56 protein-coding genes (2 of these 56 cut by a window edge) are annotated in these 56,969 nt (G+C 51.2%); 15 read left to right on the top strand and 41 right to left on the bottom strand.

From position 1 onward, the window contains the following. The 4 genes from ubiA to ACO0LD_RS11175 all read left to right on the top strand — a co-directional run. Nucleotides 1-109: the end of a 4-hydroxybenzoate octaprenyltransferase gene (ubiA, locus tag ACO0LD_RS11190; RefSeq protein ID WP_423006684.1), read on the top strand. It extends 758 nt beyond the left edge of the window; 109 of the gene's 867 nt are visible here — the last part of the coding sequence; its start codon lies beyond the left edge, outside the window; the stop codon is at nt 107-109. Nucleotides 110-237: 128 nt separating this feature from the next. Further along, nucleotides 238-549 carry a DUF883 family protein gene (locus tag ACO0LD_RS11185; RefSeq protein WP_423006682.1) on the top strand — a complete coding sequence of 104 codons (312 nt, stop codon included), beginning with the start codon at nt 238-240 and terminating at the stop codon, nt 547-549. A 15-nt stretch (nt 550-564) separates the two neighbouring features. Beyond that, on the top strand, nt 565-954 hold the full coding sequence (locus ACO0LD_RS11180) for a phage holin family protein (protein ID WP_423006680.1): 390 nt from the start codon (nt 565-567) through the stop codon (nt 952-954). Nucleotides 955-957: 3 nt separating this feature from the next. Beyond that, nucleotides 958-1,320, top strand: a complete 363-nt coding sequence (locus ACO0LD_RS11175; RefSeq protein ID WP_423006678.1) for a YqjK family protein — start codon at nt 958-960, stop codon at nt 1,318-1,320. 114 nt (nt 1,321-1,434) lie between these two features. On the opposite strand, the gene proC is transcribed toward ACO0LD_RS11175, so the two are convergent. Together proC and ACO0LD_RS11165 are read right to left on the bottom strand one after the other, a co-directional pair. Beyond that, nucleotides 1,435-2,259: a pyrroline-5-carboxylate reductase gene (proC, locus tag ACO0LD_RS11170; protein ID WP_423006676.1), complete on the bottom strand. Its 825-nt coding sequence runs from the start codon at nt 2,257-2,259 to the stop codon at nt 1,435-1,437. After that, nucleotides 2,249-2,953: a YggS family pyridoxal phosphate-dependent enzyme gene (locus ACO0LD_RS11165; protein ID WP_423006674.1), complete on the bottom strand. Its 705-nt coding sequence runs from the start codon at nt 2,951-2,953 to the stop codon at nt 2,249-2,251. Before ACO0LD_RS11165 ends, proC begins: the two co-directional genes overlap by 11 nt. A 134-nt stretch (nt 2,954-3,087) precedes the next feature. On the opposite strand from ACO0LD_RS11165, the gene ACO0LD_RS11160 reads away from it, so the two are divergent. From ACO0LD_RS11160 to ACO0LD_RS11150, 3 genes are read left to right on the top strand one after another with little or no spacing between them, the layout of a single operon-like run. After that, the gene (locus tag ACO0LD_RS11160) at nt 3,088-4,131 is read left to right on the top strand and encodes a type IV pilus twitching motility protein PilT (RefSeq protein WP_423006672.1); all 1,044 of its coding nucleotides are present in this window, start codon (nt 3,088-3,090) and stop codon (nt 4,129-4,131) included. A 21-nt stretch (nt 4,132-4,152) separates the two neighbouring features. Beyond that, nucleotides 4,153-5,289, top strand: coding sequence for a PilT/PilU family type 4a pilus ATPase (locus ACO0LD_RS11155; protein ID WP_423006670.1), 1,137 nt, complete (start codon nt 4,153-4,155; stop codon nt 5,287-5,289). Beyond that, the gene (locus ACO0LD_RS11150) at nt 5,286-5,768 is read left to right on the top strand and encodes a glutathione peroxidase (RefSeq protein ID WP_423006668.1); all 483 of its coding nucleotides are present in this window, start codon (nt 5,286-5,288) and stop codon (nt 5,766-5,768) included. Before ACO0LD_RS11155 ends, ACO0LD_RS11150 begins: the two co-directional genes overlap by 4 nt. Before the next feature lie 39 nt (nt 5,769-5,807). Here ACO0LD_RS11150 and ACO0LD_RS11145 read toward each other — a convergent pair whose 3' ends face one another. From ACO0LD_RS11145 to rplM, 11 genes are all read right to left on the bottom strand, one after another. Continuing rightward, the gene (locus ACO0LD_RS11145; RefSeq protein WP_423006666.1) at nt 5,808-6,344 is read right to left on the bottom strand and encodes a DUF2867 domain-containing protein; all 537 of its coding nucleotides are present in this window, start codon (nt 6,342-6,344) and stop codon (nt 5,808-5,810) included. A gap of 27 nt (nt 6,345-6,371) precedes the next feature. Then, the gene (gene glcF / locus ACO0LD_RS11140) at nt 6,372-7,646 is read right to left on the bottom strand and encodes a glycolate oxidase subunit GlcF (protein WP_423006664.1); all 1,275 of its coding nucleotides are present in this window, start codon (nt 7,644-7,646) and stop codon (nt 6,372-6,374) included. Between the two features lie 3 nt (nt 7,647-7,649). After that, on the bottom strand, nt 7,650-8,714 hold the full coding sequence (glcE, locus tag ACO0LD_RS11135) for a glycolate oxidase subunit GlcE (protein WP_423006662.1): 1,065 nt from the start codon (nt 8,712-8,714) through the stop codon (nt 7,650-7,652). A 31-nt stretch (nt 8,715-8,745) separates the two neighbouring features. Further along, complete coding sequence (locus tag ACO0LD_RS11130) at nt 8,746-10,224, bottom strand: FAD-linked oxidase C-terminal domain-containing protein (protein ID WP_423006660.1); 1,479 nt, start codon at nt 10,222-10,224, stop codon at nt 8,746-8,748. A gap of 338 nt (nt 10,225-10,562) precedes the next feature. After that, entirely contained in the window at nt 10,563-11,051 is a 489-nt protein-coding gene (locus tag ACO0LD_RS11125) for an ankyrin repeat domain-containing protein (protein ID WP_423006658.1), read from the bottom strand. Nucleotides 11,052-11,232: 181 nt separating this feature from the next. Then, nucleotides 11,233-11,583, bottom strand: coding sequence for an iron-sulfur cluster insertion protein ErpA (gene erpA, locus ACO0LD_RS11120; protein WP_110255173.1), 351 nt, complete (start codon nt 11,581-11,583; stop codon nt 11,233-11,235). 48 nt (nt 11,584-11,631) lie between these two features. Continuing rightward, nucleotides 11,632-12,021 carry a bactofilin family protein gene (locus ACO0LD_RS11115; protein ID WP_423006656.1) on the bottom strand — a complete coding sequence of 130 codons (390 nt, stop codon included), beginning with the start codon at nt 12,019-12,021 and terminating at the stop codon, nt 11,632-11,634. 112 nt (nt 12,022-12,133) lie between these two features. Beyond that, nucleotides 12,134-12,859, bottom strand: coding sequence for a DUF6776 family protein (locus ACO0LD_RS11110; RefSeq protein WP_423006654.1), 726 nt, complete (start codon nt 12,857-12,859; stop codon nt 12,134-12,136). Nucleotides 12,860-12,869: 10 nt separating this feature from the next. Then, nucleotides 12,870-13,907, bottom strand: coding sequence for an N-acetyl-gamma-glutamyl-phosphate reductase (argC, locus tag ACO0LD_RS11105; protein WP_423006652.1), 1,038 nt, complete (start codon nt 13,905-13,907; stop codon nt 12,870-12,872). Between the two features lie 159 nt (nt 13,908-14,066). Continuing rightward, complete coding sequence (gene rpsI, locus ACO0LD_RS11100) at nt 14,067-14,459, bottom strand: 30S ribosomal protein S9 (RefSeq protein ID WP_110255177.1); 393 nt, start codon at nt 14,457-14,459, stop codon at nt 14,067-14,069. Nucleotides 14,460-14,468: 9 nt separating this feature from the next. Beyond that, nucleotides 14,469-14,897, bottom strand: coding sequence for a 50S ribosomal protein L13 (rplM, locus tag ACO0LD_RS11095; RefSeq protein ID WP_110255178.1), 429 nt, complete (start codon nt 14,895-14,897; stop codon nt 14,469-14,471). A gap of 439 nt (nt 14,898-15,336) precedes the next feature. Between rplM and ACO0LD_RS11090 the strand changes: the two genes are divergently transcribed. Then, on the top strand, nt 15,337-15,792 hold the full coding sequence (locus tag ACO0LD_RS11090; protein ID WP_423006650.1) for an OsmC family protein: 456 nt from the start codon (nt 15,337-15,339) through the stop codon (nt 15,790-15,792). Here ACO0LD_RS11090 and ACO0LD_RS11085 read toward each other — a convergent pair. From ACO0LD_RS11085 to ACO0LD_RS11010, 16 genes are all read right to left on the bottom strand, one after another. Beyond that, a complete protein-coding gene (locus tag ACO0LD_RS11085; protein ID WP_423006648.1) occupies nt 15,777-16,559 on the bottom strand; it encodes a BPSS1780 family membrane protein in 783 nt (260 codons plus the stop codon). The two genes, ACO0LD_RS11090 and ACO0LD_RS11085, sit on opposite strands and share 16 nt — an antisense overlap. Continuing rightward, the gene (locus tag ACO0LD_RS11080; protein WP_423006646.1) at nt 16,556-17,521 is read right to left on the bottom strand and encodes a homoserine kinase; all 966 of its coding nucleotides are present in this window, start codon (nt 17,519-17,521) and stop codon (nt 16,556-16,558) included. Before ACO0LD_RS11080 ends, ACO0LD_RS11085 begins: the two co-directional genes overlap by 4 nt. 31 nt (nt 17,522-17,552) lie before the next feature. Next, on the bottom strand, nt 17,553-18,014 hold the full coding sequence (locus ACO0LD_RS11075; protein WP_423006644.1) for a hypothetical protein: 462 nt from the start codon (nt 18,012-18,014) through the stop codon (nt 17,553-17,555). 220 nt (nt 18,015-18,234) lie between these two features. Beyond that, nucleotides 18,235-19,311, bottom strand: coding sequence for a porin (locus tag ACO0LD_RS11070; protein ID WP_423006642.1), 1,077 nt, complete (start codon nt 19,309-19,311; stop codon nt 18,235-18,237). 392 nt (nt 19,312-19,703) lie between these two features. Next, nucleotides 19,704-20,939, bottom strand: a complete 1,236-nt coding sequence (locus ACO0LD_RS11065) for a multidrug effflux MFS transporter (protein WP_423006640.1) — start codon at nt 20,937-20,939, stop codon at nt 19,704-19,706. 109 nt (nt 20,940-21,048) lie between these two features. Continuing rightward, nucleotides 21,049-22,530 carry an NAD-dependent succinate-semialdehyde dehydrogenase gene (locus tag ACO0LD_RS11060; protein ID WP_423006638.1) on the bottom strand — a complete coding sequence of 494 codons (1,482 nt, stop codon included), beginning with the start codon at nt 22,528-22,530 and terminating at the stop codon, nt 21,049-21,051. 113 nt (nt 22,531-22,643) lie between these two features. Beyond that, nucleotides 22,644-23,858 carry a THUMP domain-containing class I SAM-dependent RNA methyltransferase gene (locus ACO0LD_RS11055; protein WP_423006636.1) on the bottom strand — a complete coding sequence of 405 codons (1,215 nt, stop codon included), beginning with the start codon at nt 23,856-23,858 and terminating at the stop codon, nt 22,644-22,646. 106 nt (nt 23,859-23,964) lie between these two features. Continuing rightward, nucleotides 23,965-24,387, bottom strand: coding sequence for a CopD family protein (locus tag ACO0LD_RS11050; protein WP_423006634.1), 423 nt, complete (start codon nt 24,385-24,387; stop codon nt 23,965-23,967). A gap of 41 nt (nt 24,388-24,428) precedes the next feature. Continuing rightward, the gene (locus ACO0LD_RS11045) at nt 24,429-25,694 is read right to left on the bottom strand and encodes a glutamate-5-semialdehyde dehydrogenase (protein WP_423006632.1); all 1,266 of its coding nucleotides are present in this window, start codon (nt 25,692-25,694) and stop codon (nt 24,429-24,431) included. Between the two features lie 116 nt (nt 25,695-25,810). Further along, nucleotides 25,811-26,830, bottom strand: a complete 1,020-nt coding sequence (gene holA, locus ACO0LD_RS11040; protein WP_423006630.1) for a DNA polymerase III subunit delta — start codon at nt 26,828-26,830, stop codon at nt 25,811-25,813. Between the two features lies 1 nt (nt 26,831). Further along, nucleotides 26,832-27,341 carry an LPS assembly lipoprotein LptE gene (gene lptE, locus ACO0LD_RS11035; RefSeq protein WP_423006628.1) on the bottom strand — a complete coding sequence of 170 codons (510 nt, stop codon included), beginning with the start codon at nt 27,339-27,341 and terminating at the stop codon, nt 26,832-26,834. A gap of 61 nt (nt 27,342-27,402) precedes the next feature. Further along, nucleotides 27,403-30,117: a leucine--tRNA ligase gene (leuS, locus tag ACO0LD_RS11030; protein ID WP_423006626.1), complete on the bottom strand. Its 2,715-nt coding sequence runs from the start codon at nt 30,115-30,117 to the stop codon at nt 27,403-27,405. Nucleotides 30,118-30,290: 173 nt separating this feature from the next. Beyond that, nucleotides 30,291-30,734 carry an ExbD/TolR family protein gene (locus tag ACO0LD_RS11025; protein ID WP_423006624.1) on the bottom strand — a complete coding sequence of 148 codons (444 nt, stop codon included), beginning with the start codon at nt 30,732-30,734 and terminating at the stop codon, nt 30,291-30,293. Nucleotides 30,735-30,747: 13 nt separating this feature from the next. Next, nucleotides 30,748-31,404, bottom strand: a complete 657-nt coding sequence (locus ACO0LD_RS11020; RefSeq protein WP_423006622.1) for a MotA/TolQ/ExbB proton channel family protein — start codon at nt 31,402-31,404, stop codon at nt 30,748-30,750. 168 nt (nt 31,405-31,572) lie between these two features. Then, nucleotides 31,573-32,379, bottom strand: a complete 807-nt coding sequence (gene dapB / locus ACO0LD_RS11015) for a 4-hydroxy-tetrahydrodipicolinate reductase (protein WP_423006620.1) — start codon at nt 32,377-32,379, stop codon at nt 31,573-31,575. Between the two features lie 37 nt (nt 32,380-32,416). Next, nucleotides 32,417-32,983, bottom strand: coding sequence for an outer membrane protein assembly factor BamE (locus ACO0LD_RS11010; RefSeq protein WP_423006618.1), 567 nt, complete (start codon nt 32,981-32,983; stop codon nt 32,417-32,419). 75 nt (nt 32,984-33,058) lie between these two features. Between ACO0LD_RS11010 and fur the strand changes: the two genes are divergently transcribed. Continuing rightward, the gene (gene fur / locus ACO0LD_RS11005; RefSeq protein ID WP_423006616.1) at nt 33,059-33,487 is read left to right on the top strand and encodes a ferric iron uptake transcriptional regulator; all 429 of its coding nucleotides are present in this window, start codon (nt 33,059-33,061) and stop codon (nt 33,485-33,487) included. 66 nt (nt 33,488-33,553) lie between these two features. Here the strand turns inward: fur and ACO0LD_RS11000 are convergent, their stop codons facing one another. The 3 genes from ACO0LD_RS11000 to ACO0LD_RS10990 all read right to left on the bottom strand — a co-directional run bounded on the left by ACO0LD_RS11000 (nt 33,554) and on the right by ACO0LD_RS10990 (nt 35,767). Beyond that, nucleotides 33,554-33,937 carry a response regulator gene (locus ACO0LD_RS11000; protein WP_423006614.1) on the bottom strand — a complete coding sequence of 128 codons (384 nt, stop codon included), beginning with the start codon at nt 33,935-33,937 and terminating at the stop codon, nt 33,554-33,556. Nucleotides 33,938-34,004: 67 nt separating this feature from the next. Continuing rightward, nucleotides 34,005-35,036: a heat-inducible transcriptional repressor HrcA gene (hrcA, locus tag ACO0LD_RS10995; RefSeq protein ID WP_423006612.1), complete on the bottom strand. Its 1,032-nt coding sequence runs from the start codon at nt 35,034-35,036 to the stop codon at nt 34,005-34,007. A gap of 44 nt (nt 35,037-35,080) precedes the next feature. After that, complete coding sequence (locus ACO0LD_RS10990; protein WP_423006610.1) at nt 35,081-35,767, bottom strand: HAD family hydrolase; 687 nt, start codon at nt 35,765-35,767, stop codon at nt 35,081-35,083. A 75-nt stretch (nt 35,768-35,842) separates the two neighbouring features. On the opposite strand from ACO0LD_RS10990, the gene ACO0LD_RS10985 reads away from it, so the two are divergent. From ACO0LD_RS10985 to ACO0LD_RS10965, 5 genes are all read left to right on the top strand, one after another. Then, complete coding sequence (locus ACO0LD_RS10985; RefSeq protein ID WP_423006608.1) at nt 35,843-36,736, top strand: NAD kinase; 894 nt, start codon at nt 35,843-35,845, stop codon at nt 36,734-36,736. A 124-nt stretch (nt 36,737-36,860) separates the two neighbouring features. After that, complete coding sequence (gene recN / locus ACO0LD_RS10980; protein ID WP_423006606.1) at nt 36,861-38,507, top strand: DNA repair protein RecN; 1,647 nt, start codon at nt 36,861-36,863, stop codon at nt 38,505-38,507. Nucleotides 38,508-38,522: 15 nt separating this feature from the next. Further along, on the top strand, nt 38,523-39,629 hold the full coding sequence (gene hemH / locus ACO0LD_RS10975; RefSeq protein WP_423006604.1) for a ferrochelatase: 1,107 nt from the start codon (nt 38,523-38,525) through the stop codon (nt 39,627-39,629). Nucleotides 39,630-39,636: 7 nt separating this feature from the next. Continuing rightward, nucleotides 39,637-40,461, top strand: a complete 825-nt coding sequence (locus ACO0LD_RS10970) for a symmetrical bis(5'-nucleosyl)-tetraphosphatase (RefSeq protein ID WP_423006602.1) — start codon at nt 39,637-39,639, stop codon at nt 40,459-40,461. Nucleotides 40,462-40,758: 297 nt separating this feature from the next. Continuing rightward, complete coding sequence (locus tag ACO0LD_RS10965; protein WP_423006600.1) at nt 40,759-40,977, top strand: hypothetical protein; 219 nt, start codon at nt 40,759-40,761, stop codon at nt 40,975-40,977. An 89-nt stretch (nt 40,978-41,066) separates the two neighbouring features. Here the strand turns inward: ACO0LD_RS10965 and ACO0LD_RS10960 are convergent, their stop codons facing one another. The 6 genes from ACO0LD_RS10960 to ACO0LD_RS10935 all read right to left on the bottom strand — a co-directional run bounded on the left by ACO0LD_RS10960 (nt 41,067) and on the right by ACO0LD_RS10935 (nt 45,734). After that, complete coding sequence (locus ACO0LD_RS10960) at nt 41,067-41,798, bottom strand: lysophospholipid acyltransferase family protein (RefSeq protein WP_423006598.1); 732 nt, start codon at nt 41,796-41,798, stop codon at nt 41,067-41,069. A 147-nt stretch (nt 41,799-41,945) separates the two neighbouring features. Beyond that, nucleotides 41,946-43,232, bottom strand: a complete 1,287-nt coding sequence (locus ACO0LD_RS10955; protein WP_423006596.1) for a dihydroorotase — start codon at nt 43,230-43,232, stop codon at nt 41,946-41,948. A 7-nt stretch (nt 43,233-43,239) separates the two neighbouring features. Next, on the bottom strand, nt 43,240-44,211 hold the full coding sequence (locus ACO0LD_RS10950; RefSeq protein WP_422949513.1) for an aspartate carbamoyltransferase catalytic subunit: 972 nt from the start codon (nt 44,209-44,211) through the stop codon (nt 43,240-43,242). Next, nucleotides 44,204-44,725 (bottom strand): bifunctional pyr operon transcriptional regulator/uracil phosphoribosyltransferase PyrR, encoded by a 522-nt coding sequence (gene pyrR / locus ACO0LD_RS10945; protein WP_423006594.1) that lies wholly within the window; start codon nt 44,723-44,725, stop codon nt 44,204-44,206. The genes ACO0LD_RS10950 and pyrR overlap by 8 nt, the downstream gene beginning before the upstream one ends. Then, nucleotides 44,722-45,117 (bottom strand): Holliday junction resolvase RuvX, encoded by a 396-nt coding sequence (ruvX, locus tag ACO0LD_RS10940; RefSeq protein ID WP_423006592.1) that lies wholly within the window; start codon nt 45,115-45,117, stop codon nt 44,722-44,724. Before ruvX ends, pyrR begins: the two co-directional genes overlap by 4 nt. Continuing rightward, entirely contained in the window at nt 45,117-45,734 is a 618-nt protein-coding gene (locus ACO0LD_RS10935) for a YqgE/AlgH family protein (protein WP_422949683.1), read from the bottom strand. The genes ruvX and ACO0LD_RS10935 overlap by 1 nt, the downstream gene beginning before the upstream one ends. 147 nt (nt 45,735-45,881) lie before the next feature. Here ACO0LD_RS10935 and ACO0LD_RS10930 point away from each other — a divergent pair, with 147 nt between their 5' ends. Continuing rightward, entirely contained in the window at nt 45,882-47,372 is a 1,491-nt protein-coding gene (locus tag ACO0LD_RS10930) for a cryptochrome/photolyase family protein (protein WP_423006590.1), read from the top strand. Nucleotides 47,373-47,400: 28 nt separating this feature from the next. Here ACO0LD_RS10930 and ACO0LD_RS10925 read toward each other — a convergent pair whose 3' ends face one another. The 3 genes from ACO0LD_RS10925 to ACO0LD_RS10915 form a co-directional block, all read right to left on the bottom strand. After that, complete coding sequence (locus ACO0LD_RS10925; protein ID WP_423006588.1) at nt 47,401-47,553, bottom strand: hypothetical protein; 153 nt, start codon at nt 47,551-47,553, stop codon at nt 47,401-47,403. A 421-nt stretch (nt 47,554-47,974) separates the two neighbouring features. Further along, nucleotides 47,975-54,859 (bottom strand): Hpt domain-containing protein, encoded by a 6,885-nt coding sequence (locus ACO0LD_RS10920; protein WP_423006586.1) that lies wholly within the window; start codon nt 54,857-54,859, stop codon nt 47,975-47,977. Between the two features lie 261 nt (nt 54,860-55,120). After that, nucleotides 55,121-56,969 carry the 3' portion of a methyl-accepting chemotaxis protein gene (locus ACO0LD_RS10915; protein ID WP_423006584.1) on the bottom strand. The gene runs 491 nt beyond the window's last position, so only the last 1,849 of its 2,340 coding nucleotides appear in the window; the start codon falls outside the window, past its right edge; the stop codon is at nt 55,121-55,123.

Here is a 56,969-nt window from a genome sequence, read left to right as displayed (position 1 = left end):
CCTGATACGTGACCGTGAACGCATGGCCTGCTTTGCTGCTTTCGTGAATAACAATTGGCTGGGCGCAGCAATCTTTGCTGGCATTGCCATTGACTATGCAGTAAAGTAATCTGACAGATTGCCAATTTCTTAATTCGCGGCATTAAATTACATCTTGCTGCATCTTGCATTAACGCAAAGTAGCCATACATCATTAATATAAGCTTTAATTATTTCACCAACCAGAAGGGATGAATCATGAGCACAGTAGATGAACACAAAGAACAATTGATGAATGACTTGCATCTGGTTATCCGCGATGCAGAAGAACTGTTGAAAAATACAGAGCAACAAGGCAGCGAAGGCTTCAAGTCCGCCAAAGCCCGCTTCGAAAAAACCTTGAAAAATGCCAAGGCAGAAGTAGAACGCATCGAAGATCTGGTCGTCACCCGCACCAAGGATGCAGCCAAGGCCACTGACGTGTATGTCAAAGAAAATCCATGGCAATCTGCAGGTATTGCAGCCGGTGTAGGTCTGCTGGTAGGCTTGCTCATTGGCCGTAGCAGATAAGCGCAGCAAAAATCAATGGCTATCAGCGATTCGCTCGGACAACTTGCCGCAACACTGAGCAGTATTGTCCGCACTCGCCTGGAACTGGCTGCAGTTGAGCTGGAAGAAGAGTTTGCACACTTTTCTTCCGGCCTGATATGGTCATTGACGGCGTTGTTTTTTGCTGGCATTGCCATCCTGCTGGTCATACTGACCGTGGTAGCACTGTTTTGGGATACACCTTACCGCTACACGGTATTAGTAGGTTTAATTACTGTATTTGGCTTGCTGGCTGTGGGTATCGCTTTACGCTTGCGCACGCAATTCCGCAACAAACCCGGTCTGTTATTCCATAGCCTGGCCGAATTGAAAAAAGACGCTTCCGCCTTTGATCGTGGCGATAACAGCCAGAAGGAACAGGGTTAAAGCATGGGAAACCGTCAGGAAAGACTGGCCTTGCGGCGTCAGGCATTATTATTGAAGATACAGGCAGAACGAGGCCTGATGACAATACATTACCAGGAACTGAGAGAATCCATGGGCATGGCAGGCGGAGCAGCCAGCTTGCTGGGCAGAGCCGGACAATTTGCTCGCCATAGGCCATTACTCGGTGGTATTGCAATTGCTGCTGTACTGATATTCAAACCCAGACGGATATTTTCTTTTGCCAAATCTGCGCTATTGGGATGGCAGACCTGGCGTAGTCTTGCCAATGTGTTGCGAGGCATACGCACAGATGTATCCAATACTGCAAATACGACGGCCAGTTCTGTAAATTCCAGCAAATCTTAAACTTGAGTCAGGCTTCTGGCCTAATTAGCTTTAATGCGGGCCTCATCAAGAATAAAATTAGCTTCAAACCTTAAGCAGTAAGGGCTGTTGTGTGCATGCCTTTACATCCTGAGCTTACAGGGTACCAAACTCGTCACCCAATTCTTTTCCTCTTGCTGCCGCTGCCTTGATGCCGCTCACTATAGCCTGCTTGACACCGGCGTTTTCCATGCTGGTCAAAGCAGCATAGGTAGTGCCCCCCTTGGAAGTAACGCGTTCACGTAAAACGCTGACGGGCTCTGTCGCTTGCAAAGCCAGTTGAGCAGCTCCTGTAAAAGTCGTCATGGCCAATTGCAATCCTTGCTCAGGACTCAGACCCAGCTCTGTTGCCGCCTGCTGCATGGCCTCAATAAAATAAAATACATAAGCCGGGCCACTGCCGGATACTGCCGTGACTGCGTCCAGCAAGCTTTCATCATCCAGCCATGTTGTTGCGCCAACCGCCTGCATGATGTGCTCTGCCATTTGCTTTTGCTCTGGACTGACACCTGCCAGTGCAAACAAGCCTGTCATCCCCTGCCCTATCAAAGCCGGGGTATTTGGCATGGTACGGACAATTTTTTCATAGCCCCCCAGCCAGCGGGCCATATCAGTAGCGCGGATGCCTGCAGCAATGGAGATCAACAATTGCTGATCCAGATACGGTGCCAGGCCTTGCACGACTTCACGTAATTGCTGTGGTTTGACTGCCAGGATGATCGCATCCATTTGCGCCAGCCTGGCGTCCGCTGCAAGCGCCGTGCCAACTCCAAAGTCGCTGGCCAATTTATCCAGGGAAGACTGGTTCAGGTCAATGACGTGGATATGTTCAGCCGTCGTCAAATTCTTAAGCAAGCCACCTATCAAGGCATTTGCCATGTTGCCGCCGCCTATGAAGGCGATTTTTATTTTATTTTGCATAATTCCGGTTTCCAAAAATAGCTGTTCCTATCCTGAGCATGGTGCTTCCCTCTGCGATTGCTGCATGCATGTCGCTACTCATGCCCATGGACAGGGTATCCAGCGCGATGCCTGCGGCTTGTATGCTGTCACTTAATTGTTTCAACTGGCGAAATGCCTGCCTTTGCACCTGCTCGTCATCACTGGCTTCTGGCACGGCCATCAGGCCACGCAACTGCAAACCTGGCAGCAGCACCACTTTTTGTGCCAGTGCCACAGCTTCTTCAGGCAAAACACCGCTCTTGCTTGCCTCGCCACTAATATTGACTTGCAGACAAATATTCAGGGCCGGCAACTCTGCCGGCCTTTGCTCGGATAGTCGCTGGGCAATTTTTTCCCGGTCGACTGAATGCACCCAGGCAAAATGCTCGGCGATGGGGCGGGTCTTGTTGCTTTGTATGGGGCCGATAAAATGCCATTCGAGCTGAAGTTGCGGCTTTTTTACCTGTACTTCTTGTATCTTCTCTAAAGCCTCTTGAAGGTAATTCTCACCAAAACAATGCTGGCCAGCCTCTGCAGCGTCTATAACGGCATCAGCAGGAAAGGTCTTGGATACAGCCAACAGGCACAGTTGTTGCGGATCGCGCCCGCTGGCAAGAGCAGCAGCGCGGATATCCGCACTTACGGCTTGCAAGTTGTCAGAAATTGAGGACATAATCAGTAACCAAATATCTATCTAATTCGTTGTGGACTTCTGGTAAAACTCCCGTCCACAGCTTAATATTGCTGTTATCTTGCTTTAGAGCAGTTTACCCACAATCAGCAACGATTTCATTACCGGAATTATAAATGGACATTTCAGAACTGCTGGCGTTCTCCGTAAAGAACAATGCCTCCGATTTACACTTATCTTCCGGCTTGCCGCCCATGATACGGGTACACGGCGACGTCAGGCGCATTAATTTGCCCCCTCTGGAGCACAAAGATGTTCATGAGTTGATCTATGACATCATGAACGACTCACAGCGCAAAATCTATGAAGAATCGCTGGAGTGCGATTTTTCCTTCTCCATTCCGGGCCTGGCACGTTTCCGTGTAAATGCGTTCAATCAGGAACGCGGCGCAGCAGCAGTTATGCGTACCATTCCATCCAAGATTCTGTCGCTGGAACAGTTGAACACTCCCAAGATTTTCGCGGATCTGGCCATGAAACCTCGTGGTCTGGTACTGGTGACCGGTCCTACCGGTTCTGGTAAATCGACGACACTGGCAGCGATGGTGAACCACCTCAATGAAAATGAATATGGTCACATCCTGACGGTGGAAGACCCTATCGAATTCGTGCATGAATCCAAGAAATGCCTGATCAACCAGCGTGAAGTCGGCCCGCATACAATGTCATTCAATGCCGCCTTGCGCTCTGCCCTGCGTGAAGATCCTGATGCCATTCTGGTCGGTGAGTTGCGTGATCTGGAAACCATACGCCTGGCACTGACTGCTGCTGAAACCGGTCACTTGGTGTTTGGTACACTGCATACTTCATCTGCTGCCAAGACCATTGACCGTATTGTCGACGTTTTCCCGGCGGAAGAAAAAGAGATGGTGCGTTCGATGTTGTCTGAATCACTGCAAGCGGTTATCTCACAAACCCTGTTGAAAACCAAGGATGGTTCTGGCCGAGTGGCGGCACATGAAATCATGCTGGGTACACCAGCGATACGTAACCTTATCCGCGAAGCCAAGATTGCCCAGATGTATTCATCGATACAAACCGGTAGTAACCTGGGTATGCAGACGCTGGATCAAAATCTGACTGATCTGGTGCGCCGCAATGTCATCTCGGTGGCGACTGCACGTAGTGCAGCCAAAACACCAGACAACTTCCCAGGCTAATTGATCAAAGGATAAAAAATCATGGAACGCGATCAGGCCACCAAATTCATGAATGATTTGCTGAGACTCATGCTCAGCAAAAACGGTTCAGACCTGTTTATTACTGCCGACTTCCCGCCAGCCTTCAAGATAGACGGGCGGGTAACACCGGTTTCAAACCAACCACTGTCCCCTGCACATACTGTCGACCTCGCCCGTTCTATCATGAACGACAAGCAGTCTTCAGAATTTGAAGCGACCAAGGAATGTAATTTCGCGATCAGCCCGGCAGGTCTTGGGCGTTTCCGCGTCTCGGCCTTCATGCAGCAAGGCCGCGTTGGCCTGGTATTGCGGACGATCACCACGGCCATTCCTAAACTGGAAGACCTGGGCTTGCCAGAAAACCTCAAAGATGTCGCCATGACCAAGCGTGGCCTGGTCATCATGGTGGGTGCTACCGGTTCAGGTAAATCCACCTCGCTGGCGGCCATGCTGGGCTATAGAAATGCCAATAGCTATGGTCACATCATCACGATCGAAGACCCGATAGAATATGTGCACCCACATATGAATTGCATCATCACTCAGCGCGAAATCGGCATTGATACTGAAGACTGGGGTGCAGCGCTGAAAAATTCGCTGCGTCAGGCACCGGACGTCATCCAGATCGGTGAGATCCGTGACCGAGAAACCATGGACTTTGCTGTTGCCTTTGCAGAAACAGGCCATCTTTGCCTTGCAACCCTGCATGCCAACAGCTCAAATCAGGCGCTAGACCGTATCATCAACTTCTTCCCGGAAGAACGTCGCCAACAGTTGTTGATGGATTTGTCACTGAACCTGAAGGCGGTTATTTCCCAGCGCCTGGTACCACTCAAGGGGCGCAAGGGCCGTGCTGCAGCGGTAGAAATCATGCTTAATACGCCGCTGGTGTCTGACCTGATCTTTAAGGGTGCAGTACATGAAATCAAAGAGATCATGAAAAAATCCCGTGAACTGGGCATGCAAACTTTCGATCAGTCCTTATTTGATTTGCATGAAGCAGACCAGATCACGTATGAAGATGCGCTGCGCAATGCCGACTCTGTCAATGAACTGCGCCTGGCCATCATGCTAAGAGGCAAAGACGCCAAAGACCGCGACTTGAGTGCAGGCACCAAACATCTGGGCATAGTATGAGTACGCTGGACTTTCAAGCCAACAGCCTGCAAGGCACACCGGTCGACCTGAAGCAATATGCAGGCAAGGTATTGCTGATCGTGAATACCGCCAGCAATTGTGGCTTCACCCCTCAGTACAAGGGGCTGGAAGCGCTTTACCAGCAATTCAAGGACAAGGGTGTGGAAGTATTGGGCTTCCCCTGTAACCAGTTTGGTCATCAGGAACCAGGTTCTGCCGGTGAAATTGGCTCATTCTGCGAAAAGAATTTTGGTGTGACTTTCCCACTGTTCGACAAGATCGATGTGAATGGCGACAAGGCTCACCCCTTGTTCCAGCACCTGAAAAGCCAGGCCCCGGGCTTGCTGGGCAGCCAGTCCATTAAATGGAATTTCACCAAGTTCCTGGTCAAGAAAGATGGAGCTGTCTTCAAGCGCTATGCGCCGCAGACCGCACCTAAGGATTTGCTGGATGATATAGAAAAGTTGCTCGCTGAGTAATGACAGGTTTCACGAGATAAGATCTCAAGTCATCTCAAATCACAAGCGGTCCGCCAGCACCGCTTGTCGTATCAGGTGTTTTACACCCCAGCGATGGAAAGGGCGTATCAGTTGCATATAGCCCCTCCCAAACCAGTTGTGCGTCAGGCAGACCGTCGATACCACAATGGCGACAGTCTGCCCCTCTTCTACCCGCACGATGGAAAGCCGGAAATCCAGATGTCTATTGTCGCGCCCGGCTACCAATTCTTCAGAACTCAGATAAAAAATTGGCCACGCGCCTATTTTTTCACCCACTTGATAACCTGACCTCATACGCGGGTGCATTATTTCTGCACTGGCTGGTACGGTAACACCAAACATGGATACCAGGAAATTACGGCTCAGCATGACTAACTTCATCCATGTTGGCCTGTGCATGAAAATCGCATGAAATGCATCGCTGACTGTCAGTCCGTTACTACTAAGCTCAGCCCTGTACGAATCGCGATAATAGGCTGCATGAACTACCTCGGGCATCAGCACACTTTGCTGCGGATGCCCGCATTCGCTGAGGAGTGTGCGCTGGCTGCTCATGTCTTATTTATTATTACTCAGTTTTATTCACCGCTGTGGCACGCTGTTCGCTTCAGGCAATTCCTGACTTATCGCAGAATCCTGCAAGGCCCGGTCTATAAGTTCTATCCAGTGCTGTACCGGCAGTTCTGTGCCTGATTGCAAATGCGTGAGGCAACCTATATTCGCCGACAAGATCATCTCTGCATCCGTCGCCTCCAGATTGCGTACTTTATTATCGCGCAATTGATACGAGAGCTTGGGTTGCAGGACAGAATAAGTACCCGCTGAGCCGCAGCATAAATGACTGTCGGCACACAGCTTCACCTCGACACCAATCGCCGTCAACAGCCCCTCAACCTTGCCACGTATCTGCTGGCCATGCTGCAGCGTGCAAGGCGGGTGCCAGGCGATGCGTTTGCTCAGTTTACCTTGCAGGCGCTGTACCAGCTGCGGCTGGAATTCTGGCAGGATTTCACTGAGATCACGAGTCAGCATGGATATTTTTCCAGCCTTGCCTGCATAGGCCTCATCATGTGCCAGCAAATGCCCATATTCTTTTACCGTGGCACCGCAGCCAGACGCGGTCATGACTATGGCTTCTGCGCCAGCTTCCACATACGGCCACCATGCATCGATATTCTGGCGCATGTCATTGAGGCCATCTTCATGTTCATTCAAATGGTAGCGTATAGCGCCGCAGCAACCGGCCTTGGGGGCAATCTGCAATTGCACACCCATGGCATCGAGCACCCTGGCGGTGGCGGCATTGATATTCGGCGACATGGCAGGTTGCACGCAACCATCCAGCAACAGCATCTTGCGGGCATGCTCAGTTTGCGGCCATAAACCTGCATCTTGTGCGACAGGCACTTTATTTTGCAAAGCCTTGGGCAAGACTGCGCGCAGGCTTTGCCCCAGCTTCATCGCTGGATTGAATATCCATTTGCGCGGTAGCACGGCTTTGAGAGCAGCGCGATTGAGCTTTTGGAACAGCGGGCGACCAACCTGTTTTTCAACGACCTGGCGGCCTATATCGACCAGGCGGCCATATTGCACGCCGGATGGGCAAGTGGTTTCACAATTGCGGCAAGTCAGGCAACGGTCCAGATGTTGCTGGGTTTTAACTGTAGCAGGCTTGCCTTCCAGTACTTGTTTGATGAGGTAGATGCGGCCACGCGGGCCATCAAGTTCATCACCGAGTAATTGATAAGTCGGGCAGGTGGCTGTACAAAATCCGCAATGTACACACTTGCGCAAGATATCTTCAGCCTCTTTGCCTTCGCGTGTGTCTTTGATGAAATCAGCGAGATTGGTTTGCATTGTTTACCAGCCTTTGTACATGCGACCGGTATTGAATATACCAGCAGGATCAAAAGTATTCTTCAGGCGTCTGTGTATCTTTTCTATGGGTGCAGACAAGGGGGCGAACACGCCTATGCTCTTGTCACCACCACGGAACAAACTCGCATGGCCGCCGGCAGCCAGTGCTGTCAGGCGTATCAGTTCTGGTTTTTCTGTACTGTAGAGCCAGCGCTGCGCCCCTCCCCATTCGATCATGGATTTGCCAGTCAGCTTCAAGGCCGGGCTGGTGGATGGCAGCGACAAGCGCCACAGACCATGCTCTTCTTCCTGCTGAAAAAAATCCAGGGTCTGTTCACGCAAAACTGTCCAGAAAGCCGTGGCGTCCTGCATTTCTTCACCACCCAGCCTGGCTTTGGCGGCACGCACTGCGGCATCGGCACCGGACAGGCGCAGCATCAAACGACCTACATGCCAGCAACTGGCAGAGATGGGCAAGGCCTGGCCTGCCCACTGATTCAAACGCGTCAGTGCATCCGCTTCTGACAGAGCAAACACCAGGGTGGTTTCTGCAAAGGGTCGTGGCAAAACCTTGATGGAAATGTCCAGCAGCAAACCCAGGCAGCCCATGGAACCTGTGAGCAGACGCGAGACATCATAGCCTGCGACATTCTTCATGACCTGCCCACCAAATTCCAGTATTTGCCCCTGCCCATTCATGAGACTGACACCCAGCACAAAATCACGCACGGCACCGACGGCTGGCCGCCGTGGGCCAGACAAACCCGCAGCCACGACGCCGCCTATGGTGGCGGTAGTACCAAAGTGGGGCGGCTCAAATGCCAGCATCTGGTTTTGTGCTGCCAGGGCGGTTTCTATTTCTGTCAGCGGCGTACCGCTGCGGGCGGTCAGTACCAGCTCAGTCGGGTCATACGCCAGGATGCCGCTGTAGGCGCGGGTATCCAGTACCTCACCCTGCAGTTCCTGCCCATACCAGTGCTTGCTGCCACCGCCCTGTATCTGCAGCGCTGTGCCACTGGCGCTTGCAGCCAATATGCGATCACGAAAATTGTCTAGCGTCGTTTGCATGCCATCGTCCAATTAAGTCTAGCCTCTGTCTTTAAAAACGCGGCAAATCAGGGAATTTCAACACACCTTTTTTCACATGCATGCGACCGTATTCAGCGCAGCGATGCAAGGTAGGTATGGCTTTATCCGGATTCAGCAAGGCGTCAGGATCGAAAGCCCGTTTCAAGGCGAGGAAGGCAGTAATCTCTTCACTGGAAAACTGCACGCACATGGAATTGATTTTTTCTATGCCCACACCATGTTCCCCAGTGATCGTGCCACCAACCTTGACGCATAGCTCCAGTATTTCGGCACCAAATTCCTCGGCTCTGTGAAACTCACCTTCTTTATTCGCATCAAATAAAATCAGGGGATGCAGGTTGCCATCGCCTGCATGGAAAACATTCGCGCAACGCAGGCCATATTTTTCTTCCATGGCGGCGATGCCGATCAGGACTTGCGCCAGATGCTTGCGCGGTATCGTGCCATCCATGCAGTAATAATCGGGGGAAATGCGACCCGCAGCGGGGAAAGCATTCTTGCGGCCAGACCAGAAACGCAGGCGCTCTGCTTCGGTACTGGATACTGCCAGTGCGGTAGCGCCTGCCTGCTCCAGCACGGCGCTCATGCGGGCGATTTCTTCTTCGACTTCTTCTACCGTCCCGTCTGATTCACAGAGCAAAATGGCCTCGGCATCGGTGTCATAACCTGCCTGTACAAAGGGCTCGACCATGCGTGAAGATGTCTTGTCCATCATCTCCAGCCCGGCGGGGATGATGCCTGCGGCAATCACGCTGGCCACCGCATTGCCACCTTTGACGACATCATCAAACGAAGCCATGATGACGCGTGCCGTTTGCGGCTTGGGTATCAGTTTAACGGTCACTTCAGTGACCACACCCAGCATGCCTTCAGAGCCTATGAACACCGCCAGCAAATCCAGGCCAGGTGCATCGAGTGAAGCACCTCCAAGTTCGATGACTTCGCCTTCCATGGTGATGGCGCGCACCGCCATGACATTGTGCACGGTAAGACCATATTTGAGGCAATGCACACCACCAGAATTTTCTGCCACATTGCCGCCTATGGTGCAGGCGATTTGTGAAGATGGGTCAGGCGCGTAGTACAAACCGTGGGCAGAGACTGCTTCAGAGATGGCCAGATTACGCACGCCTGGCTGTACGATAGCTGTGCGGGCGTAGGCATCGACCTTGATGATTTTATTGAGTTTGGCGGTTGACAACACCAGGCCGTCAGCAATCGGCATGGCCCCGCCAGACAAGCCTGTGCCAGCACCGCGCGGCACGATGGCGATCTGTTTTTCCCGGCAGATATTGATGATGCTGATGACCTGACTTTCATTTTCAGGCAGGGTCACTACCATCGGTAACTGACGGTAGGCAGCCAAGCCGTCGCATTCATACGGGCGGGTATCTTCTTCATCATACAAAATGCAATGCGCAGGCAATTGCTGACGCAGTACGCGCACAAGGTCTTGCTGGCGTGAAGATATGGCGAGTGATGCTTCCATGCTGGCTCCTGTTTATTCAAGGAGTGTAATCAGCTTTAATGCTCTTGTGATGAATTGTTCTGAGAAATTGCCGCAAATACTTTTCATTACTATTGCGGTATCTAGCTTATGCAACATCGCAAGACGTGATACCCACTGAGCTGCGCAAATGTCCGGAATAATTTTCTTGACAAAAATGGCTCATAAATCCCCTCCCTTTCAAGGGGAGGGTTAGGGTGGGGATGGGTTTCAGCCGATTAACAGCAAATGAATTTACTACAGAACCCCATCCCCATCCCAGCCTTCCCCTTGAAGGGGAAGGGGCTTAGAGTTACCCAACTCTTGTTCAAGCAAAAGTATTATTTAGCCCCAGCCCTCACTAGTACATCTATCATTTTCTTGTTCGGCCTGGTTACGCCCTTAGCCCACGACAAAGGCGTATCACCATTAGGTGCAGTGGCATTCACGTCAGCTTTTTTACTGATCAAAAGCTGGACTGTTTCCAGCTTATCTGACATCACGGCACAAAATACAGATGTATGTCCATCGCCATTGGTAGATTCTATGCTGGCACCCGCCTTGAGCAAAGCCAGGATGATGTCATTGTTACCCTTCAATGCCGCCTGCGTCATGAAGGTGGGGGCAGCACGGCTGTCTTCCTGCAAGTCCAGCTTGATCTTGTCCTTGATGAGCTTTTCTACTGCAGCGGCGTCATTACCATCAATCGCCTTGAGCATGGCATTGTACTGGCGGCGTTCTGATTTGCTCAATTCGCCTTCGCCTGCATGTACGGCCATCGCCATCGTGAGTGAAATGGCTACCAGGATCAATGCCAGTTTATTTTTCATGTCAAACCGCCTTGCTAAATTGATTAAAACCTTAGAGGGCGGAATCTTACAGGAAATCATTTAATAAGCAGTTTATCAAGACTCTATAAACTGTAACAATTAGTTCTAACTTTAGCTCCACACGGGCACAAAAAAAACAAAAGGACGCCGCAGCGTCCTTTTTCAGGCAAATCAACGAGGATTATGCTGAGAATGAAGACCCGCAACCGCAAGTGGTTGTTGCATTGGGGTTCTTGATGACGAACTGTGCGCCTTCAAGGTCATCCTTGTAATCGATTTCTGCGCCAACAAGATACTGGTAGCTCATGGAATCGATCAGCAAATGGACGCCATTCTTGGTCATGGTCGTGTCATCTTCATTGGTGATTTCATCAAATGTGAAACCATACTGGAAACCTGAGCAACCGCCACCTTGTACAAAGACGCGCAGTTTCAGGTCAGGATTACCCTCTTCTTCAATCAGCTGGGCTACTTTGGCAGCGGCGCTTTCAGTGAAAACAATGGGTGCGGGCATTTCGGCAACAGCGTTCATAATTACTCCTTCAGACTATTTACCATCATTATAGACCCGCACAGAAATCTATGCATTGTTCGCTGCGAGTTTCAAGACGGGTTCTTGTCCCTGGTCATGACTTAGCTTGCCAGAGACCACGGCACCGCTCAGCATTTCCAGTGTTTTGTAATGCACATCACCAGATATTTGTGCTTTTGGCTGTAATTCAAGCAATTCTGACGAAAATACCGGGCCATTGATGACGCCATTGACAACAATATGAGCGGCGCGGACTTCGCCATCAATTTTTGCCTGTTCAGAGATCACCAGCATTGAGGATGCTTCCACGTCAGCCACCACATTGCCGCGTATATGACCATCGATACGTAAACCGCCCTTGAAGTGCAAATCGCCTTGTATGACGGTGGTTGCACCGATCAGGCTGTCTATGGTGTTCTTGGTTTTTCGATTAAACATTGGTGTTCCTTCATGAGGAAATGAGCCAGAAGCCGCAGCATATCAGAAATGCTATTTTAGCAAGCGCAGCGTTTCTTTGCCTGGTTTATGAATTGACCGCTTAGATTGACCGTTATAAATTAACCATTTGCTGAGCCCGGATCTGGCCATTTGATAAGACCTTGGCCTGCACACCTTTAACCGTAGCTCCTTCTGGCAAGGTAATGGTACCTTCCAGTCGCTGATAATGCCGGAATGATAATTTTAACTTCCCTGCATCGCCCGACTTAGGATCGGGAAACAGCATCGTAGCAGGTTTACCCGCTTGTACCAAGTTCAGGCTGAATTGCATTTCCCCGGTGAAATCACGGCCACTTTTACCACCCTGCATGACCAGCGCCCTATAGCGCAACTGGCCTGGGCTGAGTATTTCCACCTTGAAATTCTGTAGCGATATACCTTCGGCACCGACTGCAGAAGGCGTCAGGCTTTCAAAAAAAGCCAGATCATCCTTGAGCTTGAGGTTTTCTGTCGTCAAGGCCTTGACCTGGTCGGTCAACTGCTTTTGAGTGGACTTGTCGATGTTGACGGTGCTCTCTATGGTATTGGCTGCCAGCGATAACTTGTCACGCTCGGCAGTCAATTCCTTGATTTTTTCTTTCAGCTCTTCGACCTGATCAGCACTGATCCTGGAACCAAAAGCAAAGCTCTTGCCCAGATCATAAGTCCACCAGGCAACACCAGCGGCAATACCGATGACGATGCCAGCCATGGCCACTTTGAATGTCCATGGCTTTTCATGCGTAATCGTCATTTTTGGCGCCAGGAAGCGCTTCGGTGTCAGACGTGACTTTGGCATGACCGCGCGGTTAAGGCATAACCGGTACGTGCATCAGCCCGGTAGTTTCTTCCAGGCCAAACATCAGATTCATACACTGCACGGCCTGGCCGGATGCGCCTTTGACCAGATTGTCCTGCACTACCAGTATGACGACGGTATTGCCATTGTTTGGCCTGTGCAAAGCCAGGCGCAACATGTTGGAAGCACGGGTAGAACGTGTCTCTGGATGCGAGCCGAATGGCATTACATCAACAAAGACTTCATCCTTGTAGGCATTTTCAAACAGGGCTTGCAGATCTTCGTTGCTGATTTCTGTATTCAGGCGCGCATACAGGGTGGAATGCATGCCACGTATCATCGGTACCAGGTGCGGCGTGAACAGCAGGCCAATCTGGTCTTTGCTGATGCGCTGCAATTGCTCTACCGTCTCAGGAGTATGCCTGTGGCCGGATACGCCATAGGCTTTGAAGCTGTCACTGGTCTCAGAGAACAAGAGGCCCAGTTCAGCCTTGCGGCCTGCACCGGAGACACCGGATTTGCAGTCAGCGATCAGATTGCCTGCATCAATGATGCCAGCCTTCAGCAGCGGTGCAAAACCCAGTTGCATGGTGGTTGGATAGCAACCTGGGTTGCCAACCACTCTGGCGGTCTTGATGGCTGCACGGTTCAGCTCTGGCAAGCCATACACGGCTTCTTCCAGTACGTCGGTACAAGTGTGCGGGATGGCATACCATTTTTCAAATTCTGCCACATTCTTCATGCGGAAGTCAGCTGCCAGGTCGATGACCTTGACGCCAGCGGCCAGCAATTCAGGTGCCTGTGCCATGGCGACGCCATGCGGGGTGGCAAAGAAGACGACGTCGCATTCTTTGAGGTTGGCTTTGTCAGGCGCAGAAAAAGCGATATCGACGCGGCCACGCAGGGAAGGATACATGTCAGAAACCGGCAAACCATCTTCCTTGCGGGAAGTGATTGCCGTGATGTGCGCTTCAGGATGGGTGGCCAATATGCGCAATAATTCTACCCCGGTATATCCAGTGCCACCTACGATGCCAATTTTGATCATATGCATTCCTTGCAAGAAATTTTGACGCTATTCTAGCAGCATAAGAGTCTGTGTCGTTGCGACTGAAAAAACTCGTTACATGCTCCAAAGCAAAAAAGCCGCCCTTGCAGGCGGCTTTCTCTTGTAACAATTGCAGCAATTGCTTCCAGCGATAAAAAATTAACGCTTGGAGAATTGTTTTGCGCGACGTGCTTTGCGCAGACCAACTTTTTTACGTTCAACTTCGCGAGCATCACGAGTAACGAAGCCAGCTTTTGACAATTCAGGTTTCAAAGCTGCATCGTAGTCGATCAGGGCACGAGTGATACCGTGACGAACAGCACCGGATTGGCCGGATTCGCCGCCGCCGTGAACGTTAACCATAATGTCGAATGTTTCGAGATTATTAGTCAGTTCCAGAGGTTGACGGATGACCATCAGGCCAGTTTCACGAGAAAAATACTCGTTTGCTGGTTTGCCGTTGACAACGATCTTGCCGCTGCCGGATTTCAGGAATACGCGAGCAACTGCGCTCTTGCGACGGCCAGTTCCGTAGTTGTAATTACCGATCATGGCTAATCCTTAGATGTCGAGTACTTGTGGTTGCTGAGCTGCGTGCGGATGTGTTGCATCTGCATAGACTTTCAGCTTCTTGATCATTGCATAGCCGAGTGGGCCTTTAGGCAACATGCCTTTAACAGCTTTCTCGAGTGCACGACCTGGAAAACGCTCTTGCATTTTCTGGAAATTTGTTTCATAGATACCGCCTGGATAACCAGTGTGACGGTAGTATGTTTTGTTCAGAGCTTTAGTACCAGTCACGCGCAGTTTGCCTGCGTTAACAACAACGATAAAATCGCCTGTGTCTACGTGTGGTGTAAATTCTGGTTTATGTTTGCCGCGTAAACGGAGTGCCACTTCGCTGGCAACACGTCCGAGTACTTTATCTGTCGCGTCAATCACGAACCAGTCGCGCTGAACCTCATGGCCCTTAGCGGAAAAGGTTTTCATGTTGAATCCTAATAAAAGTTAAAAACGCCCTGAATATTCTGTGTTTTTGGTGGTTCTGCCATTAATTTCAGCAGACTCGTCCTTATCACTTCTCCCTTGGGCGATCAGGGAGTCGGAAATTATAGTATTTTCAAAGACTTAGTGCAAGAACTGTTTAATTTTTGTGCAGGCTTTGCAGGCACTGTGTGGAAATTTTGCAGACATAAGGCAAAAAAAAACCCGAAGACTGGCTTCGGGTTGAATCCACCAAAGGAGTAGGTGGAGGAGACAATTGCAGGGTTAGTTGACAGACTTGCTATTAACTAACCGATGAGTCAATAATAGGATAAGAAATTGTGCAGTGCAAGGTAATTCACAGTTTTTTTCGCAAAAGTTCACGATTTTGAGCAATAGGCTACAATCTGAAGACCGTATTTTCTAATTCATTGGGGAGTAAAGAATGGAAGCAACAGTACGCTGGACAGGTTCGTCCGGCATGTCTTTTCTGGCAGAAACCGGTTCCGGTCATGCTGTATTAATGGATGGCGCACCCGATGGTGGTGGCCGCAACCTGGCACCACGCCCCATGGAGATGGTGTTGCTGGGTACCGGTGGATGTTCGGCTTATGATGTGGTGCTGATTTTGCGCAAGGGCAAACAGGACATCCGTGGCTGTGACGTCAAATTGACGGCGGAACGTGCAGATACTGAGCCCAAGGTATTCACAAAGATCAATTTCCACTTCGTCGTGCGTGGCCGTCAGTTGAAACCTAACCTGGTCGAGCGTGCCATCAAGCTGTCACATGAAAAATACTGCTCGGCTTCCATCATGCTGGAAAAAACAGCTGTGATGACGCATAGCTTTGAGATTATTGAAGACCTCGATCTGCCTTCAGAGCATCAGGCCGCGGGCTGATTTTCTTCGTCCGGCTTACCAAAAATATCTGTGTAAGTCGGATAAGAAGAGCAATAAGCTATAACAAAAATAAGAAATGACAATGCTGCAAGCATGAGTGCCGCAACATAAATGTCTAATCCAGCAAAAATGAGTGCGAACGGGCTGACTAATATCATCACGCCATACAGGCCAAGAACATAAACAATGAATGCTTTCCAAGAATGCAGTATGGCAAAAAAACTATAGAACATGGATTTCATCAGCGACATTCGTTGCCATACAATCAATGGGACGCTATACCAAAATGCCATTGCAAATGGAAGATAGATCAGGATAGAAAGCAAGATTCCCTTGAAAGGAAAGGCTTGTTGCAGCTCATTCGCATCCATAGGTCCTGTAGCAGTTTGGACAATTTTTACAAAGGCCGCAATATCTCCGTCAGCTAGCACATCAGTAAGCAAACTTGTAATAAATACGGCCAATATACGGCAGGCACCCGATCCCAGCAAAGCGATCCTATTCTGAGATTTAAAACCAATAAAAAGTAAGCTGTGAGTTATTCTCTGTTCATTTTCAACTTGCAGGCAGGCTTGTATGAGCCCAACTGAAAACACAGGGAACAGAAGTAAACTGAGGAATTGCCCAGCAAAAGGAATGAACTTCAGCAATTGAGTCAGCATCATCCATAAGAAAAACAAGCTGATCAACTCTGCGGGTCGTTGACGAAATAGCACAAAGCCCCGGGTCACCCAAGTCCAGCCAGACCTTGCGTCTACTGTTTTCATTTATTGACAGGCAATGCCGGTACACTACCAGATTCCCGCAGGCGCAAGATACGCTCAAAATGGGTAGGGTCATGTGGGGTCAGCATTTCTGCATCCCTGGGCTGATAAAAATCATACAGGCGCGAAAGCCAGAAACGCAGGGCTGCTGCGCGCAACATCGGTTGCCAGGCAATGCCCTCTTCCTGGGTAAAAGGGCGCACGGCATGGTAGGCGTTCAGCAAGGCCAGCACACGTTCTTCATCCAGCACGCCAGTGGTGACATCAATACACCAGTCATTGACCGTTACGGCCACATCAAAAATCCAGCTATCGCAACCAGCGAAGTAAAAATCAAAGAAACCGGTCAGGCGTTCACCATCAAACATGACATTATTGCGGAACAGGTCGGCATGAACAGGTCCACGTGGCAAGGCACGGTAAATTGGTGTGCTGTCGAAAGCATCCTGGAAATGCACCTCTGCCCGTAACAAGTGCTGCAATTCATCTGATAAGAATGGCAATACTTTGGGCGTGGTTTCATGCCACCAGTCAAGTGAACGCAGATTGGGTTGCTGTATGCTGAAATCTTTGCCTGCCACATGCATGCGTGCCAGCATGGCACCTACCTCAGCACAGTGCACGGCCTGCGGATCCATTTGTGAGCTGCCTTCAAGTTTGCTGACAATCGCAGCAGGCTTGCCATGCAGAGCGACCACTAACTCACCTTGATCGTTAGCGATAGGTGCAGGCACCAATACGCCATGATCAGCCAGGTGACGCATGAGCTTCAGGTAGAACGGCAGTTGCTCAAAGCTCAGATTTTCAAATATTGTCAATACGAATTCGCCTGCTTCAGTATTGATAAAAAAATTACTATTTTCTATGCCTGAAGCAATACCTTTGATGCTTAAAGCCTTACCCAGCGGGAATTGCTGCATCCAGGGGCCAAGGTCTTCCAGACTTACCGGTGTAAAAACTGCCATGTCAATTAAAAATGAGGAACTAAGTGAATGCTTACTTCGATACTGCAGCACTGGCGGAGGCGGCTGATTTTGCTGGCGCAGGTGCCAGCACATCAGGAGGATTACCCTCTTTAACTTCTTTCTTGCCACCGAATTCGAGTATGGTCCATTGGGCCGCACGATTGGCGTCGCCCTGTACCGTACCTTTAGGTGCATTACCTACGTCGGTATCGGTTTTGACCGTGTAATTGCTTTTACCAGACTTCACTTGTACTTCGGTTCCCTTGCCGCCAATAACGCGCTTTTCGGTCACTTTGGTTTTAGGTTCTGGCTTGCTCACTGATACGCCCTTGGGATCAGGAAGCTCTTCCAGTTTTTCCAGTCTTGGTGGAGGTGGCACATCAGCCTTGGATGGCGCCTGTGCAGAAGCTGCTTGTGCAGAAGCTGATGGAGCAGCCGTGAATGCCAACAAAAACGACATCAGCACCAATGCAGATTTGTTTGTGATTTTCATGTTGAAGCCCGGAAACGATATATATTCAGTCATTGTAACAAACCCCGCCCGGTCTGACAGGAATATCCGGTCAGACCGGGTGCAAAGGCACTGTCAGCGATCACCTGCATTCACAATTACAACGACTGTGAAGTCTAAAATAAAAGAGGCGCTATCTTGAAGATAGCGCCTCTTTCGTATTCAGATCAAGTGGACCTGAGCCCGCCTGATCAAAACCAATTTAGAACTGGTGACGTACACCGACTGTCAATTCTTTTACGTCAGCGCCTTTAACTGCTGCGCCCACTTTTTGGGAATTTGCGTCTTGTGTTGTGCTTGCGAAAGCAGCATACAGGTCAGTACGCTTGGAGAATGCGTACTGATAACCGATTGCGAATTGCTTAGCGTCGCCAACTGTAGCAGCGGAGTTAGCTGCAACCAGAGTAGAGTCTTTGATCTTGGTGAAAGTAGCCAGGATTTTGTTGCTTGGATCAAACGGAACTGTTACGCCCAGAGTGAAGATCTTTTGATCAACAGCCAAAGCAGCATCATCGCTCACTTTTTGATAGATAAAGACTGGTTTCGCTACGCCGAAGTCGTAGGAAGCGGCCAGAGTGTTACCTTTACGTGCATTGATTGGACCACCAACCAGAGCTTGACCATTGTCTTTGACGAAAGAATAACCAACGTCCAGACCATTTGCTGCGTAACGCAGGTTCAGACCCAGGGTACGGCCAGCAGAGTTGTCGCCAGCGGCTTCGCCGAAGCCATATTGACCAACTGCAGAGAAACCACCCAGGTTAGCTGGTGTGTAGTAGTAAACTGCATTGCTTGCACGGCCACCGGAGTTGGCGTTAGCGCCAGCAACAGTTGCTGTACCGCCGATGAAGTACAGATTGGACAGACCATTGCCGCTGTTGATGTAGCCAGATGCAAACGGATCAAAGTTGTCGAAGAATTTGAAAGTTGGAGTCTTGTCACGGCCCAGATCTACTGTACCGAAATCGCCAGACAGGCCAACTGTAGAACGACGACCAAATGTACGGCCTTGAGCAGAGCTACCGTCATCAACGTTCAGACCCATTTCCAGAACGAAGTTGGCTTTCAAGCCACCACCGAGGTCTTCAGTACCTTTGAAGCCTACGCGGGAACCGTTTTCCTGACCACTCTGCAGTTTATTGAAACGGCCAGCAACTGTGCCGTTGTCCAGACTTTGGAAGCCAGCGTCAACGATACCGTAAACAACAACGGAAGATTGAGCAAACGCTGCACCGGAGAAAGCACTCATCAGAGCGAGTGCGAGGAATGATTTTTTCATTATCTAGTATCCAAAAATGAATGTTAAGTTTTTACCAATTTTACATCAAGCACGGTAAAAACAGAATTACAGGTGTTTTACAGCCTTGAATCGGTAAGAGATCCAATGACAAGCGGCACGATACCTGTGAAAAGTGACAACTTGATGAATTCAACGTGTTTAGAAAGCTACACTTTAATAAAGTTCAGTTAAAAAGAACACGATAGAAATCTTATTTGCATATGCGGAACGAATAGTACACAAAATCAAGGAAACCTGCTGCCACGCATGATTTTGCATCATTGCTGCAAAGCACCAATTATATAAGGCCAGTAACAAGCATTTCAAGTAACTGACTTGAAATTTATTTATATATTACAGTAATTGAAACATTTTATAATCCGTAAAAACCCCTATTCTATGGTCTCCCAGGCGTTCTGCTTTTGCGCAGTCATGGCGCGCCAGTAGGCACGTCCGGTGTACCACATGACTGCACCTATGGCCGCGCAGGCAAACTGCCCAAGCGCTAAAGTCAGAACAGAATGATCAAGGGCAGGCGCAACAATACCGGCAATAACTGCCCCCAGCAGTGTCACCGTCGCCGACTGGCATGAAGCAACAATGCCTCTTATATTAGGAAACAAATCCAGTACCAGCAAGGTCGCCCCTGGTGCTACCAGCGACATGCCAAAGGTATAAAAAAACAGCGGCGTTACCGACCACAATAGAATGGGTGGAGAAAAATAATGGAAGATCACATTGAACAGGGACGCCCCGATCAGGAAGCAAAAACCTATGCTGACCTGTTTCCATACCGTCATTTTGCCAGCGAGGCGATTGGCTGCCAGCGCGCCAAAAAAAATGCCACCTACCGAGGGCACGAATTGCCAGCCAAACTGATCTGGCCCCAGATGCAAATGCTGGGTAATAAAAGCCGGAGCAGCTGAAACATAAAGAAAAAGTCCGGCAAAATTAAAGGCGATGGTGCCTGCCTTCAAATGGAATAAAGGGGATTTGAATACTTTTTTATAACTGGTCCACAGAAATTCTGCACTGAAGGGCTGGCGCTTATCCATGGGCAAAGATTCTGGCAAATACTTGTAGCTGGCCCACCACAAGGCCACGGTATAGCCAAACAGCAGCAGGAAAATCGCCCGCCAGCTCAGGAAACTGACTACCCAGCCACCCAGGATAGGGGCAATGGCAGGCGCGATAGAGAAAATCATGGTCACCAGCGACAGCAGGCGCTCAGCCGGGGCACCTGCATACAGGTCACGTATGATGGCACGCCCCACCACCATGCCAGCACCGGCAGATACACCTTGCAGGATGCGGAAGCCCCACAGGTAATGAATACTGTGCACAGAGGCGCAACCAAAGCTGGCAACAGCAAAAACTGCCAGTGCCACCAGGATCACATTGCGACGCCCAAACGCATCTGACAAAGCGCCGTGCCATAAAGTCATGACGGCAAAGGACAACATATAGGCCGTCAGGGTCTGCTGCACTTCCAGCGCACTCGCATGCAGGGTGGCCTGGATATTGGGGAAAGCAGGAAGATAAGTATCAATCGAGAACGGACCAAGCATGGCCAGGGCAGCCAGTAAGGTCGCCAGGCCAGCATTGCTGATCTTGGTTGTAGAGGACATGGGCAAATTCAGTGTTGCGCCCGATAGCCAGGGCAGCTATCAGGCATGGAACTACAAATTGGGGGCTAAGAAACTGCAGCCAATACCAGGCTGAAGTTCACATTGAAATTCAGATGCCACCCATACAAAGGTACTTCATTTCCAGATATTCATCCATGCCATATTTGGAGCCTTCACGCCCCAGGCCGGATTGTTTGACGCCGCCGAAAGGTGCTACTTCATTTGAGATCAGGCCGGTGTTGATACCTACCATGCCGTATTCAAGTTTTTCAGCAACCCGCCAGACACGGCCTATGTCGCGTGAATAAAAGTAGGATGCCAGGCCAAAGTCAGTGTTGTTCGCTGCGGCAATGGCTTCTTCTTCGGTCTTGAACTTGACGACTGCGGCCACCGGGCCAAAAGTCTCTTCATTCATGATCAACATGCCGGATGTGACATTAGACAGCACGGTTGGTTCATAAAAAAGTTTACCCGCTTCCAGCAATTTGCCACCAGCCTGCAAGCTTGCACCTTGTTTCAAGGCATCGGCCACATGTTCTTCTACCTTGGCTACCGCTTGTGCATCGATCATTGGCCCCTGGTTGATACCAGCACCAAAGCCATCGCCCACCTTGATCTTTTTAGCCCCGGCTGAAAGTTTTTCGACGAAGGCATCGTAAATCGATTCATGCGCATAAAAGCGGTTGGTGCAAACACAGGTCTGGCCAGAATTGCGGAATTTCGATTGCAACGCGCCTTCCACCGCGGCATCCAGGTCGGCATCCTCAAACACGATAAAGGGAGCATGGCCGCCCAGTTCCAGCGCCAGCTTTTTTACCGTCTGGGCAGATTGGCGCATCAGGATGCGGCCTACCGGGGTAGAACCAGTGAAGGACAAATGCCTGACCACAGGGCTATCGCACAAGACCTTGCCAACAGCGATGGACTGCTCCGAGTCAGCGGTGATGATATTGATGATGCCTGGAGGTATCCCTGCACGATGTGCCAACTCTGCCATGGCCAATGCAGACAGAGGCGTTTGCTCGGCAGGCTTGATGACGATGGAGCAACCAGCGGCTACCGCAGGCGCCACTTTGCGCGTGATCATGGCGATAGGAAAATTCCATGGCGTGATTGAGGCGCAGACACCGATAGGCTGCTTCAAGACCACCATGCGCTTGTCGCTCCAGGTCGATGCCATGACATCGCCAGATACGCGCTTGGATTCTTCGGCAAACCATTCTATGAAGCTGGCACCGTAGATGACTTCCCCCTTGGCCTCAGCCAGTGGCTTGCCCTGCTCTGCCGTCATGATGGCGGCCAGGTCGTCGGCATTTTCTATCATGAGGTCAAACCATTTGCGCATGAGCGTCGCACGCTCTTTGCCGGTTTTTGCAGCCCAGAGCGGGAAAGCAACTTGCGCGGCCTTGATGGCGACTTCGGTATAACTGGAGTCCAGGTTGGGGACGGTGCCCAGTATTGCCAGCGTGGAAGGATTATTCACTTCAAAACTGGCCGTGCCTGTGACCCACTCACCATTGATATAGGCCTGGTTGCGTAATAAGGACGGGTCTTTCAAATTCAATTGCTTTGCTATTGCTTCTTGTGACATCAGAGTTTCTCCACTTTTTGCAAACGACAGGAATACCTGCAAGCCTAAAGCAAAACGGCCAGGTCTGCTGGGACCTGGCCGTTTTGCAATGGCTTATAGCAACAGCATGAAAATTATTCAGCAATATCTTTGGGTTTGGCTTCTTCTCTGCGGTTAAAGCCTGCCACCATGTCGAAGCGGAACAAGCGGCATTCCAGTGCACCATTGAAGAATGGAGTCTTGCGCGACTCTTTCAAACGCAACATCTTGGGCAAACCCAGATCAGCGGTGAACAGGAACACGCTCCAGCCAGCAAAACGCTGCTTGAGCGTGGTACTGAAAGCGCTGAAGAAATCCTTGGCCATATCATCATCTTCCATCGTGCTGTCACCACGCACACCGATACGTTCACCGTAAGGGGGGTTGGTCAGCAAGATGCCTGGCTCTGTCGTTGGTGCCTTGATTTCCTGCGCTTCTATCTGCTTCAGTGGCACGTCAAAACGTATGCCAGCCTTGTTCAGGTTATTGCGCGTCATGACGATCATGTCGCCAGAAATATCGCTACCGAAAATCGTCGGCTCAGCAGGCAGAGGATGAGGCTTGGCGCTGGCCTTGATCTGGGCCCAGGCGTCAGCATCGAACTGATGCATTTTCTCGAACGCAAAATCGCGTTTCAGGCCAGGTGGTATGCCTGCCAGGATTTGTGCAGCTTCAATGAGGATAGTGCCAGAGCCACACATGGGGTCAAACAAGGGTGTGCCAGGTTTCCAGCCAGCAGTGCGCAACAAACCTGCGGCCAGGTTTTCACGCAAGGGTGCATCACCAGTTTCCATACGCCAGCCGCGCTTGAACAAAGGCTCGCCAGAAATATCCAGATACACCGTGAAATTGCGTGCATCCATAAAGCCGACGATGCGCATATCAGGGTTCTTGGTATTGACCGATGGGCGCTGGGTGAACTGGTCGCGGAAACGGTCGCAGATCGCATCCTTGATTTTGAGTGTGGCAAAATCCAGGCTCTTCAAGGGTGATTTTACTGCCGTCACATCGACACGGATGGTGTGGTGATAGCCAAACCAGTCTTCCCAGGGCTGATCCAGCACCAGGTCGTAAATATCATTTTCATTGGTATAGCCAGAATGCGCCATGCGCATCAACACACGCGATGCAATGCGTGAATGCAGGTTGATACGCCAGCCATCATGCAGACTGCCTGAGCAATGCACGCCGCCCGGCACCTGATTATGTACAGTCATGGTTTTATCCATGGCTGCAATTTCACCGAGCTCTTCAGCCAGGGCTATTTCCAGGCCACGCGGGCATGGGCAAAAATAAGAATAACGCGTCATAGGAGTACCCTTTATCCGTTAAAAAAACAATGGTGAATATTCACCGCCAATTGCTGGCCTGGAGTTCTGCACTCAAGGTCAAGCGTATTTTGAAACCTCGTCAAACCTAGAAAGGTTTGACGACTACCAAAATCAATATCGCCAGCAACAAAATTACCGGCACTTCATTAAACCAGCGAAACCAGACATGGCTGCGCTTGTTAACACCCTTCTCAAACTTCTTCAGCAAGCTGCCGCAGGCATGGTGATAGCCTATCAGCACGATCACCAAAGTCAGCTTGGCGTGCAACCAGCCATTACCCGGCCCCTTGCCTATGCCATAGCCTTGCCACAGCCACAGGCCGAAGATCAAGGCAAGCACTGCCAATATCGTCATGAAACGGTATAGCTTGCGCGCCATCAGCAACAGGCGCTCCGTTGTCGGCGGGTGATTTTCCATCGCCAGGTTGACCAGGATTCGGGGCATATAAAACAGGCCAGCGAACCAGGACGTGACGAACAGAATGTGAAACGCTTTTACCCAAAGCATGATGTACTTTCTTTAATCTGCACTATGTATTTTTAACTTTATTATTGACGTACTTCGCCGTGACCAAAGACAACATACTTCATCGAAGTCAGCCCTTCCAGACCTACCGGGCCACGTGCATGCAGCTTGTCATTCGAGATACCTATCTCTGCACCCAGGCCATATTCAAAACCATCAGCAAAACGGGTGGAAGCATTCACTATCACCGAGGCAGAATCCACTTCGCGCAAGAAACGCAGGGCGCGGCTATAGTCTTCAGTGATGATGGATTCTGTGTGTTTGGATGAATAATCATTGATGTGCGTGATGGCCTCATCCATGTCAGCCACTAGTTTGATGGCCAGGATAGGGGCAAGATATTCAGTACTCCAGTCTTCTTCTGTCGCTTTAGCCAGATGCGGGTAGCCTGCCAGTATCGCAGCGGCGGCATCATCGCAACGCAATTCAACCTGTTTGCCTGCATACAACTCAGCCAGCTCTGGCAAGACCTGGGGCGCAATGCCTTGCGCGACCAGCAAGGTTTCCATGGTGTTGCAGGTGCCATAGCGATGGCACTTGGCATTGAAAGCCACATCCACCGCTTTTTTCAGGTCAGCCTTGTCATCGATATATACATGGCAGATACCATCCAGATGCTTGATCATGGGCACAGTGGCCTCTTGCATCAAACGCGCAATCAGGCCCTTGCCACCACGCGGAACGATGACATCGACATATTGCGGCATGGTGATCAGTTCACCGACAGCAGCGCGGTCGGTAGTCTCAACGATCTGTACGGCGTCGGCAGGCAAACCGGCACCGGCCAGGCCTTCCTTGACCAGTTTTGCCAGAGCCTGGTTGCAATGGATGGCTTCAGAGCCGCCACGCAAGATGGTGGCGTTGCCGCTCTTGATACACAGGCCAGCCGCGTCCGCAGTCACATTCGGGCGTGCTTCATAAATGATGCCGATGACGCCCAGCGGCACCCGCATTTGCCCTACCTGTATGCCGGTGGGGCGATATTTCATGTTCGAGATTTCACCAATGGGGTCAGCCAGACTGACGATCTGCTCCAGGCCTTCGGCCATGGTGGCAATCGCCTTGTCGGACAGTGTCAGCCTGTCGAGCATGGCGGCTTCCATGCCTGCTGCTTTTGCTGCGGCCAGGTCAAGCTCATTGGCGGCACGCAGGGCAGCAGCTTCACGCCTGATGGCGACAGCGATCAGGGACAATGCCTTGTTCTTGGCGGCGGTGTCGGCTTTGGCCATGGCGCGCGATGCTGCGCGGGCACGGATGCCGAGGTCATTCATGTAGTGCTTGATATCCATATCGTCATTCAGAGGACACTCGTCCTCATATTCGTTGATCAGCCACCAGCAAGGTGGCGAGGGAATTCAATTTCCGGCTTGATAAACCGCTCAATCAGGTGCTGGCACAATGGCGATTAAGCCGCTTTTGCCACTCTCAAACCTAATTGCAACAAGGCATCCCAGGGGTCTCCTGCAAATGCCTTCGCTCGTAAACCTTTTACCATCTTGTCGACTTGCGATGCCTCTTGCAGCGCGGCCCGCAAATTTGCCAGGCTGACGCGGCGCAAGGCGGGGTCCATGAGTTTTTCTCGCGGACCCCAGATGCGGTATTCTTTCAGCAAGGCCGACAAGGGTCTGCCCTGTGCCATGCCAGACTTCAGTTTCAGCAAGGTGCGTATCTCTTCTGCCATTGCCCACAAGACCAGTGGCAGTGCTTCGCCCTCACCTTTCAAACCATTCAACATGCGTACCAGTCTTGCGACATCACCGGCCAGCATGGCTTCATTGAGCTTGAAGACATCATAGCGCGCCACATTGAGCACGGCATCATGGATTTGTTCAAAACTCAGTTTGCCGGGTGGATGCAGCAAAGCCAGCTTCTGGATTTCCTGATGGGCTGCCAGCAGATTGCCCTCTACCCTGTCGGCAATGAAATCCAGACTTTGCCGGTCTGCGCTTTGTTGTTGCAAAGACAGGCGCAAGCTGATCCAGCCAGGCAGTTGATTGCGCTCTACCAGCGGGATATCGATATATACCGCTGCTTGCTGCAAGCTGCCTACCCAGGCGGCTTTTTGCGTGGCCCAGTCCAGCTTGGGCAAGGTGATCAGGGTCAGGTTATCGGGTGACAAATTCGTCACATAATCCTGCAGGGCCTGGCCACCGTCCTTGCCGGGCTTGCCGGTAGGAATGCGCAAGTCGATGAGTTTTTTATCACCAAAAAGGGATTGCGACTGATTCGCGGCCAGCAAGGCACCCCATTTGAAACTGCGTTCCACAGTCAGTATCTCGCGCTCGTAAAAACCCTGCGCCTTGGCCGTGCGGCGTATCTTGTCTGCCGCTTCCAGCGCCAGCAAATGCTCATCACTGGTGATCACATACAGTGGCGCCAGTGTTTTCGCCAGATGGCCATCAAGGGCATCGAAGCGTAGTTGCATATCAGTCGTCCATCTTTACAACAGCCAGCCTGCGCATGATTTGCTGCACCAGGTCACTTTGCATATCTCGGTACAACAAGACTTCTTCCGCTTCTTTCGCCAGCACTTGCGATTCATTAAAGGTAATATTGCGCTTCAATTGCAGGTCTACCGGTTCCAGATATTCCTTGCCCACGTTATTGCGGACACGGAAGCGGAAGTTATAAATCAGATTGTATTCACGCACACGGCCCTGGCTGTTCAGGGACAGGATTTGCTTGTCCCTGGTTTCGCTGAGCACTTCCAGTATGACCTGGGCATCCTTGGCTTCAGACATGACTTGCGTCTGGCCGTTGGCGCGGATATGGCGGCGCAATTCGCCACCCAGGGCCGAACTTTCAGGCATGCCGATATAGATGCTCTTGAATGGCAAAGCAACCGGGCCACGCAGGGCAAAACCACAAGCGGACAACAACATCACGGCCATGATGGCAGCCAGCCATTGCAGACGCTTTAAATACTTTGCTTGCATGCGGTTTCCTTTATTACTTACTTTGTCAGACTATTGTTCAAACTCAGGTTTTTGCCACACCTTAGGCAACTATATTCACCAGTTTGCCAGGCACGATAATAATTTTCTTGGCTGCGCCTTCCATGAACTTCTGTACGCTTTCATTGGCGAGGGCCGTCGCTTCTATCGTCGCCTTGTCTGCATCCTTGGCGACCTTGATGCTGCCGCGCAGTTTGCCATTGACTTGCACCATGAGCTCGATTTCATCCTGCACCAAGGCAGCTTCATCCACCAGCGGCCAAGGTGCATCAATGATTTCACCGAGTTCTGTCGCCAGACCCAGCTCCTGCCACAAGACGTGAGTGATGTGCGGGCACACTGGATACAGACCACGCAGCAAAATGCTGAAGGCTTCGCGCAAGGCTGCGGCGCTGCCTTCGGCTTCTGACTTGAAGGACTCTATGGTATTGAGCAACTTCATGGCACCAGAGACAACGGTGTTGTATTGCAGTCTATCGTAATCGGCATCAATCTGCTTCAACGTCAGATGCACTTCACGGCGCAGCGCCTTGACATCATTGGCATACGCCGCAGGCACAGCAGTACCAGAAGCAATCGTGCCAGACAGTTTCAATGCAGAAGCCCACAGGCGACGCAAGTAACGTGATGCACCTTCTACACCGCTATTACTCCATGCCGCGCTTTGATCGGGAGGACCGGCAAACATGGTGAACAGGCGTGCCGTATCAGCACCGAACTGTTCGATAATGTCTTTGGGTTCAACCACATTGTTCTTGGACTTGGACATCTTTTCGATGCCACCCATTTGCACAGGCTGTCCATCGCTTTTCAGTGACGCAGAAACTGGACGCCCTTTGTCATCATGCTGGACTTCGATTTCATTCGGGTAGAACCAGATTTTCTTGCCAGTAGCATCTTCACGATAATAAGACTCGTTGAGCAGCATGCCCTGGGTGAACAGGTTCTTGAAAGGCTCGTCGATATTGACCAGGCCCAGGTCGCGCATGGCCTTGGTCCAGAAACGTGCATACAGCAAATGCAGAACTGCATGTTCGACACCACCGATGTACTGGTCCATCGCCATCCAGTAATCATTACGGCCATCAACCATGGTGCTTGCATCAGGGCAGGTATAACGCATGAAATACCAGCTGGAATCAACGAAGGTATCCATCGTGTCGGTTTCACGATGTGCCGGGCTGCCGCATTTAGGGCAAGGCACATTCAGGAAATCTTCACGGTGTTTCAATGGATTGCCAGAACCGTCAGGGATGCAGTCGGTAGGCAAGACCACCGGCAAATCTTCATACGGCACAGGCACGTCACCACAACTGTCGCAGTGGATGATGGGGATAGGTGTACCCCAGTAACGTTGACGTGAAATACCCCAGTCACGCAAACGCCAGGTAGTTTTCTTTTCGCCCAGGCCTTTGGCGACCAGATCACCAGCCACTGCATCAACTGTTGCTTTAAAGCTCAGACCATCATATTTACCTGAGTTGATAGTGAGGCCATTTTTCTCGCCGTACCAAGCATCCCATTTTTGGGGATTGAATCTCAGTCCTTCAAATGCCTCCTGAACTTGAGCTCGACCTGCATCATTGCCAATCCAGCGAGATTCGTCGCTTAATTTCTCTTCAAACTCAAGGAAAGCACCTGCCTTAACAACCTGTTTGATGCTGATTCCAAATTTATTGGCAAATTCGAAATCGCGTTCGTCATGCGCAGGCACGCCCATGACGGCGCCATCGCCATAGGTCATCAGGACATAGTTACCAACCCAGACTTCGACCTGTTCGCCAGTCAGAGGATGGGTAACGAACAAGCCGGTAGGCATGCCCTCTTTTTCCTTGGTCGCCATTTCGGCTTCTGTGGTACCACCGGCTTTACAGACTTCGATAAAGGCTGCCAGTGCGGCATTGTTCTTTGCTGCCAGCGTGGCAATAGGGTGTTCTGCCGCCACTGCGCAGAAAGTCACGCCCATGATGGTGTCAGGACGGGTAGTAAACACATACATCTTGCCGTCTTGTATCAGCGCGCCGCTGTCATCCTTGATCTCGTGCGGGAAAGCAAAGCGCACGCCTTCGCTTTTGCCTATCCAGTTGCGTTGCATGGTGCGCACTTGCTCAGGCCAGCCATCGAGATTGTCGATGCTGTTCAGCAGTTCGTCTGCGTATTGGGTGATGCCAAAGTAATAGCCAGGGATTTCGCGTTTTTCGACCAGGGCACCAGAGCGCCAGCCGCGGCCATCGATCACCTGCTCATTTGCCAGCACGGTTTGATCGACAGGATCCCAGTTGACGACCTGGGTTTTTTTGTAGGCGACGCCTTTTTCCAGCATCTTCAGGAACAGCCACTGGTTCCAGCGGTAGTAATCAGGGTCGCAGGTAGCGACTTCACGCGTCCAGTCAAATGCCAAACCTAAAGGTTGCATTTGCGACTTCATGTCTTCGATGTTGGCGTAAGTCCATTCTGCAGGGGATTTTTTGTAGGCTATTGCCGCATTTTCTGCTGGCAGGCCAAATGCATCCCAGCCCATGGGCATGAGGACGTTATAGCCCTTCATGCGCAGCTGGCGTGCCAGCATGTCGTTGATCGTGTAATTGCGCACGTGGCCCATGTGCAGCTTGCCGGAAGGGTAAGGAAGCATGGAGCAAGCGTAATACTTGCCTTTAGGAAAACGTGGATTGTTTTCTATTGCCGTATAGGCATCGATCTTTTTCCAATGGGTTTGCGCCGATTGTTCGACGTCAGAGGGCGTGTATTTTTCTTGCATGGCGTAAGCAGAAGTAGATGCGGAAATGACTCAGAACCTTTGATTATAACTGGTTCAGGCACATTATTGAGGAAAGCCTTATGGACAAAGGCTGTCAGGGCGACTTTATAGTGAACTGGCCGCCTATCCCGCTGGCGAAGTTTGAATTACCTGCGGGGTAGCCTGATGCCTTTTTAAGGCTTTTTGGCTTGCTTGCTGTCTGTCACGAACGAAATCCTCGCCAAACCTTGCGCCTGGGCAGCTGCCATGACCTGGGCAATAATTTCATAACGGGTAGATTTATCTGCGCGCAATTGCAATTCTGTCTGCTTGTTCTTTTTTGCCAGCAGCGCCAGCCTGGAATCCAGATCAGCCATGGCCAGAACTTGCTTGTCCCAATACAGGATGCCATCGGCATCAAAGGAAATACGCACGGCATCTGCCTGCTCTGGCACCGGTGCTGATTGCGCCTGCGGCAAATCCAGCTTGACTGCATGTGTCATGAATGGGGCTGCAATGATAAAGATGACCAGCAAGACCAGCATCACGTCGACCATGGGCGTGACATTGATGTCCGCCATAGAAGTCAAAGGGCGGGATGAAGATTCGCGCGGCGTATGGAATTGACCGAATGTCATCGCTGGAAAAGTATCAAGCCTTGCTCATATGAGCATGCAGGTCAAAAGCAAAGCCATCAAGCTCTGCCAGGGTAATGCGATTGACGCGGTTAAAGGCGTTATACGCTAGCACGGCAGGTATCGCCACCAGCAAACCCAGAGCCGTCATGATCAGGGCTTCACCTACCGGCCCTGCCAGTTGGTCGATTTGCACCACGCCATTGGAGGAGATCGCCGTCAAGGCACGGTAGATGCCCCAGACTGTTCCCAGCAAACCAACAAAAGGTGCGGTGGCGCCGACTGATGCCAGAAAGCTCAAGCCGGTTTCCAGCCTGACCGTCAAGCCTTGCAGTTCCTGACGCAAGCTACGAGTCAGGATTTCGCTGAGCCCGGCATTGGCAGACAAGGTGGCGCTGCGTTGTGCAGTATCGCCAGCTGCATGTGCTGCGTCTGCCAGAGTGATGAATACCTTGGACTGATCAGTCTGACGCAGAGATGACAAGGCATCCGCCAGGCTGGGAGCACGCCAGAATGCGCGCAAAGCTGGCGCTGCCTTACGGATACGCCAGAAACTCCAGCCCTTCATCAAGATCAGTGTCCAACTTAGCACAGACATCAGCAATAATAGCCAGCCGACCAGATGACCCAGGGCATCGGCCTGTTCCCAGTAATGTGCGATTGCAGAATTCATGCGTGTGCCGCTTATTTCACTTATTTAAATATCAGGCAAATGTTGTGTTATTAACGAAAACCAAATAGGACTTACGCAAAATTGTCCCAGCAAGGCGCAGCGACGAAGACAGTACTTTAGTACGGCTAGGAGCTGCAACGCAGCTGGGGCGGTTTTGCGTAAGTCCCACTACCGCAAACCCAGTACATCATACATATCATACAAGCCTGTAGACTTGCCTTGCAAGAAACGTGCAGCACGCAGGCTGCCGTGGGCATAAGTCACACGGCTGGAAGACTTGTGGCTGATTTCCACACGCTCGCCTATGCCGGCAAACAAGACCGTATGATCACCAACAATGTCACCACCGCGGATCGTGGCAAAACCGATGGAAGATGGATCGCGTTCACCAGTCACGCCTTCGCGGGCGAATACACCTACTTCATTGAGGTCACGGCCCAGTGCATCGGCAATGACTTCACCCATTTTCAGGGCGGTGCCTGAAGGGGCGTCGACCTTGAAGCGATGATGGGCTTCGACGATCTCGATGTCATAGCCCTCGGCAAAGCTCTTGGCTGCCATTTCCAGCAACTTCATGGTGACATTCACACCCACGCTCATATTTGGAGCGAACATGATGGCGGTTTTCTCTGCGGCAGCGGCAATCGCTGCCTTGCCAGCCTCATCAAAGCCTGTGGTGCCAATAATCAGCTTGATGCCATGCGCAGCGCAATATTCAAGATGCTTGAGCGTACCTTCGGGACGGGTGAAGTCAATAAGATAATCGGCATTCGCCAGGCCAGCCGCCAGATCGGCAGTAATGCTGATGCCGCATGGCTTACCCAGACCGGCTGCTGCATCCGTGCCCAAAGCTGGTGAAGCTGGCACATCCAAAGCGCCAACCAGGACCATATCATCGGCATTGCTGATCGCTTCGACCAGCATTTTTCCCATACGGCCAGAAGCCCCGGCCACGGCAATTTTCAGTGCAGTCATTAAATTTGATTTTCTTTAGATTTATTTCTCTTAAGACTTATTTCTCTTTTTTCTTCGGAGCATCGGTTTCCACTACCGATTGCACGCGATTCAGGCCCAGTGCAGATTCTGTGATGCGTGCCAGGTATTCTTTTTCTGTCGGCAAGTTACCGCCTTCAAACTTTGCTACCGTGCCATCCTTGAAGTACACCGAGACGCGGCTGGTAATACGCTCGCCATTTGGCTTGATCAGGCGGAAAGGATAATCCCAGCGGTCTTCATGAAACATATCGGTCAGCAAAGCCGTACCCAGCAGAAAACGCACTTGTTCACGCGTCATGCCTTCTTTTAATTGCGCCACCATTTCCTGGGAAACGAAGTTACCTTGCTGTATGGAAACGCGATAAGGTGAGAAAAAGGCCAATACTTTGCCAAAACCAGTAGGCTCTACCACTTGAGCGCCATTTGTATCGCTAGGCGTGCCCGATGTTGCATATACTGAAGTCTTGTCAGCCGAGGACAGCAGGGGAATAGGCGATGAGCATGCTGTCAAAGAAGCCAGCACTACCAGACCCGCTACACGGCTGATCTTCTTCCGCGTTAATTCTGAAAACAACAGTTGCATAGATAACCTCTTAATTGAGCAACAAGCCCTAAAACCCGATATCATAAAGCAGATAGCAATTTTTTGATCGAAAACATGACAAACAGCACCCCCAACCTCAAGGCCAGCGGTCTGAAAGCCACTCTGCCCCGTCTGAAAATCCTGGAAATCTTCCAAAACAGCCGGGTTCGTCATCTGACAGCAGAAGATGTGTATAAGATCCTGCTGAATGAAAATATGGATGTCGGTCTGGCAACTGTGTACCGTGTCCTGACCCAATTTGAACAGGCTGGCCTGTTAAACCGCAATCATTTTGAGACTGGCAAAGCCATTTTTGAATTGAACGAGGGTTCACACCATGACCATCTGGTTTGTCTGGATTGTGGTCGGGTGGAAGAGTTTTTTGATGAAGAGATTGAACAACGCCAGCAAACTATCGCTCTGGAACGTGGTTTCAAGATTGCTGAGCATGCGTTGGCGATTTATGGCAATTGCACCAAGCCAAATTGCGAGCATAAGGCTTAGGTGCCTGCGTCTCAATTTTAGTTTTTCAAGCGCATCGAGGCCTACACGTCTCGTGCGCAGCCAAGTTCACTTATTGATCTTGGTAACAACAGCTTCCACGGTGCCTATGATCTTTTGGGCATTAAATGGCTTGAGGATATAGCCATGTATGCCAGTTTTGACTACCTCATTAATGGTGTCCTGATCTTTATTGGCTGTGACCATGAGTACCCGTGCATCTGGCAGCAGCTCTCTGATACGCGGTAGAATTTCAGTGCCGCTGATTTTAGGCATCACGATATCGAGCAAGATCAGGTCAGGTCTGAGCTTCACTGCCATTTCCAGGCCAGTACCGCCATCAGTTGCCTCGCCAACGACGTTATATCCCTCGCTGCGTAATATGACTCTGAGTACTTCGCGGGTTACATCATTGTCATCAATTAGTAAAATCTTCGCGTTTCTCTTGTCCATGGCAAATTGTATTCGCGTGAATGTTTAATAAACTGCTTTGCTAGCCAGAGTGTGTTGACATCCTGTCTTATTGGCTTAATGCATTCGATAATAATTTCGAAGTGATATCCACGATAGGGATGACTCTTTCATACGCCATGCGGGTTGGTCCTATGACACCCAGGGTACCCACTATCTTACCGTTTACCTCGTAAGGCGCAGTGACGATACTCATTTCTTCCATGGGCACCAGTTGTGATTCACCGCCTATGAAAATCTGCACGCCGGTTGCCTTGCTGGATACATCCAGCAACTGCATGAGGCTGTTTTTTTGCTCAAACATATCAAACAGCTTGCGCAAAGAACTCATATTTGAAGACAAATCCTGCACATTCAGCAAATTACGCTCACCGGAGATAACGACCTCGTCATTATCTTCATCCATGGCATTGCTGCCCGCCTCTACCGCCGCCTGCATGAGCCTGGTCATGTCATTTTGCAATTGTCGCAATTCGCTATTGATGCGGGTACGAGCATCGGTAAAGCTCAGGCCACCAAAGTTCTGGTTCAAATAATTAGCGGCCTGCACCAGTTGGGTAGGTGTGTAATCAACATCTGTCAACAACAAGCGGTTATGGACTTCACCTGCTGGGGTAACGACCACCAGTAAAATACGCTTTTCTGACAGGCGTAAAAATTCTACCTGCTGGAAAATCGACTCGGTGCGCGGCGTCACGACGACACCGGCAAATTGGGTCAAGGAAGATAAAATTTGCGCCGCATTCGCAATCAGTTTTTGCGGCGGCTGCGCATTCATATTCGATTGCAGGCTCGACTGCAGGCGCGAGTCCATGCCTGCGCCATTCACGTCTTGCACAGTAAGCAAGGTATCGACGAAAACGCGATAGCCCCTGGGCGTGGGGATGCGGCCCGCAGAAGTATGCGGGCTGGCTACAAAGCCCATTTCTTCAAGGTCGGCCATGACATTGCGTATCGTCGCCGGGGATAATTCCAGACCCGATATTTTTGACAAGGCGCGGGAACCCACAGGCTGGCCGTCAGCGATATAACGCTCGACCAGGGCTTTTAATAAAGTTTGTGCGCGGATATCTAGTTGCATGGTTTCATTTTATGCGTTCATGACTGACATGAACATAGAAAAATTCATAGCCATAGAGTAAGGTCATGCAGATTGGCAAATTCCGCATCCGGCTTGATATGCAGATGGCGCTCATCTTCAATTTTTAAACCCTGACGGTTCATCCAGCCACCCTTCAAGCCCGCCTGTTGCGCACCTTGCACATCAAGCAACAAATCATCACCTACATACAACACCTCTTGCGGTGTCAGACCCAGCTCCTGGCACGCTGCCAGAAATATCCTGGGGTCAGGCTTGGCACAGCCAAAACGAAAAGCAGCGATGGACACCTTGAAGTGATGCGCCAGGCCTATCGCCTGCAAATCAGCAAAACCATTCGAGACCGTGCCCAGGACCAGTTTTTCTTGCAAAGCCTGCAAGGCCGGTTTGACATCGCTGTACAAGTCGACTTTGTTCCTGGCGTCGGCAAATACCGCCATGGCCTGGTCGGCTTTTTCGGCTGCCACACCATGCTCATCAAACACCTGTTTCAGCAGGGTATGACGCAAGGCCCATAAATCGTATTGAAAACGCTGGTCGCTCGCTACCAGCACATTCCTGCGCTCACGCAATTTTTCCACATTGTAATTTTGCGCAACAACGGGCACATGCTCATGCATCCATTGCTGCAACACTGATTCAGCATGGCGAATTACCGGTGCAACCGGCCACAAAGTATCATCCAGATCCAGCAAAACTGCTTTAATTGCCATAAAGAGCACTCATTCCATTCGTTGATGTCCTAATTATGTTCTAATCTTAGCCATCATGTCACCCTACCTTTGTTTATGACAGTACAGGCCAAAACCATTGCACTTGTTGGAAAATCTAATGCCTCAGGCATTGCAGACTCAATTCAGGAACTGGCCAATTTTCTCGCGAGTGCAGGACATCGCGTCGTCATCGAGGCAGAAACGGCGCAATACCTGCAATTGAGCGAGTTCAGCAACATGCCAGTGCCTGAGATAGGCAAGCTGGCAGATGTTGCCATCGTGGTGGGTGGTGATGGCACCATGCTGGGCATAGCGCGGCAACTGGCCCCTTACAATATCCCGCTGATTGGTATTAACCAGGGCAGGCTGGGTTTCATCACCGATATTGCGCTTGACCGCATGATCCCTGTCATCACGGAAATGCTGGATGGCAAATATGTCTCCGAGCGCCGCAGCCTGTTACAGGCCATCGTGACCCGCGACGGCAACCAGATTTTCAGTGGCGTGGCTTTCAATGACATCGTGGTCTCGCGTGGTGCTGGCTCAGGCATGGTGGAATTGCGGGTCGAGGTAGACGGGCACTTCATGTACAACCAGCGCTCGGACGGTCTTATCGTCTCGACACCGACTGGCTCTACGGCCTATGCGCTTTCTGCTGGCGGCCCACTGCTGCATCCCAGTTTATCCGGTATTGCGATGGTGCCGATTGCTCCGCATGCCTTGTCGAACCGCCCTATCGTCTTGCCAGACAGCAGCGAAATCGTTATCACTATCGTGGCCGGGCGCGATATCAGCCTGAATTTTGATATGCAAAATTTTGCCAGTTTGCAGCATCAGGACAGGATTATCGTCAATCGTTCTGCCCATACGGTGACCTTTCTTCATCCTCACGACTGGAATTATTACAACACCCTGCGCGAGAAATTGCACTGGAATGAGTACCCATCCGTAGAGGGTGCGCTGAATTAAGTTTTAGCCCACCCACTCTTACGAACACAGAAGTCACAGGCTGTTGCTAGAATAGCGATTTCGCTATGCTGGGGCATGTTGTCCAGCCCTGTTTTCTTAACAAACTCCTTCATGTCAGCCCATTATGTTGCGCACGCTTGCCATTCGTGATTTTGTCATTGTCGATACGCTGGAACTTGAATTTTCTTCTGGCTTCAGTGTGTTGACCGGAGAAACCGGCGCCGGTAAATCCATTCTGATTGATGCCCTGACGCTGGCCCTGGGTGGCCGGGGTGACGCCAGCATGGTGCGCGAGTCTGCCAGTAAAACTGATATCAGCGCAGAATTTGCCGTCAATGACATCCTTGCAGCATGGTTGAAAGAACATGAATTTTTTGACCAGGACCAGCCACTGATACTGCGCCGTACCATCGATAATGCCGGTCGTTCAAAAGCATGGATCAATGGCATCACTGCCACCGCCGGACAATTGCGCGAAATTGGCGACATGCTGGTGGATATCCATGGCCAGCACGCACATCAGTCCTTATTGAAAACCGAAGCACAGCGCGATTTGCTGGACATGCAAGGCGGCTTGCAAGAGCAAGTCACAGAAGTAGGCTTGCGTTACCGCGCCTGGCGTAACATCAGCAAGCAACGTGAAGAATTTGAAACCAATGCCAAGAGCGTCTTGCAAGAACGCGAGCGTCTGGAATGGCAGGTTGGCGAACTCGATAAATTGCAGATCAAACCCGGCGAATGGGAAAGCATCAGCCAGGAGCATACCCGGCTGGCCCATGCTGCCAGCCTGATGGAAGGTGGGCAAGAGGCGGCAACTTTGATCTCTGAATCCGAGCATCCGGTTCTGTCGCAACTGACTGCCATCCAGCAAAAGTTGTTGAAGCTGCTTGATTATGATGCGGCGCTAAAGCCCGTCACCGATGCGCTGGAATCTGCCTGCATCAATTTGCAGGAAACCACTTATGCACTCAATGTTTACCTGAGCCGCACCGAGCTTGATCCGGCCCGCCTGCGCGTGGTGGAAAACCGCGTAGAAACGATACACACGACGGCTCGGCGCTTTCACGTTGCACCAGAAAAGCTGCATGAAGAATTTGCCACGCTGTCAGCCCAGCTAGCCCAGCTATCAAATGCGACGGATATGGATGCCCTGAAAGCGCAGGAAGAAAAAGCCAGGCTGGCTTATCTGCAGACCGCGCAAAAACTCAGCAAAACCAGACAAAAAGTTGCCAAAGACTTAGGAGCAGCGGTCACCACGGCGATGCAAGACCTGAGCATGGGTGGAGGCAGTTTCTCTGTCGCACTCAATCCTGTAGAACCAGCCGCCTATGGCCTGGAACAAGTGGAATTTCTGGTAGCTGGCCATGCCGGGGTGCAGGCAAGGCCGCTGGCCAAGGTGGCATCTGGTGGTGAGCTGGCTCGCATCTCGCTGGCGATTTCTGTCATCACCTCTTGCGCTACAGCCACTCCTACCCTGATATTTGATGAAGTTGATAGCGGCATAGGTGGTGGCGTAGCTGAAGTGGTTGGGCGTTTACTGAAACGCCTTGGGCAAGACCGGCAAGTCTTGTGCGTTACCCATTTACCACAGGTGGCCAGCCAGGCTAACCAGCACTTCCAGGTCAGCAAGGCCAACCAGAATGGCAAAACCGTTTCACAGATAGAAGCACTCGATAATAAACAAAGAGTGGAAGAAATCGCCCGCATGCTGGGTGGCATAGAAATTACGGCGACTACGCGCAAACACGCCAGAGAATTATTGGCATCTTAAGAAAAAAAATACATCATGCGCTTCCTTAAAGAACCTGAATACTCACACGGCAAAATCGCCAAGACAGCCGTGGTGCTGATCAACCTCGGTACACCTGATGCACCGACAACTTCAGCCGTGCGCCGCTATCTCAAACAATTTTTATGGGACAGACGCGTGGTTGAAGTGCCGCGCCCAGTCTGGTGGCTGCTCTTGCACGGGATTATCCTGCCCTTTCGTTCTGGTCAGTCAGCAAAAAAATATGCGTCTATCTGGACCAAGGATGGCTCGCCATTGAAAATCCATACGCAAAAACAGGCAGCCTTGCTGAAAGGTTATTTGGGTGAACGCGGGCATGAAGTGCAAGTTGCGTATGCCATGCGTTATGGCTCACCTTCAATACCCGATGTCTTGCAAAAGCTAAAAGCAGATGGATGTGAGCGCATACTGATATTGCCCGCCTACCCGCAATATTCTGCCACGACGACGGCATCCAATTTTGACGCTGTCGCCCAGCATTACCAGCAAGTCAGGAACATGCCTGAACTGCGTTTCGTCAAGAATTATCATGATCATGATGGTTATATACAGGCACTGCGCGTATCAGTCATGGATCACTGGCAAAGCCATGGCCGTCCGGACAAACTGGTCATGAGTTTCCATGGATTGCCCAAGGCCTTTTTATTGCGCGGCGATGCCTATCATTGCGAATGCTATAAAACCGCCCGCTTGCTGGCAGAAAAACTGGGACTGAGCAAGGATGATTATGTGGTCACTTTCCAGTCTCGCCTGGGCCGTGCAGAATGGCTGCAACCTTACACTGCTCCAACGGTAGCAAAACTCGCCAAGGAAGGCGTCAAGCGGGTCGATGTGATCTGCCCTGGCTTTATCGCTGACTGTCTGGAAACCCTGGAAGAAATCGCCATGGAAGTAAAGACCGATTTTCTCAAAGCAGGTGGCAAGGAATTCAACTACATCCCCTGCCTGAATGAGTCACCGGCATGGCTGCGTGGTCTGGCTGAAATTGCAGAGCAACATCTGATAGGCTGGCCAACCATGATCACTGCGAGCGTGCGTGAACAACAAAAGCAACAAGCCCTGATCAGCCGCGCAGAAGCCAAACGCCTCGGTGGAGAACCCTGAGGCAGCAATGGCTAAAACTTATTTTATCGGCGATATACAAGGCTGTGCCGACCAGTTGCAAAGCCTGCTCAACCAGATAGAGCAGACCGAACCAAACGCACAGTTTTTGTTTGCAGGTGACCTCGTTAACCGCGGCCCCAAATCGCTGGCCAGCCTGCGCCTGATACGTGATTTGCAAATCGCTGGCCGGGCAGAATCTGTACTCGGCAACCATGACCTGCATTTGTTGGCTGTTGCCAATGGCATACGCAAAGCAAGTCGTACCGATACCATCGACGATATCCTGCAAGCACCAGACCGTGAAGAATTGCTGGACTGGTTGCGGCACAGACCCTTGGCGATTTTGCAGCATCAGCATTTACTGGTGCATGCAGGGATATTCCCGCAATGGTCAGCAAAGCAAACCATCAAGCTGGCGCATGAAGTGGAGACACAGCTGCGCAGTAAGGACTGGATGGATTTATTGCGCAATATGTATGGCAATACCCCGTCACAATGGCATGATGATTTGCAAGGCTATGACAGGTTACGTTGCATCATCAATGCGCTGACACGCATGCGTTTTTGTAGTGCGGATGGCGTCATGGACTTTGACAGCAAGGACGGCCGGGACAACGCACCGCAAGGCTTTGCCCCCTGGTTTGACCTGCCACGTGCCAGTGAAAAAAACACTGTTGTATTTGGCCACTGGTCCACCCTGGGCCTGATCTTGCGTGACAACCTGATCAGCCTTGATACCGGCTGTGTCTGGGGCGGCAAGCTGACTGCTGTCGCTCTTGAAGACAGGCAAGTCGTGCAGCTAGATTGTCCGCAGCAGCAAAAGCCGGGGTAATAATTCCAGGATTTTTAATACCGTGTACATACACAATATCACGAGCACTTCCAAGACCCGTGCGTCCGCTTTGCTTATTTAGTTTCTCTTGATTTATTTTGACATAGCGAACATTATCTTTTGTCTATGCATCTTGAGTGAGCCGGAATGCGTATGATTATGTTCCGTTTGTATGCGAAAAGCCGTCGTATCAAGCAGCCGCTTAACATGACATTATGTTCAGTAAGGAGTTGAAAAAATGCTGGTAGAAATGTTGAAAGGTGCTCTCTTTTAGGTATTTACTTAAAGGAGAGCAAAATGAAAAGAGAATGCAGCCTCATCAAGGCATTCGGAAAAAACGAAGTTGGTTTAGCTGACATCCCCAAAAAGATATCGGGAATCACGATATCACGCATCATCATTGGAGAGAAAAGCGGTTGTTCACGCTGTTTTCCACATGGGTATGAAACTATTAACAGCCATATAGGCAACCGTCAGCGCAACTGGAAAAAACAACGTAAAACGAAGTGGAAATAATAAGGAAATAAAGCCTTTGCGAAAATCTAACGATTCTTCTGGTTTTCGCAAGACTTTACCTTAAATACTTTGGGTCACACTACTACATATCAACTAATTCCCAATTCTTTCATCACCGCTGCGCGCGCCACTTGCGCCACTTCCCTGCGGTGTGCACCTTCGGTAGAAATTGCAGGCAGGCGTACCAGTTCTGCCGTCATGCGCGGTGCCAGCAAGATGATGCGCATGCTTTCTGCAAAAGTCATGTCGCCAATAAAATCAGCGGCAGCATGGAACTGTCCCTGCGCATCAAGATAGCGGACAACAAAGGGTTGCACAGGTACATGTGCTTCTATTGCTGCTTCAAACAGGTTCGCGTGAAAAGACAGCAGATTGCCTTGCGCTGCTGTCGTACCCTCAGGGAAAAACGCGATGCGCTTGCCCGCTTCTATCTGATGTACCAGGCCTTCATAGATACGGCGCACATCACGCTGCCTGCCACGCACCAGAAAAATCGTGCCAGCCTTTTCACATAACCAGCCCAGCAAAGGCCAGTTGCGAATATCTGACTTGGCGACGAAATGGCAAGGATGCAGGGTATTGATGACAAAAATATCCAGCCATGACACATGGTTGGAGACTATCATCGCCGACGGATTCACCGCACCCTCGCTTTTATCCTTGAAAGCCACATCCACAGTACAGATGGCCAGCAATTTGACCGACCAGCGACGCACCAGATCGTCACGCCTGGCATCAGATGAAAACGGAAAGATCAGGGCGCAAGTCAGCAGACCTGCCGTGAGATGGAGAAATATCCGAAAAAAATGCCAAACGATCATGCCCAAACGCCCACGCCCACAAAGGCTAAGATAAAAATTTCAAATCGTAATAAAACAAACGGGAGTACGGTGAACCATACTCCCAGCAAACCATTTTATTACACAATAATGCTTTAAATCATTTTCAAAAATTCAGTCAGGCCGGATTCAATGCAAGGTATCAAACGCAATATGCCCTGACACTATCGTCGCCTTGACCACGCCCGGCAATTCATAACCCAGGAAAGGCGTGTGCTTGCCCTGGCTGGCGAGGGCTTTGGCTTCTACCTTCCAGCGTGTGGCAGGATCAAAGATGCAGATGTCGGCTGCCTGGCCAATGGCGATTTGCCCGGCAGGCACACCTGCCACTTTGGCGGCATGCTGGCTGATCTTGGACAGGGCCAGCGTCAGGCTGACGTCACCACGGCTGTCTTCTGCCCATTTCAATGCTAACGATAATAATAATTCCAGGCCGGTAGCACCGGGTGATGCTTCGGCAAATGGCAGCAGTTTTTCATCATCGTCGACTGGTGTATGGTCGGAACATATCGCATCGATGGTGCCGTCTTTCAGTGCCGCAGAAATGGCATCGCGGTCACGCTGGCTGCGTAAAGGTGGGGTCAGGCGGGCATTGGAATCAAAGAAGCCAATGTCGGCGTCCGTCAGATGCACATGATGGGCACCGACGTCACAGGTCAGCGGCAAGCCTTCTTTTTTGGCCTTGCGTATCAAGTCCAGGCCAGCAGCGGAAGAGATGCGGCACAGATGCACTTTGGCACCGGTGGCACGCATGAGTTCAAACAGGGTATGCAGGGCAATGGTCTCGGCCATGACAGGCACGCCTGACAAACCCAGGCGCGAAGCCAAGGGGCCGCTATGAGCAACACCGCCCTTGCCTATGTAGGCATCTTGCGGACGCAACCAGACCGTAAAGCCAAAGGTAGCAGCGTAATCCAGCGCTCTTTGCAGGGTATTGGTATTGGCAATGGTTTCTTCAGCCTGTGAAAAACCTATGCAGCCTGCCTCAGTCAGCTCAACCATCTCGGTCAGGGATTCACCCTTCAGACCGACGGTCAGTGCACCCAGTGGATAAACGTGGGCCTTGTTTTGCATGCGTGCTCTTTGCTTGAGCATTTCTACCAGGCCTGATTCATCCAGCACGGGGTCAGTATCTGGCGGACACACCAGGCTGGTGACACCGCCGCGCATGGCGGCCTGCAATTCAGATTCCAGCGTAGCCTTGTATTCAAAGCCAGGTTCGCGCAAGCGGGCGCTCAGGTCTACCAGGCCAGCGGTGACGATCAAGCCTGTTGCATCAACAGTTTTATTGGCGACAAAGTCAGCCGGTGCCTGGCCCAGGGCGACGATCTTGCCAGCAGCGATAAACACGTCCTGTACTGCATCGGTAGCACTTGCCGGATCAATCACACGGCCATTTTTGATATGTATCTTCATATTCTCCTCATACCCCGCCGCTGTTGCCTGCAACGATGCTCATGACAGCCATGCGCACGGCGATACCAAAAGTCACTTGCGGCAGTATCACTGCCTGCGGGCCATCGGCCACGGCAGAATCAATTTCCACGCCACGGTTCATCGGGCCAGGGTGCATGACAATCGCATCTGGTTTTGCCAGCGCCAGGCGTTCTGGCGTCAGGCCATAGCTCTTGAAATATTCTTGTGCTGAAGGCAGCAAGGCACCACTCATGCGTTCATTTTGCAGACGCAACATGATGATGACATCGACGCCTTTGAGGCCTTCATCCATGTTGTTGAATACGCGCACACCCATTTGTTCCAGGCCACCGGGCAACAGGGTACGTGGGCCAATCACGCGCACTTCTGGCACACCCAGCATGGTCAATGCATGGATGTCAGAACGGGCAACGCGGCTGTGCAAGACATCACCAACAATTGCTACTGTCAGATTGGTGAAGTCTTTTTTGTAGTGGCGTATGGTGTACATGTCCAGCAAACCCTGGGTAGGGTGGGCATGGCGGCCGTCACCGGCATTTACCACATGTACATGATGCTGTTTGGTGTCATTCAGATGCTTGGCGATCAGGAAAGGCGCGCCTGAAGTGGCATGACGCACGACAAACATGTCGGCATGCATGGCTGCCAGATTATCGATGGTGTCGAGCAGGGATTCCCCCTTGCTGGTACTCGAAGCAGCGATATTGAGATTGATGACATCTGCCGACAAGCGCTTGGAGGCAATTTCAAAGGTAGTACGCGTGCGGGTAGAGTTTTCAAAGAACAGATTGAAGACACTTTTGCCACGCATCAGCGGCACTTTTTTGACTTCCCTGTCGCTGACGCTGACGAAGGAAGATGCGGTATCGAGAATATGGTTGACGATGGCTTTCGGCAAGCCGTCTATCGTCAGCAAATGCTGGAGTTCGCCGTGTTTATTGAGCTGGGGATTATGCATGGTCGACAGAGATGCTGAAAGTGCCATCATCTGCACGTTGCAGATTGACAGAGACGGCGGGTTCAAATGAGGCGGTATGGGCTACAAAATCAGCAGCCACCGGCAATTCGCGGCCACCACGGTCTACCAGGGTAGCCAGCATGATGCGGGCCGGACGGCCATAATCAAATAATTCATTGATGGCGGCGCGGGTGGTGCGGCCTGTGTACAAGACATCATCTACCAGGATGATTTGTGCGCCATCGACATCGAAAGGAATTTGCGTAGGTTTGACTTCGGCATGCAGGCCCTTGGCGGCATAGTCATCGCGGTAAAAGGACACGTCGATGAGGCCCGCTTTACTCGGCAAACCCAAGTCTTGCACCAGGCGCTCGGCTATCCAGGCACCGCCTGAATAAATGCCAACGATGGCCAGTTTGTTTTGTGCCAGCGCATGTGGCCTGATTTGCTCCAGTAGCTGCTGATACAGGGCTTCTGCATCAAGCTGGGCAGCATTAGTGGTCGTGGTAGTCATGGCGTTTCATCAAAATATTGTTGCAGAATGAGGGCAGCCGCATCGTCGTCGATAAACTCACCGCGCGAGCTTGAGAGTACTGCAGAAGAATAACGTTCATCCACCAGCACGGCAGGCAGATTGAAGCGACCATTGAGCTGGTTGGCAAAGCGCTTGCAGCGCTGTGTCATTTCATTGTCGGCACCATCGGGATGCATGGGCAAACCCACCACGCAGAGCACGGGCTGCCATTGTTCTATGAGCTTGGTGATGTCGGCAAATTTGCCGTCATTGGTAGGAGCGTGAATGATGCTGAGTGCCTCAGCCTGGCGTAAAAAGGTATTGCCAACGGCAACGCCTATACGTTTTAAACCGAAATCAAAGGCGAGTACCGTACCTTCATTTGCAGCCATCAGGCATGCCCCGCTTCGGCTGCCAGCATCAGCGGGTCTATACCCAGCAATTTGATGGCGGCGGCAAAACGTTCTTCCAGTGGCAAATCGAACAGGATGCGTGCGTCAGCGGCGACTGTCAGCCAGCCATTGGCTAAAATCTCTTGCTCCAGTTGGCCCGCACCCCAGCCTGCATAACCGACGCTGATCAGGACTTGCTCGGGCCCGTCACCGGCGGCCACGGCTTCCAGCACATCGCGTGAAGTGGTGAATGCAATCTCGTCGGTCACTTTTAATGAAGATGAATACTCACCAACAGGGGTATGCAGGACAAAGCCGCGATCATCTTGCACAGGCCCGCCAAATATAACGGGGCGTTTGCCTATGGGATGAGAATCAGGAATGATTTCCAGCTTCAAGTCTATGCGGTCAAACAGCCCAGCCACGGTCAGCTCTATCGGCCGGTTGATGACCATGCCCATGGCACCGCGCGGGCTGTGTTCGCACAGATAAATCACCGTGCCGCCAAAGACGGGGTCCATCATGGATGGCATTGCAATCAGGAAATGATTGGTTAAATTCAATTCCAAATTGTTATCGTCTTCGCTTTTCACCTGAAATTTATGTCTGGAAGTCATGGGGGCCGACTGTGTTGCATCGTCGTGCAGATTGGTATGTAGTGATTTTGTTTGCTTCGCCATAGTCACATTTTAGCATTTTTAGCGTGTATTTTCGATGTGTGCTAAGGTGCCACACTGCGTTTTGACCACACTATCAGACAGATCATGCAAGAAAATAAAGCCCATTTCCCTCGCTCGCTGGTCTGGTTCCGCCGTGACCTGCGTAATTTTGACCATGCTGCCCTGTACCATGCCCTGCGGCAAAGTGACGAGGTCTGCTGCGCTTTTATCTTCGATAAAACAATATTAGACAATTTGCCAGAAAATGACAGGCGCGTTGCCTTTATTCATGAAAGTATTCTTGAACTGGATCAAGAATTACAGCAGATGGGCGGTGGTTTACTGGTGCGTTATGACTATGCAGAAACCGCCATACCGCAACTGGTGGCCGAGCTAGGTGTGGACGCGGTTTTCACCAATCATGATTACGAACCGCAGGCGGTGGCCCGTGATGAATCCGTCAGGCAAGAATTATCAAAACGAAATTGTGCATTTCTGAGTTTTAAAGACCAGGTCATTTTTGAAAAGTCAGAAGTCTTGTCGCTGGCGAACGCGCCCTTCTCTGTTTTTACTCCCTACAAAAATGCCTGGCTGAAAAAATTCCATGCAGAAGGAAGCGACTTTTATTCGCGCCCTTACCCTATAGAAAAATATGCGCACAAGCTAAGCAGCATCTCAGCGCAAACCATACCGACGCTGGCCGAAATGGGTTTCGCGCAAGCCGCTGAACGCCGCATGCCAGTCGCCGCCGGCATGTCGGGCGCACGCAGCTTACTGGAAGATTTTGTCGGCCGCATGAAACTGTATGACCAGTCACGTGATTTTCCAGCGGTCAAGGGGCCGTCGTATCTGTCAGTCCATTTGCGCTTTGGCACGATATCGATACGTCAACTGGTGCAAGAAGCCGTGCGGCAAATACGCATCTCTGCCAATCGCGGGGCAGAAATCTGGTTGTCTGAACTGGTCTGGCGCGACTTTTATTTCATGATCTTGCATCACCACCCGCATGTGGCAAGGCGCTCCTTCAAACCAGATTACGATGCCATACAGTGGGAAACCGGCCCGCAAGCGGACGCCCACTTCGCCGCCTGGTGCGAAGGCCGCACTGGCTACCCCCTGGTCGATGCCGCCATGCTGCAACTGAACCAGACCGGCTACATGCACAACCGCCTGCGCATGGTCACCGCCTGCTTCCTCATCAAAGACCTCGGTATAGACTGGCGCCGCGGCGAAGCCTATTTCGCCGAACACCTGAACGACTTCGACCTCTCCGCCAACAACGGCGGCTGGCAATGGGCATCCTCTTCCGGCTGCGACGCCCAGCCTTACTTCCGCATCTTCAATCCCATCACCCAGTCAGAAAAATTCGACGCCGAAGGCAAGTTCATCAAACGCTACCTGCCGCAACTGGCGAAACTGGACAAGCGCAGCATTCATGCGCCTTGGAAAACTGCACCGCTGTTACTGGAACAGGCTGGGGTGAAGATAGGCAGGGATTATCCGCTTCCACTGGTTGAACATGATGTCGCGCGCAAGCAGACTTTGACGCGGTATGCGGTGGTGAAGAAGGTGGCTACGCATGGTGAGGATGAGTGACGATTAAAGGTTTGATGAGCCGACGCTGTTAGCAATGTGTTGATGTGGTTTTGACGTTGGTTTTGACGTTGGTTTTGACGTTGGTTTTGACGTTGGTTTTGACGTTGGTTTTGACGTTGCTGTTGTTGTTGATTTTGAAGTTGCTTTTGACTTTTTGCGGTTTCCCATGTGTAGACGCCATTTGTGCAGTACAGAAAATGGAAAGAGAAAGGCCGATGTTTGAGCGTAGCGAGTTTTCGGACTTTCCCATTTTTTGTATTGCACAAATGGGAACCCCGCAGGGGCGGCTACGCCTGGGTCGCCTTTTTGGCTTACCTTTTTGGCGAAGCAAAAAGGTAAGTAGCCGCCGGTCTACCACCGGCTGGCGATCTTAAATAACATGTGCTGGTATTCAAAAAATAGATGCCCACAGCAAATAGCAATTCGAAATTAATTCAAGTAATAGTTTGCTACGAACGCCGCTGGATTCCTGCCTGCGCAGGAATGACGATATTTAGTTTACGGAGATTCAATCGATATGTATTAGCAGTCACATAAAAGCTAAAAACAAAAAAGCAGAGATCACTCTCTGCTTTTTTGACTAACTTAGATCTACAGCCTGCTTACACTATCACCGCCGCATCTTTACCCAGGAACCCCATAATCGCCCCCAACAAATCATCCTCGCGATAAGGCTTACCAAAGTACTCATTGACACCTAGTTCTTTCGCATAGTTACGATGTTTATCCGCAGTACGCGAAGTAATCATGATGATAGGGATATGGCTGGTACGTGAATCGCTGCGTACGTTGCGGGTCAGATCGAAGCCGTCCATGCGCGGCATTTCGATGTCGACCAGCATCACGTCTGGTGTGACTGACTGCAACTGCTCCAGCGCATCAATACCGTCTTTTGCCAGGATGACCTGGTAACCTTCGCGTGTCAGCAAACGCTGGGTCACGCGGCGTACAGTCAGGGAGTCATCAACTACCATGACGGTATGCTGGGTACGCAAGCCCTGTACTGGCTGAGCTTTGGTTTCAGTCACTTCCGTTGCTGCATGCAAGTTGGCAACCGCACCCATTTCAGGTGTGGCTTCTGCACCCAGTTGCTGCAGGCGTGCATGTTCGTGTTCCATACGCTGTGCCAGCGGTACAGGGTTCAGGATCAGAACGATTTCACCGGAACCGAGTACGGTCGCGCCAGCGATACCTGTCATACGTGCCAGTTGCGGGCCAATGTTTTTAACAACCACCTCGCGGTTACCCAGAACGTCATCCACGTGAATGGCAACACGCTCGCCACCGCTCTTCATGATCAGCAGCGGGCTGTATTGTTGCGTCATCGGTGTAGCATCGTCCTGGCCCAGCATGGAGGACAGGTAGTACAAAGTCACGCGCTGACCTTGCCACATGACTGCGCCTTCGTTGTAGGCATTGGCCAGGGCATTTGATTTCAGTTGCTGTACTTGCTCGACCAGAACGGAAGGTACGGCGAAAGTACGGCCACCAGATCTCAGCAACACAACCTGCGTCACTGCCAGCGTCAGAGGCAGGCGAATGGTGAATTCAGCACCCTTGCCTTCGTTAGTCGTCACTTCAACACGACCGCCCAGGGAAGCAGCTTCGGAGCGGACCACATCCATACCGACGCCACGACCGGCAAGTTCAGTAATTTCAGTCGCAGTCGAGAAGCCAGGTTCGAAAATCATGTTGGCTGTTTCCAGCTCACCAGGATTATCTTCATTGGAAATCAAGCCGACGGACAGCGCTTTTTCGCGGATGCGGGTCAGGTTCAAACCCTGGCCATCATCGCTGAAGCGAATCACAACTTCATTACCTTCCTGACGAATTTCAATCAGCAATTCACCGGTTTCTTCTTTGCCATGATTGCGCCTGTTTTCACGGCTTTCGATACCGTGGACAATCGCATTACGCAGCAAATGTTCGAAAGGACCGGCCATTTTTTCCAAAACGCCCCTATCCATCTCTACCGTTGCACCGCGAATATCCAGGTTGACGCGCTTGTCGACTTCTTTGGAAGTCTGGCGGGTCACGCGATACAGACGCTCAGAAATACTGGCGAAAGGAATCATACGTACGCGCATCAAATCCTGTTGCAAGTCACGCGTCAAACGCGCTTGTACCAGCAAGTCATTGGTTGCGCCGTCGATGGTACGCGTCAAGTTGGTTTGTACGGTGGCCACGTCGCTGACGCTTTCGGCCATCATGCGTGTCAATTCTTGCAGGCGGGTAAAGCGGTCAAACTCAAGTGGATCAAATTCACGGTCACCAGAATGCGCCATGCGTGAGGTGATCTGGGTTTCTGCCTGAATCTCAACTTCACGCAACTGGTCGCGCAGGCGGTTGACGTTCTCTGTCAACTCGCTGAGGGACGAGCGCAAGGTGCTGACTTCATTTTCCAGACGTGAACGCGAGATGGAAACTTCACCAGCCTGGTTAACCAGACGATCAAGAATATCGGCACGCACACGCACCAAGGTAGCTGGCGTATTGGCCGCCACTGCAACTGGTGCCGCTGCAGCCCTGGCCGGTATGGCGCGGGTCATGAGTGGCACTACAGGCGTCAGGTTCACCAGTTCATTGATGACCACTGGCGCGTCTGTATTGGTGGCCGCCATTTGTTCCTGGAACTGATCCAACTCTTGCGCAGCACTCAATGGTGCATCAGCTTGTGCAGGTGTTACATGCGCCTCAGGATGCAGCAAGCGGTCAAACATGTGCATACTGTGATCATGACGTGCCAGCAAATCATCCAGCAGGGAAACTCGGACTGCACTACCACCATGCATCAGGGTTTCGATGCGCGATTCCATATCATGGATGTGCTGACCCAGGCCCATGGCACCGGCCATACGTGCACTACCTTTGATGGTATGCATGATACGGGCGATGGCTTGTGGTGCTGCCATGTCGTCTGGTTTCTCTTGCCAGGTACGTAGCAACTGACCAACCATAGGCAGCAAGTCATTACCTTCTTCTATGAAGACAGGTAACAAGTCCATATCCAGATCATCACGGATCTGCACAGTACCATCATTCGCAGGTGCCACATATTCAGCTAATACAGGCTGAGCTACTGGTGTGACAACTGCTGGTGCGGCTGGTGTAGCTGGGGTAACTACGGCTTCTATTATTTCTGGTTCAGCAACTGGTGCAGGTTCTGCCGCATGCGCGAGCTCAACAACTGCCTCAGGCTCAACTACAGGTAGCAACTCGGAATGCGCTTCCACTGGATGTATGTCATCCATGGCATCCAGCATGATGGAGCCGATGCGGTCTGTAATAGTTTCTTCTGGCACTTCTGGTTCTGGCAAGCCAGCTGCAATGACAATTTCTGCTTCCAGAGGTGTCTCAACAGCCAGTTCTTCAGCGCTCAACTCTTCAGACAACTCGTCATCAAGAACAGGTAAAGCTTCCAGCACATCTTCATGTTCCAGATTGAATTCTGGTTCAGACAAGGTTTCGGTGACGACTGGTATTTCAGCTGTTACTTCGCCAGCCGTTACTTGGTCAGCAACTACGTCAGCAACTACCTCGTCAACTTTTACTTCTTCCGTTGGCAGTGCTGGCAGTTCATGTACTTCAATGGCATCAACCAGTTCGCTTACTTCAATAGCAGGCAAATTTTCCAGCGCATCTGCCGCGATCAGATCAACAGGCTGCAGCTCTTCTGACAAAGAGACTGGATCAAGTTTTTCATTAGTGGAAGTGATGAATTCTTCATCTGCACCAGCGTTGGAACGCTCGATGACGACTTGCAACAAATGTTCAAGCTGACGGATTTCTTCAGGCGCAGATGCTGCCATTTCTGACAAGGCAAATTTTTGCAGCATGCGTTTGGCAGAATCCAGAGAACGGTCCAGTACATCGTATTCTGATTCCAGCAATACGACAGGATGGCGTTCCAGTCTCTGCAAGACAAATTCCAGGCTATGCGCCAGTTCTTGCAAAGGCTTGAGGCCTACCGTTGCCGAGCTGCCGGCCAGAGAATGGCTCGCATGAATAGCATGTGTAGAAACATGGCGATGTGGCTCATGTCTCCATTCAGCAAAATCCTGCACCAGGAAACGGACGATTTCATCTGTTTCTGCCATGTAGATGGAATACAAAGGCAGGCTGATTTCTATATCGCCGATGCGCTTGATGTTGTCGTCCACACTAGGCGCGGGTACTGACAAATCAGGGAAATCGATGATTTTTGCGGTAGCAATTTCTGCAGTTTCTGGTGTTTTTGCGGCTTCTTCGCCAGCAGCAATCTCACCAGGCAAAACTACTTCCGGCAACTCATCTGCGCTGGCAAGATCAGATGTCAGACTGTCAGAGCTTGCGTTTATAGACTCTGCTTCTACTACTGGCAAATCTGTTTCTGGCAAGGCCGTCAGCTCTATGACTTCTGGCAATTCCAGCGTTGGGATATCTGCTACTGCTTCAGTCAGCACTTCCAGGGGAATGTCTGCCAGTGCCGCTGGTGTTGCAGGTACCAGAGTTTCTTCGTGTACAGCATCCAGCGGCAAAGCTGCCACCAGCTCTTCAGCTTGCAGGACTGGCATATCTTCTGCCGCAACAGCCACTTCCAGCGCGCGATCAAGCGGCAAGCTGGTTTCTGGCAAGATCGCTTCTTCAGCATGAACAGGCGTGTCCAGTGTCAGCTCAGGCAAGCTGGCGAACGCTGGCGTCACTGCAATAACTTCCGCAGGCTCACTTGCCACCGGTACTTCTGCTACGACAGGCGCTTCGACATTCACCAGTTCTACTGGCGTAAATTCAAATGCGTCGAATTCGGAAGAGGCATCTGCAGTCACTGGAGCAGGCACTTCCGCAGTTGTCTCTTCAACGACAGGAGTAGCCACAGCCTCAATTTCAAGGACTTCTGGCAAGGCTACTGCTTCAACTTCGTCAATCACCGGAGCAAGCAGGACAGGCTCAACTGCCGGGGCGGCGACTACCTCAGGAATATCCTGATAATCTTCGCCGGCCTTGATACGTTCAGCAGCAGCGATGATGGCTTTGCCTGTGCGTGAAGAAACACCGTTCTGTTTCAATTCACCGACCCACTCAACCATTTCACGCGCAGTACGGTCCAGCAGGGCATACAGGTTTTCATCACCATTACGCGAATCAGACAACCACAGGTTCATGACCTGCTCTATGCTCCAGGCGGCTTCACCAAATACCATCAGGCCAACCATGCGGCCACTGCCTTTGAGAGTATGGAAAGAACGACGCAAGCTGGTCAGGTATTCCTGGTTATTGGTATCTTTTCTGGACAGTGGCAAGGTGGTCTGGACATATTCCAGTACCTCATCGGCTTCCATGAGGAAGATTTCCAGTAATTCAGCATCAATAGCATCGTCGCCATCAGGAATCTCCTGAGCTGGTGCAGATGCCGTGACTGTTTCGGCTGGTGGTGTCGTGACGATTTCCTGCAAGGCACCTGAGCCACTGGTGGCATCAGTTTGCGCCAGCAATGCGATGGCAGATTTGGCGCGTTCCGACGCAGCTGTGTCGTCCAGCAAAATAGCCACTGAACGCTCAGATTCCAGCGAGCTTTTCAGTTGCGCTTGCAAGCCTGCATCTTCTGGCGCTGCAGCAAGGGATGCGGCCAGACGGGCAGATTCTTGTTGTTGCTGAGCCAGTTCTTGCTCAGCAGTCTGCAATATGGCAACCTTGGGTTCCTGACCATGTGCCTCATCACCAGGCAAATGTATGTCGGCACTAGGCAGCAACTCCTTGCTTGCCTGGGCTTCCAGCAAATTGGAACGGAACAGGCCAGCTTCCTTGTCGAAGCTGAATTTCTTTTTCGCGGTATCTGGCTGGGATTGCAGAGTCTCGATGAAGAAGGACAGCGCGCCTATGTTTTGCGCCACATTTTCATGTGATGCCGCTTGCGCAACCGGGTCAATGGCATCTTCTGCCTTGAAGCTGCTGATCATCTGACGAGTATGCTCGACTGCAGCCATCGCATCGTCCTGATCCAGCATGGCCAATGCACCACCAATCTGATGCAGATTGCCGTCGATAGGTTTCAGGGTTTCTTTGTCAGCAGGATTACGGAAATATTCATCCAGCACTTTTTCTATGTGACGCAGGCTGGATTGCATTTCACCAACCAGTACACCCATAGTCTGACGTTGCTGTGCTTCTCGGGAAATTTCACCCATCCAGCTAGCCTGGGTTTGTGGTGTTTCACCGGACACCACGGACAACAGACGAGTGGTAATTTCTTCAGCACGCTCGGCAAAATGCGCGGGCAGGCGTGTTATATGATCAAGTGCATGTTCAACAAACAGCAGGCTGGTGGCCAGCTCCAAGCCCAGCTTGCTGCCATCTGGTGAATGCGCGACACTGCGGGCAATGCCATTCAATTCACGCAAGAGTTTTGCCAATGCAGGCGCATTAAGACCTGCACCGGTATCGGCGAGGTCGGTCATTTTTTGCGAGAATTTTTCTGCCAGGCCATTTTCGCCATTGGCTATCCGGCCCCACAGATTTTTGACAGCCGACAATTGTTCTTTTGCCGTTGTCAGTGCACCTGCAGTGATCTGACCATAATTCTTCTTGTCGTAATCAAGCGGCACTGTGTCGTCAAGCTGGTAAGCCTTACGTACCCTGGTGACAAAAGGAGAAGGGTTTTCAACCTGGGCGAGGAAAAACAGGGCATCGCGCAACAGACGTTCAGGGATGGTGCTGACACCTTCTACCAGACGGCGGATTTGCAGATTGATGCGGCCAAATATCTGTTTGACATATTGCTGGTTATCGATGGCACCATGACCTACGGCTTCCACAAAAGCACGCATGACGACCCAGAAAGCCTTGGCTTGTGAGTTGGTCTGGCCATTTTCGATTTCCGCAATCATGTCATGCATGGATTGCGTGGCAGCGCGCTGTTGTTCTTTGTCCTTGCTGGTCAATACTGTCAGCAAGAGCTTTTCGAAGCGCTGGCGCAAGCCGGTATAGCTGATGGCCATAGCCTTGCTGCTGACAGCCAGTTCAGGTATCTGCCCTTTGGCGGACAGGGACGGGAAAAACAAATCAGCCGGATGTATTCTCTCGGCACCCTTGAGTTCCAGCAAGGCACGGTAATACGGAAACAGGCGGACTGGCTGATGCAGTGAGCCAGACAACAAGTCTTCCAGATAACGCAAGACAGCATGGAAGGCATCGACGATGACTTCAACATTCGCTTGTGTCATTTCAAGCTGCCCACTTTGCAGGCGCTCGAGCAATTCTTCTATGGTTTCTGTAACGATGGATACACCATCGATATCAACAATCTGCAAGGCACCATGGGCCTGATGCAGATAGCTTTTCGCATGTAATAAGGTGGTAGGGCGGGTTTCAGTATCCTGGCCAAGTGCGTCCGTCAGCATCTTGCCAGCATTCGTGATTGCTTCCCGCACTTCTCCCATCACCCAGGATAGCGGCCCGATGTCGAACTGTTCCTGTGGGAGATCTGGCGATTTTGATAAATCGGATGTCATGCGTACTCCGCAAACTCAAGGGCAATGGACCGCAGTCCATTACCGTGCAAATATTATAGGGTTGCAGCTAGTGGACTGTAACAGTGAAAGCGTAAGTGAAGGACATGTGCCCGGCGAACCAGGGCAAGACCAGTGTCATTACTATACACAGCGATAGCAGGGCTATCGCCAGTATTTGCAACACCGCCCTGGTCGGCGCGCACATGGCAGGCACTTCGCTTTTCACTGTTACAGTTCACTCTCACAACCGGGGCGTGAAAATCAGGCGGCAACCCGGAACCGTGACACAGAGTTCTTGAGTTCTTCCGCAAGCATGGACAATTCTTTAATGGAAACCGCAGTTTGCTGCGTACCATGCTGCGTTTGCTCGGTGATGGTCAAAATGTGTTGAATATTTTGCGCAACGCCGTTGGCAGAGGTAGCTTGTTGTTCCGTCGCCAGCGAGATACCTTGAATCAGTTCTGCCAGACGGTTGGAAACGCTACGGATTTCAGACAGCGCCGTACCGGCCGCATCTGACAGTTTCGCTCCCTCAACCACACCCTGAGTGGATTTTTCCATCGCGGCAACCGCGTCATGGGTATCCGTTTGAATCGTACGAACCAGCGCACCAATCTGCTTGGTCGCTTCAGCTGAACGTTCCGCCAGACGCTGAACCTCTTCCGCAACCACCGAGAAGCCTCGACCCGCTTCACCCGCAGACGCTGCCTGAATCGCCGCATTCAGCGCCAGTACGTTGGTTTGTTCGGTAATGTCAGAAATCAGTTCCGTGATCTCACCAATCTCTTGTGAAGATTCACCCAAACGTTTAATACGTTTGGAAGTTTCCTGGATTTGTTCGCGAATCTCGTTCATACCCTTGATGGCGTTTTCCACCGCATGGGCTCCTTGCTCCGCCGCCGCAACCGACTGACGCGCAACCAGTGCAGATTCATTCGCAGAGCGGGATACGTCAGTAATCTCAGCCGCCATTGTCAGAACCACCTGACCAGCATCAGAAATCTCGCGTGACTGTTGTTCAGACGCAGTCAACAAATCGCTGGAAATATTCTGCGCTTGTGTAGACGCTGAAGTAACCTGTTCTGCAGTTGCCGTAACACGACCTACCAGACCGCGCAACTCTTCCACCGTATAGTTAACCGAGTCGGCAATCGCGCCCGTGATATCTTCAGAAACCGTCGCCTGCACCGTCAAGTCACCATCCGCAACCTCTTGCAATTCATTCATCAGTCGCAAAATCGCGGCCTGATTCTGATCGTTAGCGGCTTTCGCTTCTTCTTCCTGTTTCTGCGCTTGCATCATTTGTGCCGCAGCTTCAAGACGACGATCATTCGCTTCTTTGGCGCGGTTACGACTTTCCTGCAACTGAACGAAACCGATACCTACCGCAGCCAGCAGAGCGAAGAAGGCAGAGCCCAACATGGCCCAGAAGTAGATACTGGTACCATCTTGCTCAGCCGTATAGGTTTTCTGCAATTTGGACAGTTTGTTTTTGAGATCTTCGTTCTCGTTAAACACCAGCTGTTCGGATTGTTTTGCAGCGATAAAGTTTTGCAGATTGCCCAGAATGCTGGAAACCCATACCTGATATTCAGAGAAAGTTTTTTGCAGTTCAGTCAATTTGTCGCGTGTATCTGCATCTTTGGTGGCTGTCAGGCGCAATACATCACTACCTTTCAGGAAGCCATCGACCAGGTCACGGAAAGTATTTGTATCCTTACCCAGCAAGAATGCCGTTTCAGGATTAACACCCTCGGAAGTCAGGAATTCATTCGCGCTACGACCCAGACGCTGGGTCAACATGACCAGCTGACCGGCGGCATTAATTTCACGCGCTGAACCACCGCCCTGTACTTTCAGGGTAGAAATTTGTTCCGTCAATTCCAGCAGGATTGGGGACAGGGCATTCATTTTTTGCAGAGTCTGACCGAAACCCGTCAATTCTTTTTGACGGTTCAAGATCGTTTCCGCAGCCTTATTGGAGTTATTCCAGGCTTTTTGCGCTTCCTTGACGACTGGTTCCAGAGTAGAGTCAGCACGCTTGACTACACGCCCCTGATATGGTCCACCACTCAGCAGAACACTCAAATCGGCATTCAGTTCGCCACGG

The organism is Undibacterium sp. Ji83W (genome assembly GCF_049340385.1).
Taxonomy (GTDB): Bacteria; Pseudomonadota; Gammaproteobacteria; order Burkholderiales; family Burkholderiaceae_D; genus Undibacterium.
This window is presented reverse-complemented; position numbering and strand designations above follow the sequence as displayed.

Excerpts from the sequence above, each read along its gene's own strand:
- ACO0LD_RS11185 (WP_423006682.1), top strand. The coding sequence starts at position 238 with ATGAGCACAGTAGATGAACACAAAGAACAATTGATGAATGACTTGCAT.
- ACO0LD_RS11180 (WP_423006680.1), top strand. The coding sequence starts at position 565 with ATGGCTATCAGCGATTCGCTCGGACAACTTGCCGCAACACTGAGCAGT.
- ACO0LD_RS11175 (WP_423006678.1), top strand. The coding sequence starts at position 958 with ATGGGAAACCGTCAGGAAAGACTGGCCTTGCGGCGTCAGGCATTATTA.
- proC (WP_423006676.1), bottom strand. The coding sequence starts at position 2,259 with ATGCAAAATAAAATAAAAATCGCCTTCATAGGCGGCGGCAACATGGCA.
- ACO0LD_RS11165 (WP_423006674.1), bottom strand. The coding sequence starts at position 2,953 with ATGTCCTCAATTTCTGACAACTTGCAAGCCGTAAGTGCGGATATCCGC.
- ACO0LD_RS11160 (WP_423006672.1), top strand. The coding sequence starts at position 3,088 with ATGGACATTTCAGAACTGCTGGCGTTCTCCGTAAAGAACAATGCCTCC.
- ACO0LD_RS11155 (WP_423006670.1), top strand. The coding sequence starts at position 4,153 with ATGGAACGCGATCAGGCCACCAAATTCATGAATGATTTGCTGAGACTC.
- ACO0LD_RS11150 (WP_423006668.1), top strand. The coding sequence starts at position 5,286 with ATGAGTACGCTGGACTTTCAAGCCAACAGCCTGCAAGGCACACCGGTC.
- ACO0LD_RS11145 (WP_423006666.1), bottom strand. The coding sequence starts at position 6,344 with ATGAGCAGCCAGCGCACACTCCTCAGCGAATGCGGGCATCCGCAGCAA.
- glcF (WP_423006664.1), bottom strand. The coding sequence starts at position 7,646 with ATGCAAACCAATCTCGCTGATTTCATCAAAGACACACGCGAAGGCAAA.
- glcE (WP_423006662.1), bottom strand. The coding sequence starts at position 8,714 with ATGCAAACGACGCTAGACAATTTTCGTGATCGCATATTGGCTGCAAGC.
- ACO0LD_RS11130 (WP_423006660.1), bottom strand. The coding sequence starts at position 10,224 with ATGGAAGCATCACTCGCCATATCTTCACGCCAGCAAGACCTTGTGCGC.
- ACO0LD_RS11125 (WP_423006658.1), bottom strand. The coding sequence starts at position 11,051 with ATGAAAAATAAACTGGCATTGATCCTGGTAGCCATTTCACTCACGATG.
- erpA (WP_110255173.1), bottom strand. The coding sequence starts at position 11,583 with ATGAACGCTGTTGCCGAAATGCCCGCACCCATTGTTTTCACTGAAAGC.
- ACO0LD_RS11115 (WP_423006656.1), bottom strand. The coding sequence starts at position 12,021 with ATGTTTAATCGAAAAACCAAGAACACCATAGACAGCCTGATCGGTGCA.
- ACO0LD_RS11110 (WP_423006654.1), bottom strand. The coding sequence starts at position 12,859 with ATGCCAAAGTCACGTCTGACACCGAAGCGCTTCCTGGCGCCAAAAATG.
- argC (WP_423006652.1), bottom strand. The coding sequence starts at position 13,907 with ATGATCAAAATTGGCATCGTAGGTGGCACTGGATATACCGGGGTAGAA.
- rpsI (WP_110255177.1), bottom strand. The coding sequence starts at position 14,459 with ATGATCGGTAATTACAACTACGGAACTGGCCGTCGCAAGAGCGCAGTT.
- rplM (WP_110255178.1), bottom strand. The coding sequence starts at position 14,897 with ATGAAAACCTTTTCCGCTAAGGGCCATGAGGTTCAGCGCGACTGGTTC.
- ACO0LD_RS11090 (WP_423006650.1), top strand. The coding sequence starts at position 15,337 with ATGGAAGCAACAGTACGCTGGACAGGTTCGTCCGGCATGTCTTTTCTG.
- ACO0LD_RS11085 (WP_423006648.1), bottom strand. The coding sequence starts at position 16,559 with ATGAAAACAGTAGACGCAAGGTCTGGCTGGACTTGGGTGACCCGGGGC.
- ACO0LD_RS11080 (WP_423006646.1), bottom strand. The coding sequence starts at position 17,521 with ATGGCAGTTTTTACACCGGTAAGTCTGGAAGACCTTGGCCCCTGGATG.
- ACO0LD_RS11075 (WP_423006644.1), bottom strand. The coding sequence starts at position 18,014 with ATGAAAATCACAAACAAATCTGCATTGGTGCTGATGTCGTTTTTGTTG.
- ACO0LD_RS11070 (WP_423006642.1), bottom strand. The coding sequence starts at position 19,311 with ATGAAAAAATCATTCCTCGCACTCGCTCTGATGAGTGCTTTCTCCGGT.
- ACO0LD_RS11065 (WP_423006640.1), bottom strand. The coding sequence starts at position 20,939 with ATGTCCTCTACAACCAAGATCAGCAATGCTGGCCTGGCGACCTTACTG.
- ACO0LD_RS11060 (WP_423006638.1), bottom strand. The coding sequence starts at position 22,530 with ATGTCACAAGAAGCAATAGCAAAGCAATTGAATTTGAAAGACCCGTCC.
- ACO0LD_RS11055 (WP_423006636.1), bottom strand. The coding sequence starts at position 23,858 with ATGACGCGTTATTCTTATTTTTGCCCATGCCCGCGTGGCCTGGAAATA.
- ACO0LD_RS11050 (WP_423006634.1), bottom strand. The coding sequence starts at position 24,387 with ATGCTTTGGGTAAAAGCGTTTCACATTCTGTTCGTCACGTCCTGGTTC.
- ACO0LD_RS11045 (WP_423006632.1), bottom strand. The coding sequence starts at position 25,694 with ATGGATATCAAGCACTACATGAATGACCTCGGCATCCGTGCCCGCGCA.
- holA (WP_423006630.1), bottom strand. The coding sequence starts at position 26,830 with ATGCAACTACGCTTCGATGCCCTTGATGGCCATCTGGCGAAAACACTG.
- lptE (WP_423006628.1), bottom strand. The coding sequence starts at position 27,341 with ATGCAAGCAAAGTATTTAAAGCGTCTGCAATGGCTGGCTGCCATCATG.
- leuS (WP_423006626.1), bottom strand. The coding sequence starts at position 30,117 with ATGCAAGAAAAATACACGCCCTCTGACGTCGAACAATCGGCGCAAACC.
- ACO0LD_RS11025 (WP_423006624.1), bottom strand. The coding sequence starts at position 30,734 with ATGACATTCGGTCAATTCCATACGCCGCGCGAATCTTCATCCCGCCCT.
- ACO0LD_RS11020 (WP_423006622.1), bottom strand. The coding sequence starts at position 31,404 with ATGAATTCTGCAATCGCACATTACTGGGAACAGGCCGATGCCCTGGGT.
- dapB (WP_423006620.1), bottom strand. The coding sequence starts at position 32,379 with ATGACTGCACTGAAAATTGCCGTGGCCGGGGCTTCTGGCCGTATGGGA.
- ACO0LD_RS11010 (WP_423006618.1), bottom strand. The coding sequence starts at position 32,983 with ATGCAACTGTTGTTTTCAGAATTAACGCGGAAGAAGATCAGCCGTGTA.
- fur (WP_423006616.1), top strand. The coding sequence starts at position 33,059 with ATGACAAACAGCACCCCCAACCTCAAGGCCAGCGGTCTGAAAGCCACT.
- ACO0LD_RS11000 (WP_423006614.1), bottom strand. The coding sequence starts at position 33,937 with ATGGACAAGAGAAACGCGAAGATTTTACTAATTGATGACAATGATGTA.
- hrcA (WP_423006612.1), bottom strand. The coding sequence starts at position 35,036 with ATGCAACTAGATATCCGCGCACAAACTTTATTAAAAGCCCTGGTCGAG.
- ACO0LD_RS10990 (WP_423006610.1), bottom strand. The coding sequence starts at position 35,767 with ATGGCAATTAAAGCAGTTTTGCTGGATCTGGATGATACTTTGTGGCCG.
- ACO0LD_RS10985 (WP_423006608.1), top strand. The coding sequence starts at position 35,843 with ATGACAGTACAGGCCAAAACCATTGCACTTGTTGGAAAATCTAATGCC.
- recN (WP_423006606.1), top strand. The coding sequence starts at position 36,861 with ATGTTGCGCACGCTTGCCATTCGTGATTTTGTCATTGTCGATACGCTG.
- hemH (WP_423006604.1), top strand. The coding sequence starts at position 38,523 with ATGCGCTTCCTTAAAGAACCTGAATACTCACACGGCAAAATCGCCAAG.
- ACO0LD_RS10970 (WP_423006602.1), top strand. The coding sequence starts at position 39,637 with ATGGCTAAAACTTATTTTATCGGCGATATACAAGGCTGTGCCGACCAG.
- ACO0LD_RS10965 (WP_423006600.1), top strand. The coding sequence starts at position 40,759 with ATGAAAAGAGAATGCAGCCTCATCAAGGCATTCGGAAAAAACGAAGTT.
- ACO0LD_RS10960 (WP_423006598.1), bottom strand. The coding sequence starts at position 41,798 with ATGATCGTTTGGCATTTTTTTCGGATATTTCTCCATCTCACGGCAGGT.
- ACO0LD_RS10955 (WP_423006596.1), bottom strand. The coding sequence starts at position 43,232 with ATGAAGATACATATCAAAAATGGCCGTGTGATTGATCCGGCAAGTGCT.
- ACO0LD_RS10950 (WP_422949513.1), bottom strand. The coding sequence starts at position 44,211 with ATGCATAATCCCCAGCTCAATAAACACGGCGAACTCCAGCATTTGCTG.
- pyrR (WP_423006594.1), bottom strand. The coding sequence starts at position 44,725 with ATGACTACCACGACCACTAATGCTGCCCAGCTTGATGCAGAAGCCCTG.
- ruvX (WP_423006592.1), bottom strand. The coding sequence starts at position 45,117 with ATGGCTGCAAATGAAGGTACGGTACTCGCCTTTGATTTCGGTTTAAAA.
- ACO0LD_RS10935 (WP_422949683.1), bottom strand. The coding sequence starts at position 45,734 with ATGACTTCCAGACATAAATTTCAGGTGAAAAGCGAAGACGATAACAAT.
- ACO0LD_RS10930 (WP_423006590.1), top strand. The coding sequence starts at position 45,882 with ATGCAAGAAAATAAAGCCCATTTCCCTCGCTCGCTGGTCTGGTTCCGC.
- ACO0LD_RS10925 (WP_423006588.1), bottom strand. The coding sequence starts at position 47,553 with ATGGCGTCTACACATGGGAAACCGCAAAAAGTCAAAAGCAACTTCAAA.
- ACO0LD_RS10920 (WP_423006586.1), bottom strand. The coding sequence starts at position 54,859 with ATGACATCCGATTTATCAAAATCGCCAGATCTCCCACAGGAACAGTTC.